General features: G+C 54.2%; 59 protein-coding genes, 1 tRNA gene and 1 pseudogene (1 of these 61 running past the window's edge). 37 read left to right on the forward strand and 24 right to left on the reverse strand.

Features of this window, described 5'->3' with window-relative positions; genetic code table 11:
* Positions 1-4: 4 nt before the first annotated feature.
* From CCE92_RS07405 to CCE92_RS07415, 3 genes are all read right to left on the reverse strand, one after another.
* Entirely contained in the window at positions 5-754 is a 750-nt protein-coding gene (locus tag CCE92_RS07405; RefSeq protein ID WP_088006888.1) for a hypothetical protein, read from the reverse strand.
* A gap of 84 nt (positions 755-838) precedes the next feature.
* Positions 839-1,237 (reverse strand): DUF1259 domain-containing protein, encoded by a 399-nt coding sequence (locus CCE92_RS07410; protein ID WP_088006889.1) that lies wholly within the window; start codon positions 1,235-1,237, stop codon positions 839-841.
* 177 nt (positions 1,238-1,414) lie between these two features.
* Entirely contained in the window at positions 1,415-2,236 is an 822-nt protein-coding gene (locus CCE92_RS07415; RefSeq protein WP_162287830.1) for a LysM peptidoglycan-binding domain-containing protein, read from the reverse strand.
* A 462-nt stretch (positions 2,237-2,698) separates the two neighbouring features.
* Here CCE92_RS07415 and CCE92_RS07420 point away from each other — a divergent pair, with 462 nt between their 5' ends.
* From CCE92_RS07420 to CCE92_RS07435, 4 genes are all read left to right on the forward strand, one after another.
* Positions 2,699-3,082, forward strand: coding sequence for a hypothetical protein (locus CCE92_RS07420; protein ID WP_088006891.1), 384 nt, complete (start codon positions 2,699-2,701; stop codon positions 3,080-3,082).
* 203 nt (positions 3,083-3,285) lie between these two features.
* The gene (locus CCE92_RS07425) at positions 3,286-3,873 is read left to right on the forward strand and encodes a GtrA family protein (RefSeq protein WP_241535914.1); all 588 of its coding nucleotides are present in this window, start codon (positions 3,286-3,288) and stop codon (positions 3,871-3,873) included.
* A gap of 367 nt (positions 3,874-4,240) precedes the next feature.
* On the forward strand, positions 4,241-7,009 hold the full coding sequence (locus CCE92_RS07430) for a sensor domain-containing phosphodiesterase (protein WP_088006892.1): 2,769 nt from the start codon (positions 4,241-4,243) through the stop codon (positions 7,007-7,009).
* Between the two features lie 36 nt (positions 7,010-7,045).
* A complete protein-coding gene (locus tag CCE92_RS07435) occupies positions 7,046-8,683 on the forward strand; it encodes a thiamine pyrophosphate-binding protein (protein ID WP_088006893.1) in 1,638 nt (545 codons plus the stop codon).
* 36 nt (positions 8,684-8,719) lie between these two features.
* Here the strand turns inward: CCE92_RS07435 and CCE92_RS07440 are convergent, their stop codons facing one another.
* Positions 8,720-9,313: a hypothetical protein gene (locus CCE92_RS07440; RefSeq protein ID WP_088006894.1), complete on the reverse strand. Its 594-nt coding sequence runs from the start codon at positions 9,311-9,313 to the stop codon at positions 8,720-8,722.
* Positions 9,314-9,430: 117 nt separating this feature from the next.
* A complete protein-coding gene (locus CCE92_RS07445; protein ID WP_088006895.1) occupies positions 9,431-9,751 on the reverse strand; it encodes a DUF5658 family protein in 321 nt (106 codons plus the stop codon).
* A gap of 233 nt (positions 9,752-9,984) precedes the next feature.
* Here CCE92_RS07445 and CCE92_RS07450 point away from each other — a divergent pair, with 233 nt between their 5' ends.
* From CCE92_RS07450 to CCE92_RS07475, 6 genes are all read left to right on the forward strand, one after another.
* The gene (locus tag CCE92_RS07450; protein WP_088006896.1) at positions 9,985-10,752 is read left to right on the forward strand and encodes a sporulation protein; all 768 of its coding nucleotides are present in this window, start codon (positions 9,985-9,987) and stop codon (positions 10,750-10,752) included.
* Between the two features lie 116 nt (positions 10,753-10,868).
* The gene (locus CCE92_RS07455) at positions 10,869-12,197 is read left to right on the forward strand and encodes a Glu/Leu/Phe/Val family dehydrogenase (RefSeq protein ID WP_338152466.1); all 1,329 of its coding nucleotides are present in this window, start codon (positions 10,869-10,871) and stop codon (positions 12,195-12,197) included.
* Between the two features lie 98 nt (positions 12,198-12,295).
* Positions 12,296-12,496: a hypothetical protein gene (locus CCE92_RS07460; protein ID WP_088006897.1), complete on the forward strand. Its 201-nt coding sequence runs from the start codon at positions 12,296-12,298 to the stop codon at positions 12,494-12,496.
* Between the two features lie 12 nt (positions 12,497-12,508).
* A complete protein-coding gene (locus CCE92_RS07465) occupies positions 12,509-12,772 on the forward strand; it encodes an OsmC family protein (protein ID WP_162287831.1) in 264 nt (87 codons plus the stop codon).
* Between the two features lie 116 nt (positions 12,773-12,888).
* Positions 12,889-13,566, forward strand: a complete 678-nt coding sequence (locus CCE92_RS07470; RefSeq protein WP_162287832.1) for a VanZ family protein — start codon at positions 12,889-12,891, stop codon at positions 13,564-13,566.
* A gap of 79 nt (positions 13,567-13,645) precedes the next feature.
* Positions 13,646-14,107, forward strand: coding sequence for a chemotaxis protein CheW (locus CCE92_RS07475; RefSeq protein WP_088006900.1), 462 nt, complete (start codon positions 13,646-13,648; stop codon positions 14,105-14,107).
* Positions 14,108-14,202: 95 nt separating this feature from the next.
* Here the strand turns inward: CCE92_RS07475 and CCE92_RS07480 are convergent, their stop codons facing one another.
* From CCE92_RS07480 to CCE92_RS15830, 7 genes are all read right to left on the reverse strand, one after another.
* Positions 14,203-14,826, reverse strand: coding sequence for a polysaccharide deacetylase family protein (locus CCE92_RS07480; RefSeq protein ID WP_241535916.1), 624 nt, complete (start codon positions 14,824-14,826; stop codon positions 14,203-14,205).
* A gap of 36 nt (positions 14,827-14,862) precedes the next feature.
* Entirely contained in the window at positions 14,863-15,627 is a 765-nt protein-coding gene (phnC, locus tag CCE92_RS07485; protein ID WP_088006901.1) for a phosphonate ABC transporter ATP-binding protein, read from the reverse strand.
* Between the two features lie 13 nt (positions 15,628-15,640).
* Complete coding sequence (gene phnE, locus CCE92_RS07490; protein ID WP_088007011.1) at positions 15,641-16,396, reverse strand: phosphonate ABC transporter, permease protein PhnE; 756 nt, start codon at positions 16,394-16,396, stop codon at positions 15,641-15,643.
* A gap of 28 nt (positions 16,397-16,424) precedes the next feature.
* The gene (phnD, locus tag CCE92_RS07495; RefSeq protein WP_088006902.1) at positions 16,425-17,378 is read right to left on the reverse strand and encodes a phosphate/phosphite/phosphonate ABC transporter substrate-binding protein; all 954 of its coding nucleotides are present in this window, start codon (positions 17,376-17,378) and stop codon (positions 16,425-16,427) included.
* Between the two features lie 94 nt (positions 17,379-17,472).
* Entirely contained in the window at positions 17,473-18,522 is a 1,050-nt protein-coding gene (gene selD / locus CCE92_RS07500; protein ID WP_175578078.1) for a selenide, water dikinase SelD, read from the reverse strand.
* 31 nt (positions 18,523-18,553) lie between these two features.
* On the reverse strand, positions 18,554-19,555 hold the full coding sequence (locus tag CCE92_RS07505; protein ID WP_175578079.1) for a glycosyltransferase: 1,002 nt from the start codon (positions 19,553-19,555) through the stop codon (positions 18,554-18,556).
* A gap of 138 nt (positions 19,556-19,693) precedes the next feature.
* Positions 19,694-19,790, reverse strand: a tRNA-Sec gene (locus CCE92_RS15830).
* A gap of 149 nt (positions 19,791-19,939) precedes the next feature.
* Here CCE92_RS15830 and selB point away from each other — a divergent pair.
* The 5 genes and pseudogenes from selB to CCE92_RS07530 all read left to right on the forward strand — a co-directional run bounded on the left by selB (position 19,940) and on the right by CCE92_RS07530 (position 25,126).
* Positions 19,940-21,847: a selenocysteine-specific translation elongation factor gene (gene selB, locus CCE92_RS07510; protein WP_088006904.1), complete on the forward strand. Its 1,908-nt coding sequence runs from the start codon at positions 19,940-19,942 to the stop codon at positions 21,845-21,847.
* A gap of 56 nt (positions 21,848-21,903) precedes the next feature.
* Positions 21,904-22,089, forward strand: a pseudogene (locus tag CCE92_RS07515) (Rdx family protein); the annotation flags it as partial.
* A gap of 41 nt (positions 22,090-22,130) precedes the next feature.
* Positions 22,131-23,534 carry an L-seryl-tRNA(Sec) selenium transferase gene (gene selA, locus CCE92_RS07520; RefSeq protein WP_088006906.1) on the forward strand — a complete coding sequence of 468 codons (1,404 nt, stop codon included), beginning with the start codon at positions 22,131-22,133 and terminating at the stop codon, positions 23,532-23,534.
* A 24-nt stretch (positions 23,535-23,558) separates the two neighbouring features.
* A complete protein-coding gene (locus tag CCE92_RS07525; protein WP_088006907.1) occupies positions 23,559-24,434 on the forward strand; it encodes a haloalkane dehalogenase in 876 nt (291 codons plus the stop codon).
* Positions 24,435-24,448: 14 nt separating this feature from the next.
* Positions 24,449-25,126 (forward strand): serine/threonine protein kinase, encoded by a 678-nt coding sequence (locus CCE92_RS07530; RefSeq protein WP_088007012.1) that lies wholly within the window; start codon positions 24,449-24,451, stop codon positions 25,124-25,126.
* 95 nt (positions 25,127-25,221) lie between these two features.
* On the opposite strand, the gene ptsP is transcribed toward CCE92_RS07530, so the two are convergent.
* Positions 25,222-26,937 carry a phosphoenolpyruvate--protein phosphotransferase gene (ptsP, locus tag CCE92_RS07535; RefSeq protein ID WP_088006908.1) on the reverse strand — a complete coding sequence of 572 codons (1,716 nt, stop codon included), beginning with the start codon at positions 26,935-26,937 and terminating at the stop codon, positions 25,222-25,224.
* A complete protein-coding gene (locus CCE92_RS07540) occupies positions 26,934-27,203 on the reverse strand; it encodes a phosphocarrier protein HPr (protein ID WP_088006909.1) in 270 nt (89 codons plus the stop codon). The genes ptsP and CCE92_RS07540 overlap by 4 nt, the downstream gene beginning before the upstream one ends.
* A 214-nt stretch (positions 27,204-27,417) precedes the next feature.
* Between CCE92_RS07540 and CCE92_RS07545 the strand changes: the two genes are divergently transcribed.
* The 12 genes from CCE92_RS07545 (at position 27,418) to CCE92_RS07600 (ending at position 39,406) form a co-directional block, all read left to right on the forward strand.
* The gene (locus CCE92_RS07545) at positions 27,418-28,170 is read left to right on the forward strand and encodes a DeoR/GlpR family DNA-binding transcription regulator (protein ID WP_088006910.1); all 753 of its coding nucleotides are present in this window, start codon (positions 27,418-27,420) and stop codon (positions 28,168-28,170) included.
* Positions 28,167-29,099, forward strand: a complete 933-nt coding sequence (gene pfkB, locus CCE92_RS07550; protein WP_088006911.1) for a 1-phosphofructokinase — start codon at positions 28,167-28,169, stop codon at positions 29,097-29,099. The genes CCE92_RS07545 and pfkB overlap by 4 nt, the downstream gene beginning before the upstream one ends.
* Positions 29,096-31,045 (forward strand): PTS fructose transporter subunit IIABC, encoded by a 1,950-nt coding sequence (locus tag CCE92_RS07555; RefSeq protein WP_088006912.1) that lies wholly within the window; start codon positions 29,096-29,098, stop codon positions 31,043-31,045. The genes pfkB and CCE92_RS07555 overlap by 4 nt, the downstream gene beginning before the upstream one ends.
* 115 nt (positions 31,046-31,160) lie before the next feature.
* Entirely contained in the window at positions 31,161-31,772 is a 612-nt protein-coding gene (locus CCE92_RS07560; RefSeq protein WP_088006913.1) for an anthranilate synthase component II, read from the forward strand.
* Complete coding sequence (pabB, locus tag CCE92_RS07565) at positions 31,747-33,489, forward strand: aminodeoxychorismate synthase component I (RefSeq protein WP_088006914.1); 1,743 nt, start codon at positions 31,747-31,749, stop codon at positions 33,487-33,489. Before CCE92_RS07560 ends, pabB begins: the two co-directional genes overlap by 26 nt.
* 128 nt (positions 33,490-33,617) lie before the next feature.
* On the forward strand, positions 33,618-35,231 hold the full coding sequence (locus CCE92_RS07570; protein WP_088006915.1) for an amidohydrolase: 1,614 nt from the start codon (positions 33,618-33,620) through the stop codon (positions 35,229-35,231).
* Between the two features lie 24 nt (positions 35,232-35,255).
* Positions 35,256-35,951, forward strand: a complete 696-nt coding sequence (locus CCE92_RS07575; RefSeq protein ID WP_088006916.1) for a phosphatase PAP2 family protein — start codon at positions 35,256-35,258, stop codon at positions 35,949-35,951.
* A 181-nt stretch (positions 35,952-36,132) separates the two neighbouring features.
* Positions 36,133-36,675 carry a general stress protein gene (locus tag CCE92_RS07580; protein WP_088006917.1) on the forward strand — a complete coding sequence of 181 codons (543 nt, stop codon included), beginning with the start codon at positions 36,133-36,135 and terminating at the stop codon, positions 36,673-36,675.
* A gap of 93 nt (positions 36,676-36,768) precedes the next feature.
* Positions 36,769-37,497, forward strand: coding sequence for an MOSC domain-containing protein (locus tag CCE92_RS07585; protein ID WP_088006918.1), 729 nt, complete (start codon positions 36,769-36,771; stop codon positions 37,495-37,497).
* A 93-nt stretch (positions 37,498-37,590) separates the two neighbouring features.
* Positions 37,591-37,782: a hypothetical protein gene (locus CCE92_RS07590; RefSeq protein WP_088006919.1), complete on the forward strand. Its 192-nt coding sequence runs from the start codon at positions 37,591-37,593 to the stop codon at positions 37,780-37,782.
* Between the two features lie 58 nt (positions 37,783-37,840).
* Positions 37,841-38,395, forward strand: coding sequence for a G/U mismatch-specific DNA glycosylase (gene mug / locus CCE92_RS07595; protein ID WP_088007013.1), 555 nt, complete (start codon positions 37,841-37,843; stop codon positions 38,393-38,395).
* Between the two features lie 78 nt (positions 38,396-38,473).
* A complete protein-coding gene (locus tag CCE92_RS07600; RefSeq protein ID WP_277621518.1) occupies positions 38,474-39,406 on the forward strand; it encodes an aminoglycoside 6-adenylyltransferase in 933 nt (310 codons plus the stop codon).
* Between the two features lie 49 nt (positions 39,407-39,455).
* On the opposite strand, the gene CCE92_RS15835 is transcribed toward CCE92_RS07600, so the two are convergent.
* Positions 39,456-39,626, reverse strand: coding sequence for a hypothetical protein (locus CCE92_RS15835; protein WP_155522830.1), 171 nt, complete (start codon positions 39,624-39,626; stop codon positions 39,456-39,458).
* Positions 39,627-39,760: 134 nt separating this feature from the next.
* Between CCE92_RS15835 and CCE92_RS07605 the strand changes: the two genes are divergently transcribed.
* Positions 39,761-40,303, forward strand: a complete 543-nt coding sequence (locus CCE92_RS07605) for a DUF4334 domain-containing protein (protein WP_088006921.1) — start codon at positions 39,761-39,763, stop codon at positions 40,301-40,303.
* 107 nt (positions 40,304-40,410) lie between these two features.
* Positions 40,411-41,721 (forward strand): purine/pyrimidine permease, encoded by a 1,311-nt coding sequence (locus CCE92_RS07610; protein ID WP_241535918.1) that lies wholly within the window; start codon positions 40,411-40,413, stop codon positions 41,719-41,721.
* Between the two features lie 117 nt (positions 41,722-41,838).
* Here the strand turns inward: CCE92_RS07610 and CCE92_RS07615 are convergent, their stop codons facing one another.
* The 5 genes from CCE92_RS07615 to CCE92_RS07635 all read right to left on the reverse strand — a co-directional run bounded on the left by CCE92_RS07615 (position 41,839) and on the right by CCE92_RS07635 (position 47,166).
* Positions 41,839-43,824 (reverse strand): FtsX-like permease family protein, encoded by a 1,986-nt coding sequence (locus CCE92_RS07615; RefSeq protein ID WP_088006923.1) that lies wholly within the window; start codon positions 43,822-43,824, stop codon positions 41,839-41,841.
* A complete protein-coding gene (locus tag CCE92_RS07620; protein WP_088006924.1) occupies positions 43,817-44,584 on the reverse strand; it encodes an ABC transporter ATP-binding protein in 768 nt (255 codons plus the stop codon). Before CCE92_RS07620 ends, CCE92_RS07615 begins: the two co-directional genes overlap by 8 nt.
* A 101-nt stretch (positions 44,585-44,685) precedes the next feature.
* Positions 44,686-45,702: a sensor histidine kinase gene (locus CCE92_RS07625; protein ID WP_175578080.1), complete on the reverse strand. Its 1,017-nt coding sequence runs from the start codon at positions 45,700-45,702 to the stop codon at positions 44,686-44,688.
* Positions 45,695-46,384, reverse strand: a complete 690-nt coding sequence (locus CCE92_RS07630) for a response regulator transcription factor (protein WP_088006925.1) — start codon at positions 46,382-46,384, stop codon at positions 45,695-45,697. Before CCE92_RS07630 ends, CCE92_RS07625 begins: the two co-directional genes overlap by 8 nt.
* 242 nt (positions 46,385-46,626) lie before the next feature.
* Positions 46,627-47,166 carry a helix-turn-helix domain-containing protein gene (locus tag CCE92_RS07635; RefSeq protein ID WP_088007015.1) on the reverse strand — a complete coding sequence of 180 codons (540 nt, stop codon included), beginning with the start codon at positions 47,164-47,166 and terminating at the stop codon, positions 46,627-46,629.
* Positions 47,167-47,398: 232 nt separating this feature from the next.
* Between CCE92_RS07635 and CCE92_RS07640 the strand changes: the two genes are divergently transcribed.
* From CCE92_RS07640 to CCE92_RS07660, 5 genes are all read left to right on the forward strand, one after another.
* Positions 47,399-48,067 carry an alpha/beta hydrolase gene (locus CCE92_RS07640; RefSeq protein ID WP_088007016.1) on the forward strand — a complete coding sequence of 223 codons (669 nt, stop codon included), beginning with the start codon at positions 47,399-47,401 and terminating at the stop codon, positions 48,065-48,067.
* Positions 48,068-48,070: 3 nt separating this feature from the next.
* The gene (locus tag CCE92_RS07645) at positions 48,071-48,853 is read left to right on the forward strand and encodes a dioxygenase family protein (RefSeq protein WP_088006926.1); all 783 of its coding nucleotides are present in this window, start codon (positions 48,071-48,073) and stop codon (positions 48,851-48,853) included.
* A 60-nt stretch (positions 48,854-48,913) separates the two neighbouring features.
* The gene (locus CCE92_RS07650; protein ID WP_088006927.1) at positions 48,914-49,342 is read left to right on the forward strand and encodes a DoxX family protein; all 429 of its coding nucleotides are present in this window, start codon (positions 48,914-48,916) and stop codon (positions 49,340-49,342) included.
* A gap of 89 nt (positions 49,343-49,431) precedes the next feature.
* Positions 49,432-49,623, forward strand: a complete 192-nt coding sequence (gene thmT, locus CCE92_RS07655) for a 2-hydroxymuconate tautomerase (protein ID WP_088006928.1) — start codon at positions 49,432-49,434, stop codon at positions 49,621-49,623.
* 30 nt (positions 49,624-49,653) lie between these two features.
* Positions 49,654-50,427 (forward strand): GTP cyclohydrolase II, encoded by a 774-nt coding sequence (locus CCE92_RS07660; protein ID WP_088006929.1) that lies wholly within the window; start codon positions 49,654-49,656, stop codon positions 50,425-50,427.
* A gap of 53 nt (positions 50,428-50,480) precedes the next feature.
* Here CCE92_RS07660 and CCE92_RS07665 read toward each other — a convergent pair whose 3' ends face one another.
* Entirely contained in the window at positions 50,481-50,762 is a 282-nt protein-coding gene (locus tag CCE92_RS07665; protein WP_088006930.1) for a YrhK family protein, read from the reverse strand.
* A 694-nt stretch (positions 50,763-51,456) separates the two neighbouring features.
* On the opposite strand from CCE92_RS07665, the gene CCE92_RS07675 reads away from it, so the two are divergent.
* The 3 genes from CCE92_RS07675 (at position 51,457) to CCE92_RS07685 (ending at position 53,919) form a co-directional block, all read left to right on the forward strand.
* The gene (locus CCE92_RS07675; protein ID WP_088006931.1) at positions 51,457-51,945 is read left to right on the forward strand and encodes a hypothetical protein; all 489 of its coding nucleotides are present in this window, start codon (positions 51,457-51,459) and stop codon (positions 51,943-51,945) included.
* Between the two features lie 464 nt (positions 51,946-52,409).
* A complete protein-coding gene (locus tag CCE92_RS07680) occupies positions 52,410-52,712 on the forward strand; it encodes a TIGR04104 family putative zinc finger protein (RefSeq protein ID WP_088006932.1) in 303 nt (100 codons plus the stop codon).
* 217 nt (positions 52,713-52,929) lie between these two features.
* Complete coding sequence (locus CCE92_RS07685) at positions 52,930-53,919, forward strand: tRNA dihydrouridine synthase (protein WP_088006933.1); 990 nt, start codon at positions 52,930-52,932, stop codon at positions 53,917-53,919.
* A 138-nt stretch (positions 53,920-54,057) separates the two neighbouring features.
* Here the strand turns inward: CCE92_RS07685 and CCE92_RS07690 are convergent, their stop codons facing one another.
* From CCE92_RS07690 to CCE92_RS07700, 3 genes are all read right to left on the reverse strand, one after another.
* Positions 54,058-54,873: a hypothetical protein gene (locus CCE92_RS07690; RefSeq protein ID WP_088006934.1), complete on the reverse strand. Its 816-nt coding sequence runs from the start codon at positions 54,871-54,873 to the stop codon at positions 54,058-54,060.
* A gap of 145 nt (positions 54,874-55,018) precedes the next feature.
* A complete protein-coding gene (locus CCE92_RS07695; RefSeq protein ID WP_088006935.1) occupies positions 55,019-55,324 on the reverse strand; it encodes a YjcN family protein in 306 nt (101 codons plus the stop codon).
* A gap of 200 nt (positions 55,325-55,524) precedes the next feature.
* Positions 55,525-55,646: the end of a C40 family peptidase gene (locus tag CCE92_RS07700; RefSeq protein WP_162287833.1), read on the reverse strand. 502 nt of this gene lie beyond the right edge of the window; 122 of the gene's 624 nt are visible here — the last part of the coding sequence; its start codon lies beyond the right edge, outside the window — the gene reads right to left on this strand; the stop codon is at positions 55,525-55,527.

Consider the following 55,646-nt stretch of genomic DNA (forward strand, 5'->3'; position numbering starts at 1 on the left):
TTTTTTAATGGATGAGGACATGCAGGAATGTTACGATCAGGGTTCCGGCTGCAAAGAACCAGTAGTTCGACGCCCTCGTCGCTTTCACTTCTTCTTTGAACGTATTGAGGATCAAACCGCCAGCCAATATGGAAATCGCGATCGCTGCGAATGATTCAGGCAGGTTGAACAGCACCCCCGTCAGCCAGCCGGCAAAAATCGCGGCGATGAGGAAATAGCGGCCATACTTATCGTAGTCTTCCTCGTGCAGTTCATCCAGCTTATGGTCCGTGCCGATGAAATGAGCCCCGAGTGCCAGGAAATAAACCCCCATGGCCCAATAACTTTTAAAGTCTTCCACGACAAAAATGTAGCCGATGACGAAGTTATAGAAGAAAAAAGCTGTAATGTGGACCATGAAGAACCCGAAAGAAGACCGCCCTTCCTCGTCGCTTTCGCTTTTCCCTTTCTGCTGTTTATTTGTCAAGGTATCCAAACCGAAATAAATCAGCAGACCCAAGAGCGCGAGGATGTAGGTATAATCTTCAAAAAAGGTGAGCCAGCTGCCGGAACTGATCGCCTCCTTCAAAACAGTCAGGTAGTGAGCAAGCTCCGGGATCAAATAAATGAAGGTATAAGCGATGGTTCCGCCGCCGGCAAGGGACAGCCAATTGCTCCGCGGGCCGGACGGGGACAGTTTCATGTATTTGGAACTGAAATGGAGAATGATAAAGCCAATGATGAATATAAGACCGATCCAATGTTTTGTTGTCATGCGGACACTCCTTTTCTACAGCTTTTCCCTTCCACGGCCGCTTGAAACAAACAAAAAAGGACAGCCAGGCTGCCCCTTGTAACATCATTTATTCAGCGCACTGAACGATTTCTTCAGCTTTTCCGCAAAGTCTTCCGGCTTTTCAACCGATTGGACGTGCAGATACATAATAGCAGGTTCTGCGTACAGCCAGTGATTATGGAGTGCACTGATCGTCAGGCTGTTTTCTCCGAGTGCCCGTGTGAATCCTGGCACTTCATCCGGCAAAAGGACAATTTCCGCGTGGTTCAGCGCAGTTCCATCGTCCTCCAGCGCTTCAAAGTGGATTTCCATATCCAGCTCACTTTTAAACGGCCGACCTTGAACCGTCACCGACAGGTCGCGGGATATCGGAGCTTCGACAACCCCTTTATCCGCTTGTGCTTCCGCTTTTGTTCCAAGAATATCCCCGAATCGTTTCGCTGTTTCTTCCAATTTGCTCATCAGCCGATCATCTCCTGTCTGTAAAATTGGCGTTATTTATTTTATTGCCTCATGGAGATTTTCTAAACCCGCTTCAAGTAAAAGCGGAAACAGGAACAGCCAGGGAGTGTGCCGGCATGATCCGGCAAAAACAAAAAGCAGACCGAAGTGTTCCGGTCTGCTCGCTGTATTTCTGATTTACATTCTGCCAAAGCCTGTGAAGCGGTCGCCCCAGTAAGGTCCGTAGACGCTGTCGATCTGGACGCTGCTTCCGGCTGCAGAAACCATCTTGCCTCCGCCGATGTAGATCCCGACATGGGAAATCCCGGCTTTATACGTGCCCGAGAAGAAGACGAGGTCTCCCGGCTGCGGGCTGCTGACTTTGTCAGCCATATTGTAGAAGCCTGCTGCGTTCGTGCGGGATACATTCACTCCGGCTTTTTTCAGGGAGTAATAAATGAAACCGCTGCAGTCAAAACCGCTCGGGGTAGATCCTCCCCAAACATAAGGAACGCCGATGTACTGTTTGGCGATATCTGCAACAGCGGAATAAGCGCTGCTGGAAGAGACTGATTTGACTGCCGGAGCCGGTGCGGCCGCAGTCCGGGCTTCAGGAGCGGAACCGCCGACTTTGAGCGTCTGGCCCGCATAAATCATATGGGAATTCAGTCCGTTCAGGCTCATCAGTTCGGAAACCGAGACACCGTACGAACGGCCGATTTTATAAAGAGTGTCGCCCCAGACCACTTTATGGACAGCTGAAGTGCTCTCTTGGGCGGGAGCAGGCGCTGCAGCGCGGCTGGTGCTTGTTTCGATGACTTGTCCAGGATAAATCAGGCTGCCGGAAATGCCATTGATCGAGCGCAGGCTTGAAACCGATGTTCCGTAAGCTTGCGAGATGGACCAAAGAGTATCCCCTGAGCGCACTTCGTGCTGTGCAGCGCTCGCAGGTGCAGCAATGGCAGATGACAGGGCAACAGTGGCAGCAACAGTGATCAATGCTTTTTTCGCTTTTCTCATTTTCCGCTCCTTAAAATTCTGGAATCTATCTATCTGTTTTGAAGAGATTCTCGTATTTACCGCGACCGGAACCGGCGCGTAAGTATAAATGGTATACATTGGCAAGCTGCGGATTTCAATGCTTCTTGTTTGAAGCCTTGCCCAGTGTAGCACGATAATCCGGCAAATAAACCGATGTCATGATTTTGTTAAGAAGCTAATATCATTTTGTCATCTTGTCTTATTTCTTTAACATAAACTTACTCTGATATAGAAAAAATACAAAAATTTGTTATGGGGATAAAGTAATTTATTCCCTTTTTTATGTAACGGACAATGAGAATCGCCTTTTTGTGCGCGTTTTTACTGTAAATTCTGAATACATCATTTTACTGATATCATCTCGTTGTTTTTGGATGTTTGATTGAAAGTCAGCCGGGTAAACTTTATAACAGATACTTTTTTCAGAAGGAGTGGTTTCGGATGATTAAAAATAAATGGATCAAAGCGGGCGCAACGGGGCTTCTGTCGATGAGTGTCCTTGCCGCTTGTGCAGAAGAAGAACCGGTCGAAGAAGAAGTTGTGGAGGAAGAGCCGGTCGAGGAGGAAGCCGTTGAAGAAGAGGTTGTGGAGGAAGAACCGATCGAAGAAGATGGAGCGGACGAAGTGGCTGAAGCGGTGGACTTCGGCAACATCTCTGAAGAAGAGCTTCAGACGACATATTTGGACCCGCTCGGATGGGACGCTCAGGAATTCGAGGACTTCCTAAATGAGGAATATGATATGGGACTTGCCGATTTCGGAGACTTCTCTGAACTCGAAGGGACAGTCGGACCTGCTGCGGATATCGAAGCAGTACTTGAATAACAAGTGGGTGTGGGAAGACTGATTAATGAATGTTCTGTCACAGAAAGGGAATGACGGCCATCCGGTCTTCATTCCTTTTTTTGCTGCGATCATTTTTGGGCTGTCAATGGCATTGCGGGGATTCAGAAAGGCCCATAATTTGCAATGTGGCCTCCGAAGAGCGCAGGAAGGGTTAATTTGTTATACTGACAGGGTAAATAGGAGTGACGGACAGACGCGCTGGCCAGGAAGCGGACTACGTCACAGTAATGAGTGGTGGAATCATGTCATTTTTCAGACGCAATAAGCAGGGAATTACACAATATGCGAATTACACAGTAGTCGGAATCTGCTGCGCGGCGATCGATCTGCTCGTCCTGAACCTTCTGTTGGTGCTGTTTCCTTCAGCGGATACAACGGTTCTGACGCTTTTCAATACGATCGCTTACACAGCGGCCGTCACGAACAGTTACTACTGGAACTCGAAATTTACGTTCAAGGTAAAGAAAACCCGGAAGCAGCTGATCCCGTTCATCCTTCAGGCGGCTGCGAGCCTCGCCATCGCCAATGCCGTCTTTATCGGCGGGCTGTGGGCGATCGAGCAGCTGTCGCTGTTTCCGCGCTGGATCAGCACGAACATCGCCAAGGGACTGTCGATGTACTTGTCGTTCCTGTCCAGTTTTTTCTTCAATAAATACTTCGTCTTCCGGCCTGCGCTCCAAGCCAAGGAAAAAGAAAAGTGCTGGAATGAAGAAAACGACAGGCGGACCGGCACGTGGAGAAAAAGCGAATACAGCCAAAACAGCAGATGAAATCAACCGGTGAACAGTCGCCGGTTGTTTTTTGTTTTCACCCCCCTTATAAACTGGATGGCACCGGAGCAACGGGAATTACTGAAATAAAGCGGAGGTCACGGATCCCTCATCCAAAATGGTCCGCAAGCAGCGGAGAACCGTGAAAAAATTTAAAGGGACAGAGCCATTTTTCGTATGGAAGTGTTAAAATCAAGAAATAAGCCGATATAGTTGGAAAATAGATGAATTGTGGAAGCTGGACTAAAGAATTCACCTGCTGCAATGGCTTGGCCAGTCGATGAACCGGCCGCCAGTTTTCGATCAAGGTGGATTGCCCGGCTCAGCTTGTGTGAAAAAAATAAAAACAGTACGGGAGAGCTTCTATATGCTGCGAGGACAAACAAGGTATTCAAGACTGGCACACATCACCAAGATGATTAATACGAAACTGGATCTGCGGGAAGTGCTGGAACAAGTGACCGTTGCCATTTCGGAAGAAGTGGTCAGCTGTGATTCAGTAGGGATCTACCTTCCGCAGGATGACGGAACGTTCCGAGGCTATGTCGGAAAGCCGGAACTGATCAATGGAATGACCCTGGACAGTCACGTGATCGATACCGATTACGATCTGCTGGCCAAAGAGGTGATCGAAACACAGAAGACCATTTATATCCCCGATACTTCGCTGGACAGCCGACCGGATCCAAGGGCAGTCCAAGGATTCGGGATCCGCTCCCTGCTCGTTCTTCCGATTTCCTATGAACAGGAATTGTACGGCCTCGTGTTTTTATTTGATTACGGCGTTCCGATGAATTTGACAGATGAAGAGATCCAGACCGTGGAAGCGTATGTCAATATGGCTGGTGTGGCGATCCGAAATGCCGAAATCCTGACGCGGAAAGAAAAAGTGATTGCAGAAAAACAGCTGCTTCTCGATGTGACCCGGGAATTGACGATGAGTTCTTCCCTGCAGGAAGTGCTTAATGTAAGTTTCCGATATGTGTCGGAAGTGCTGGGGAATCCGAACGTCGGCATCCATTTGCTCGATCCGATTGCTGAACGGAGGATCATGCCTTCCAGGCTTAGCACGGACAGCGCCTGGAAAGAAGAGGACTGGCTGGCTACCCACAGTGAGCTGCAGGTGGATTTCACCGACGATCCGCTTTTTTTGGAAGTGGTGAAAAATAAAGAACCGCTGCTGATTCCGGATGTGGATCTGGACGACCGGCCGAATAAGGAAATCTGCCGGTCGTTCGGTATCACCGGAATCGTCATGCTGCCGCTTGTGGCGACGGGAGAAGTCCTTGGTGCTTTCGCGGTCGTGCAGCTCAATGGCGGGAAGATGAATTTATCCGCTTCGACTGTCCAGCTAGCGCAGTCGATCGCCGATGCGGCGGCCGCTTCACTGTCCAACTTTCTCTATATGGAAAAGCAGGAAATGATCATTGCTGAACGGACGTCGGAGATCCGGATCAAAAATGATGAGCTGGAGCGGGCAATCGCGGATCTGGCCAATTTGAGCCGGGAAAGGGAATTAATCCTGAATTCAGCCGGTGAAGGCATTTTCGGTCTGGACCTGGATGGACGGATCACCTTCAGCAACCCGGCCTGCAATGCGATGCTGGGATATGGGGAAGGGGAAATGAACGGCCTGCCGTCCAGCCTGGTTTTCGGGTACCACCTTGTACCGGACCGTAATAAAGCCGGGAAATATGCGACGGACAGCCGCCAGTTTTTCCGCAAAGATGGGTCCGCTTTTGCCGCGGAGTACGTTATTTCACTCATTGAAGAAGATGGGGAAGTGCTCGGGGAAGTGGTGACGTTCAAAGATGTGACCGAACGGATGAAACTGGAAGAAGAAGTAAGGTACCTCGCTTATTATGACAGCCTGACCGAACTGCCCAACCGTATTCTTCTCCGTGACCGGCTCGAGCAGAAATTGGCTGAGGCAGCCAAGACGGAGCGGAGCGTGGCGGTATTGTATCTGGACCTCGACCGGTTCAAGCTTGTCAACGACAGTTTCGGCCATAGTTTCGGGGATATCCTGCTGAAGGAAACGGCTGTCCGGCTGCACAAAAGCCTGCCGGAAGGAGCGGTGCTCTCCAGGCAGGGCGGAGATGAATTCACGATCGTGCTCCCTGGCATCCGCAGGAGAAGTCAGGTTCTAAGCGTGCTTGAAAAGATTACGGATATGTTCGGGGACCCGTTTTATTTGAAAGGGAATGAGATCTACATTAAGACAAGCATCGGTGTGAGCTTGTTCCCGGATGATGGCGGGGATGCAGAAACACTTATCAAGAATGCCGACGCCGCCATGTACAAGTCGAAGGAAAAGTCCGGCACGTACTTCCACTTTTTCAAAAGCGAAATGAACGACAGGAACTTGGAGAGCATCCGGCTGGAAAATGCACTCTACAAGGCACTGGGCCAGCAGGAGCTCCGGATCGACTATCAGCCCCAGATCGACAGCCGGTGCGGTCGCCTCATCGGCGCGGAAGCGCTGATCCGCTGGATCCACCCTGAGCGGGGACTGATATCGCCCGCCGATTTCATCCCCATCGCAGAAGAGACGGGCCTGATTGTGCCGATCGGGCGATGGGTGCTGGAAAATGCCTGCAGGCAGCTGAAGGAATGGCAGGAAAAAGGGCTTCATGACATGAGTGTCTCGGTCAACCTGTCCGGCCGCCAGTTCGAAGAAGACGACTTGGTCGACATGGTAAAAGGCATGCTGGACGGGCACGGCCTCGAACCGCAGTTCCTCCATATCGAGCTGACGGAAAATCAGATCATCCGGAACTCGGCTGTGACAGTCTGGAAAATGAAACAGCTGAAAAAATTGGGCGTCAAAATCGCGATTGATGATTTCGGGACCGGGTATTCCTCGCTGGGCTACCTGAAAAACTTCCCGATCGATGCCCTTAAAATCGACAAATCGTTCGTCCAGGACATTGAGTGCAATGGAGATAATACAGCGATCACCAATACAATCATTTCGCTCGCCCATAACCTCGGCTTGGATGTGATAGCAGAAGGCGTGGAGACACCCGGTCAGCTGGAGTTCCTGAACGGACGCAACTGCTGGTACATGCAGGGATATTATTTCAGCCGGCCTGTACGACCGGAGGAACTGTCCGCGAAATACTTGGAAAGCTGACGACTGACACGAAATTACAGGAAAGCAGGGGGTTAAATGAGAGCGGTAAATGATGTGGTGGCGTATTTGAAACAGACCGGTGTGGAGGTGATTTTCGGGATACCCGCAGGCTCCGTAAATGCTTTTTTCGATGAGCTGTACGGTGTGCCGGAAATTACACCGGTCATTGCGAAGCATGAAGGCGCGGCCGCTTATATGGCTGCGTCATATGCGAAATATGCCGGTAAAATGGGTGTCTGCATCGGCAGCAGCGGACCGGGCGGAACCAACCTCGTATCGGGAGCTGCGAATGCGATGCGGGAACAGCTGCCTGTCCTGTTCCTGACAGGCGCCGTCCCTGTCAGCACCATGGGGTTGAATGCTTCACAGGAGCTGGATGCGGCACCGGTTTTCGCTCCTGTCACCAAATACAGCGTCACCGTGACGGATTCCGGTGAACTGCTGCACGAAGTCGCAAAAGCGGTGGAAATCGCTCATTCCGGCGTGCCGGGACCGGTCCATGTGGCAATGCCGATCGACGTGCAGATGGGGGACGCAGGACGGACCGAAATGCCGGAACTCAAGAAACGGGCCGGTCTGGTTCCGGACTCACAAGCGGTTTCAGCTGTGGCAGATCGGCTGGCGGCCGGGAAACCCGGGATTTTATTCGCAGGACAGGGGGTTCGGGGAAGCGTCAGCAAAGTGATGGAACTTGCCGGACTGCTGGGCTGGCCGGTCGTTGCGACTCCAGTAGCAAAAGGGCTGTTCAGGAATGATCATCCGCTGTTCGCGGGTATTTTCGGCTTTGCCGGGGATGAGAGTGCTTCAGAATTGATCAGCGGCGGAACTGCGGAAACGATTTTCGTCCTCGGCTCAAATTTGGGCGAAACTGCCACCAATAACTATAATCCGGGACTGACGGATGGCCGGTTCTTCATCCAGGCGGATCATGATCCGACCGTATTCGGGCGAAAATACAACCCGGATATCGAACTGCTCGGCGATATGGATTTGATCCTTTCGGAGCTGATCCGGGAACTGGAATGGCGCGGCTTGGAAAAACCCGGAAATCCTCTCGACTACAGGAGGCCGGCGGAGGAATCCGGGGAAGACTACAATACGAAGAATGTCCTGTTGAAGCTGCAGCAATTCCTGCCGCCTTCGACCCGCTACACGATCGATATCGGGGAATTCATGTCGTATGTCATTCACCATCTTCCTGTCCTGGAAGAAGATACATATGACATCAATGTCCATTTTGGCGCGATGGGCAGCGGACTGAGCGCAGCCATCGGCTCGAAATTCGCAGAACCAGACCGTCCGACGGTCGCAATCACAGGCGACGGCTGCTTTTTCATGCATGGCATGGAATTGCTGACTGCAAAAGAATACAATTTGCCGATTTTGTTCGTCGTCATGAACAATGCGCGGCTCGGTATGGTCTATCACGGTCATACGCTCCAATACAAGCGGTCCCATCCGACATTCGAGCAGCAGCCGGCCGATATCGCGGCTATGGCGGCAGCGCTCGGCATAACAAGTGTGCGGGTCGAAAGCATGGAAGACTTGGAACGCGGTGCCGTGGAGAATCTGATGGCCTCCAGCGGACCGGCCATTCTGGAAATCGCCCTGACTGACAATAACATCCCGCCGATGGGCGACCGGGTAAAATTCCTGTCCTCCTTCGGAAAATAAAACACTCCCCATTCCGCCAATGACGGGATGGGGAGTTTACATATCGGTGCACGCAGTCCGGATGAATTGGATGACTGTCCCGATTGTTTTCCCTTTGAAAACGTCTTGTACCGGCGACCCATCAGAGCTGAGAAAGTAACAGCCTTGAATCGTCTGATCCTCCGTGTAGCCCATTGAACACAGAGCTTCGGTGAGCGCAGGAGGAAGACCGGCTGCGTTCGAACGTTCAAGGTAGTAAGCGCTAGGTGTCACCGACACATCCGCATCGAGATAGCCGCTCCGGATGATGAAAAGATCCGTTTCCGACCGCGTCATCCACTGGCCTTTAGAGTAAAGCGAAATCCGTTCCCCTTCCAGGGCCGCAATCCCTTCGAGGTTGATTCCGAAAAGCCGGTTCAGCATGAGCCGGATCTCCCGTCCGCTGAACGGCGGATCATACATCCCCATATAGAGATTGATGGCTTTACCGGCGGTAGGTTCGTCCAGCAATTCAGCCATGCTTCTGTCCAATAGCTGCACTTGTTCTAAATCGATCCCGAAAACTTGCCGGATTAACCTGCAGATTCTGTCCCCGCCGGCAGGATGCGGGAACGAATCCAAAAAAGCGTCCATCTCACCGATTTTCCTCATAGGCCGATGCTCCTTGCGTATAGTTAAAAAGACTCTGTTATACGCATTATACTGCAGGCGTTCAGGCGGATGCCAGAAAAATCTGTCCGCGGAGCCGGTAATTTTCAGCGGCTGACTTCAGACGAACACATAGGAAATCCACAACAGATGCATGAGCAGGATCATGGAGTAAAGAGAATTAGCAGCAATGAGAAAATAGCGCCAAACACGTTTTTGGATAGCGGCAAAAGAGGTATGGAGCAATCCGAACAGGCAGAGTGACAGCAATAGCTTAATGGCTAAGATGGTCAGCGGGGAAAAGGAGTCCAGCAGCGGATTCCCTTCTGTAATAAAACCGGATGTAATACCCGCGTATGTTAGTATCCCATCCAATGCATTGAAAAGAATCAGCAGCCACAAGAGATTTTTCATTTGCAGAAGGCGGTCAGCCGCCAGCATGGTCGACACCTCATTTCATTCCATTATTGTTTTTTAGGACGGTCAGTGTTTTCTCCCCTTTTCCCCTGAATTCTGAAAAATATACATCGCCCGCATCTTTCACATCGAAAGACCTGCATGCGGATCGACAAAGCGGGAGCTCAGCCGGAATAATTTTAGCAAGACTGAAACTTCATGTTTTTCAGAACGTAATTATTAAAGTGGAACTAAATTTATTAGCGGGAGTGAAGAAGATGACGTTTTTCGACAAAGTCCGTGCCAGCGCGGGCATGGGGAATGCAAAAGTGGATGCACGTGTGAAGGAAACGCGGGTCAGGCAGGGCGGAAGTGTGTCAGGGGAAGTATTCATCGCCGGCGGAGCCGTCGAACAGACCATTAACGGCGTTTATATTTCAGTGATGACGCAAGTGCTCGTCGAACACGATGACCGGAAGTTCATGCAGGATCTGGAGATCCAGCGGCAGAAGGTGAGCGACAGCCTCGTAATCGGGGCGAAGGAAGAAAAAACGCTTCCGTTTGCATTCGATTTGTCGCCCGAAACACCAATGACGGTGGGCCAGTCGGATGTCTGGCTCAAAACAGCACTTGATGTCCCGTTCGCGGTCGACCCGAAAGACAAAGACCACTTGGAGGTTTCGGGCAATGAAGCGGCCAAGACGGTCCTGGCTGCAGTGGAACAGCTTGGATTCTCGATGAAGAAAGTGACGAACTTGAAAAGCCGCCGGACCAGGACCGGAGTGGTCCAGGAATTCGAGTTTTACCCAGGATCCGAATTCAGAGGGGACTTCAGCGAATTGGAACTGGTCTTCATTCCAGATAAATCCGGCACGACGGTCTTTCTCGAGCTGGACCATAAAGCCAAAGGACTGGGCGGGCTCCTTGCCGCGGCGATGGATATGGATGAATCCCGCACATCGGTCCGTTTTACGAACGGGAGCATCGGAAGCGTCCGGGAAGTCGCCGAGGGGCTTCGCCGCACGATCGAAAATATGAAAAGGTGACTGGAATCCGGGGAATTTCCCCGGATTTTTTTCTTGCCGCGAAATACGTTTAATCCGGCGGCTGTTTAGGAACATAGGGAGTAGGTGACTTTTTAGCGAACAGGAGGAATAACTGCATGGCAGAAGAATCGAACCGGAAAAAAGAAGTGGCGCATTCGTTGAAATCCGAAATGCCCGCAAAAGAAGTAAAGGACGGGGTGGAAATTTCGAATCCCCTGGAAATCGTCCAGCGGCTCATCGAAGTTGCGGTAAATGATTTGGATCTCCCGGAGGGGACTTTTGAAATCCTGAAAAAGCCGAAGCGGATTATGAAAGTTTCGATTCCGGTCCGGATGGATGATGGTACATACCGGGAATTTGAAGGATTCCGTTCACAGCACATTGACGTGCTCGGACCGACAAAAGGCGGAGTGCGCTTCCATCCGAAGGTGACGGAAGATGAAGTGGCAGCCCTTTCCATGTGGATGTCGCTTAAATCAGCCATCCTCGGAATTCCGTATGGCGGCGGGAAAGGCGGGATCGTGGTGAACCCGAAAGAACTTTCCGAACGCGAATTGGAAGAACTGAGCCGCGGATTCATCCGCGAACTGGAGCCGATCATGGGACCGGAAAAAGATATCCCCGCTCCGGATGTAAACACGACACCGGAGATCATGGGCTGGATGATCGATGAATTCTCACGGCTGAAAGGCAAGAACGTACCCGGAACCGTCACAGGAAAACCGATCATCCTCGGCGGTTCGGAAGGCCGGGTGGAAGCGACCGGCCGGGGTGTAGTATTCACGATTGCCGAAGCGGCTGAACGCCTCGGACTCCAGCTTGAAGGGATGACTGCGGTTGTCCAGGGGTTCGGCAATGTCGGTTCGGTCACTGCCCAGCTGCTCGCCGAACGCGGTGTTAAAGTGGTCGGAATCACTGACGCCGGCGGCGGTGTTTACCACGGAGATGGATTGGATGTGGAAGATCTCCTCCGCTACGTAAAAGAGAAAGGGACTGTCAGCGGTTACCGTGATTTCGACGGATTTTCGAATGACGAATTGTTCAGTGCAGATTGCGATATCCTCGTTCCTGCAGCGTTGGAAAATCAGATCACCGCAGAAACCGGACCGAAGATCAAAGCGAAAATCGTAGCGGAAGCTGCGAACGGCCCGACGACACCTGACGGAAATGCGGCCATGGAGCAGAACGGAGTGTTCGTCATTCCGGACATTCTCTGCAATGCCGGCGGCGTGACGGTCTCGTACTTCGAATGGGTCCAGAACACCACTCACCTGGCATGGACCGAACAGGAAGTGAATGAACGGCTCCATACTGAAATGACACAGGCTTTCGAAGATGTCTTCCGCATGAAGGAACAGAAAAATGTCAGCATGCGGGAAGCCGCTTACCTGGTCGGTGTCGAACGCATTGCTGATGCGATGAAGGCAAGGGGCTGGATCAAGTGAAGCGGGAGCACTGATACAGTTTTCCGAGAGTTTGCAGCCCCTATGTTTGCGGAATTCTCTGCATATTTGATAACCTGTTGAAAAAGGAGGACGATGTAATGGCTGAACCGATCGAATTGACGAAAATTAAAGTTTTCCAGCGGGATACGCCCAATAAAATCCGTGAAGCGAAAATAGCCGGTTTCGACGAATCGCTGTTTTTCGGTGTCCACGGCGGCGTCCGGGCGTTTTATGGCGTGGATACGGAAATCGAATATCCTTCCACGCTCGACCATATTGTAGCGGCTGCAGGCGGCTGACTGGTCGGGACATTGTCCGGCGCGCTGGAAGCGCGTCAAATTCCATCTTCTCCAGACAAAGTGAGCGCGGATGTCCAAGGGACGATCGAAGCGCCTGAAGGAGTGCTGAAGATCACCAAAATCAGCTGCCGCTACCATGTGAAAGTGCCGGAAGGAAAAGAGGAGACGACCGAAAGGGTCCTGAAAGTTTTCGACCGGGGCTGCCCTGTGGCCCAGACACTGGAAGGCGCAGTTGACATCGAACACAGCTGGGAAATCGAAACGTATAAAGCATAGGAAGCAGGAACACCCGCCCGGAGCCGGCGGGTGTTTTTTTGAAAATCTCTTTCCGGAAGTTTTCACGGAACAGAGAAGGGAACAAGGAATACGTGATGGGGAAAGGAGGAGGGGGAATGGACTGGTCAAAATCGAAGTGGCGGCTAACCGGACTCGTCTCTGTCCTGTATTTGCTCATCCCCTTTACACTCGGCGTGCAAAGCGATGTGGAAATCCGGGATGCAATGACATTCCTGTTCAATTGGCTCATTGCGGCATCGGCCGTCGCGCTCCTCATCCGGAAACTTACCGTCCGGAACATGTGGGACTTGACGGTCATCGGCATGTTTGTCCTTTATTTGTTCATTCTGTACCAGCTGGTCAGTTACATCCCCCTCAGTTTTTATTTGAGCGATGGGTATGTCGGAGACTGGTACATCATGTGGGAGCGGTTCAACTTAATCCCGTTCGGCACCATCAAAAATGCTGTACTGAACCCGCTGAATGTCGATTATGTCATACAGAGCGGCGGAAATCTCGTACTGCTGCTGCCATTCGGATTCGTCCTTCTGAAGTTCGGCCTCACATCAACAATCGGACGGACGGCCGTCGCCTGCTTCCTGATTTCATGCAGTATCGAAGGGTTCCAGTTTGTCCTGAACCTGCTGGCTTCGGGCCATACAGACATCAAAGCGTCAGGAAAAAGCCGTGCAGTCGACATCGATGACGTCATCTTGAATACGCTCGGCGGTTATTTGGGAGCCTGGCTGTGTGAAAAGATCAGCCGGATAGCTGCCGGCGTGAATAAAAACTGAAGCTTCGGGCTTCACGTGCCGCCTTCCAGGCCGATATAAAAGAAAGGATAATCGCTGAAACAGAAAAGGAGCGGAAGGAATGGCAGAGACAGCAAAAATGATCGTATTCCGGCTGAATTCGGAGCAATATGGGGCAGGCATCAGCCAAGTGCGGTCGATCGAACGTCTGGAAAACGTGACAGAAGTGCCCAGGACTCCGGAGTTCATTAAAGGGGTCATCAACTTGAGAGGGGTCATTACACCGGTCATCGACTTGAAAGAACGGCTGGCTTTGCATCACGGAGAGGCAGCTCCTTCTTGTCATGTGCTGATCATTACGATTGATGAGACGCAGGTTGGACTGATTGTGGATGAAGTGCTTGGCGTCCAGGACATGGATGAATCGGTGATCGATCCGGCACCGGCGATGATCGGCGGCGTTTCAGCTGAATATTTGGAAGGGATCGCCAAGCTGGAGGACCGGCTCCTGATTCTGCTTGATTTGAAGAAATTGCTGAACAAAGAAGAAGTGAATCAGGCGCAGGAAGTCATCGTGGGATGAACGGCCGATTGGCCGGATAGCTTTCAAAAGTAATGAATTACAGAAGGAAAATACATAACAAAAAAACCGCCCCAAAAGGACGGTCATAGAACTCATCAGGAGGGCGGAGAGGGAAGCAGGACAAACCTGTACCCTTTCCGCTTTATTTCGCGTATCAACCCGGGAAGCGCCTGAACGGTCTGCGCCAGTTCATGGAGCAGGATGATCGCGCCATCTTCCAGGTTTTCTGTGACATTCTTGATGATGTCATCCGGCCGGTTTTTTAATTCCCAATCGAGGGAAGCGATCCGCCACATCACCGTCCGGAGTTCAAGGGAAGCGGCAGCGTGCAGCGTGGAATCATTGAACTGGCCGAACGGCGGCCGGAAATAGACAGGCCGTATGCCGGTCACTTCCGTCAGGCGGTCGCTGCTCCTCTGCAGTTCAGCCAGCTGCTCTGAGTAGGATAGGCGGGTCATATCGGGGTGTCTGACAGAGTGTGAGCCGATCAGATGCCCTTCTTCCAGAACCCTTTTCCACGGCCGGTCAGGATAGAGGAGGCGGCTTTGCCAAAAGAACATCGCGGGCACGTCTTCCTGTTTCAGGATATCGAGAATTTCAGTCAAGTACTTGCCTGGACCGTCGTCGAATGTCAGTACGACCGCCTTGCCGCTGTCAGGGGCGGCGGTCACAACGGCCGGGTTATGGGAATCGTACACGATCCCGTCACAGCCGGCCACTCAAGGGCTTTTCAGCATATCCGCCACTCCTTTCAATCATTCCATTCCGGGTGCGCTCACTTGCCGGGAGCCATACGTTTCTTCGAACATGCCTCCATCGAAATCCAGCGGGTTCCCGTCAAAGATCAATTTTCCTTCTTTTAATGCAAGAATGCGGGTGGCATACCGCTTAGCCAAGTCCACGTCATGGACATTAATGATCGTCAGCAGATCCATCCGTTCATGCATTTCCTGCAAAAGCCGGAAAACGTAATCCGCAGTTCCGGGATCGAGGCTCGCGACCGGCTCATCTCCGAGGAGTACGGAAGGGTTCTGGACGAGTGCCCGAGCGATGCCGACCCGCTGCTTTTGACCGCCGCTTAAATTTTCGACCCGCCTTGAAGCCATTTCCTCCAATCCGACATTCCGGAGAACACGATCCGCCCGTTCTTTTTCCTCGTCGCTGAAAAGGCCGAGAAGGTTTTTGACGGAAGGGCGGTAACCGAACATGCCGGTCAGCACGTTCTGCCGGACACTCAGACGGGGAATGAGATTGAAATGCTGGAAAATCATCCCCACTTCCCGGCGGATTTTCCGCAGTTCTTCATCGCCGGCGCCGGTCACCTGCCGCTCGCCGAGGATCACTTCCCCTGATTCAGGGCGCTGAAGACCATTGATGCAGCGGATGAAGGTGGATTTGCCGGCCCCGCTTTTGCCGAGCACACAGACGAATTCACCGGTGTTCAGTGTCACGGTCAAGTCCGACAGTGCCGCTTGTTCCGTCCCCGGATAGCGGACTGTCACATTATTCATTTTCAGCATGTGGTCCGCCTCCTTAAATGACCCGGTTCCGCACGAAGCTGCCGATGAAATCGACCGCGATGACCATCACCATGATGATCAGGACATCGAGTGAAACAGATGCGTACTGGAACGTTTTAAAGTCGTTGAACAGCCGCTGGCCGATTCCGCCGCCGCCGATGAAGCCGAGGATCAGGGATGTCCGGATCGCCACTTCAAAACGGTAGAAGAAATTGGAAAGTACATTCGGCCAAATCTGCGGCAAAATGCTGAACAGGGAAGCCAGCCAGTTTTTTGCGCCGACCGCCTTCATCGCTTCCTGCGGCCCGGGATCCGCCGCTTCAATCAGCTCGGAAATCAGTTTCCCCATGACGCCGATATTGTGCAGCATGATGGCAATGACTGCCGGGAAAGGGCCGAGGCCGAGCGTCGTCAGCAAAATCAGGCCGAACACGATTTCCGGCACGGACCGGACAAAACTGAGGCCGATCCGCATCAGATTATAAAGTGTTTTTGATGGAGCCGTGTTCCTGGCGGCCGCAAAGCTCAGCGGCAGGGCGATCAGAAGCCCGAACACGCTGCCGAGAAAGGCCATCGCCAGCGTTTCGAGCATATCCTCGACCATGTCCGGCAGTTCAGAGAAATTCATCGGGAACCACTGGGACAGGAATTCGATCATATTCCGGAAATCCCGGAATTTGGAAAGGTCGAACTCGGTCAGCCGCATGCTGAAGTAGACGAGGACGGCCAGGACCGCCAACGTGATGAAATTGCTTTTCTTAAACCACACCAAACATCAACTCTATTCTTCGCTGACTCTATTCTTCGATGATGCCCTGCTGGATCGCTGCCTGTCGGATGCTTTCATAATCTTCCGGAGAAGCTTTCGTGAAGCCGTCGGCACCGAAGGCATTGAGGATCTCCTCGTTTTCAATCGCCAGGAAGGCTTCCTGGATCTTCTCGATCGTCTCATCATCGGTCTCTTCTGTTACGGCCCAAGGATACTGGAACAGTTCCTCGGATTCCCAAATCACTTTCACTTCTTCTTCGCTGATGGCACCTTCTTCGACCAGCTGGTTATAGATGGCGGAGTCGATGGCGCCCGCTGTCACTTGGTCATTCGCTACCGCTTGTGCTGTGGCATCGTGGGAACCGGTGAACCGGACAGAATTGAATTCGTGTTCATCCTCGTCCGTGTAGACGCCGCGCTCCTGCAGCTCGATCGACGGGATGAGCGAGCCGGATGTCGAGTTCGGATCGCCGAACGCGAAATCGACTTCAGACGGATCGGCAAGGAGGTCTTCCAGCGTTTCCGCTTCGTTATCCGCCTGCGTGATGATGTACGAGTGGTAGAACGGTTCACCGCCCACCAGCTGGGTGACGATCGCCTTGGCATTGCTCTGTTCCTGGGCGATGACGTACGTGAGCGGTCCGAGATACGCCATGTCGATCTGATCGAAATTCATTGCTTCCACTACACCGTTGTAGTCAGGATATACTTCGATTTCAACTTCCCGCGCAAGGGCTTCGTCCAAAGTGGCCTGCAATTCGGTCATTGCCCCTTCCAGTTCACCGACGGTTTGGGCTGGGATGACACCGATTGTGAACGGTTCATCCGAGACTTCTGCCGCCGCTTCGTCTGCCGGTTCTTCCGCTGCTTCTTCACCGGCCGGTTCTGCGACTTCTTCCGCCGGTTCTTCTTCCGCGCTCCCGCATGCCGCGAGGACCATTGCTGCGAGGAGCAGAAGAAGGAAAATCATCCATTTTTTCATTTCTGATCAGCCTCTTCCTTTGATGTAGTCTTAAAAAGTCCTGAAACGGAACAAGGACCCGCTAGAAGAGCCCTTGTCCCGCCATGCCGTTCAATTACACAACCTGTATTTTTCCGGCAGGGCCGTCTGTCACTTCGCCGATGACTGATGAAGTGACGCCTTTCTCCTTGAGCCGGTCCTGCAGCTTATCCGCTTCTTCCGCCGGAATGGTGATGAGCAGTCCGCCGGACGTAACGGCATCACACAGGATGAGCTGTTCCGTCTCGCTGATTGCGGCATCGAATTCGACGTCGTCCGCGAGCCATTTCCGATTCTTTTTTGTGCCACCGGGGAAGACGCCCTGTGCAGCGAGTTCTTTCGCTTTTTCGATCACCGGCACATCCGACTGGCGGATAGTGATGCCGGTGCCGCTGCCTTTCGCGATCTCCAGTGCGTGGCCGAGAAGTCCGAAACCGGTCACGTCCGTGCAGGCATTGACATTGAACGATTCCATCGCTTCTGCGGCGTATTTGTTCAGTTGCGCCATCACTTCCATGACTTCTTTTGTGCTGTCCTCGTCCAGCTTGCCGTTTTTGATGGCCGTCGTCAGGATCCCGACGCCGATCGGTTTGGTGAGGATCAGCTTATCGCCCGGTTTGGCCGCTGCATTCGAGCGGATCCGGTCGGGGTGGATCGTGCCGGTGACGGACAGGCCGAACTTCGGTTCCTGATCATCGATGGAATGGCCGCCGACGAGTGTTGCGCCGGACTCCTTCACTTTATCCGAAGCGCCTGCGAGAATTTCCGCGAGGATGCTGGAATCGAGTGTGTTGATCGGGAATGCGACGATATTCATGACCGTGACCGGTTTTCCGCCCATGGCATACACGTCGCTCAGCGCATTCGCTGCACCGATCTGGCCGAACATATACGGGTCGTCGACGATCGGTGTGAAAAAATCGAGCGTCTGGACGAGGGCGGTATCGTCACTGATCCGGTAAACGCCGGCATCATCCGCTGTTTCCAGCCCGACCAACAAATTCGGGTCTTCAGTGTTTTTAGGTAAATGACGCAGAACCTGCGCCAGGTCCTCAGGACCGATTTTGCATCCTCAGCCGCCTTTTGACGACAGGGAAGTAAGCCTGATGTTCTGTGCATTCGTCATGATGATCCCCCTTGCTTGTTTGAATAGTGGCTCAGCGGCCCGGTCCCAGTGCGCGGCGATACATCGACATGATCGCTTCCGCTTCATCGCGGGGATCGTGGTGTCGGGCAATAAAGGACTTGGCAGCACCGCCCAATTGCTGTCTCAATTTGTAATTATTCAGCAACCGTCCGGCATAATCAAGGAATTGACTCGGGTTTTTATAAATGAACCCGGTTTTCCCATGTCCGACGATACTTCGGTTGCCCTGATTATCCGACACGATGACCGGAACACCGAGCGCCATCGCCTCCAGGATGGCCGCCGGCTGCCCTTCAGAAATCGATGTGTTCAGCAGGACATCCGCTTCCCGGTAAAGAGAACCCATTTCCTCATGGGGCAGCTGGCCGAAATACCGGATCCAGCTTTCGTTGTCGGCGATCAGCTGCCGGACGGCTTCCCCTTCGTCCGCTTCCAGCACCGGCCCGGCAAGCCACAGGCGGACTTCCGGGTGCCGGTCGTGGAGTTCACGCAGCATGCGGATGGCGGTGGGCACATTTTTCACTTTCCGGATGCCGGCGGGGAGGAAGAAAAGAAATGTGCCGGTTTCTTTTTCCGGCTGATCAGCGCCGGTTTCCGGAAACGCTGTTGCTCCCTGGCCGATCACCGTCACTTTGGGCTCAAGAGCAGGCAATTCACCTAAAAGGATGTCGCGCGCCTCTTCATTGAAGACGTGCACGCCTGCCGCTTCTTCCAGGCAGCCGATGACTGTGTCGCGTTTCGCCGGGTCAAACAGATCGTGGTTCAGGTCCGTTCCGGTCATTGTCACCACGAAAGGATCCGGCCGGTCTGCCTGGCGCTTTAGAAACTGTGCGAACTTGAAGGCGTGGAAGCCATGCACGATGTCCGCGCCGGGCGGCAGGGCCGCTTCTTCTGTCGATGAGATGATCGCCGTCTCCGCGCCGAGCTCTCGGATGCCCGCCGCAATCCGCCGGACGGTCACTGTATTGCCCCGCATCTGGTCTGCGTTGGGAGAGGCAAGAACGACTTTCAATTAGGCACCTCCTTGCAGTATGAAGCATCAGCTGCTTCCTGATTTTATTATCCGTAATTCAAGAGAATTTGTCACACCATCCGGCTGACGAAAAACGACCGGCCAGTGAAGCGGCCAGTCGCTCGGAAATTTATGTATTGGCGGGACTGTGTGGGAATCGAACCCACCGGAGACGGCACGCGCCTCCCTCAGGGTTTTGAAGACCCAGGGGGACACCAGTCACCCATCCAACCCCATGCACTTATCAATTAAACCTGTTTCATTCTATCCTGAAATAACCGGAACTGCAAGGCACGAGTTTCGGGACAGGACGCCGCGCTTGAATCGGCTGTGACGGAGGGCTAAAGTAAATATATCTTAATCTAATGAAAGCGTGTGGGGAAAATGGCGGACACTTATTATACGATCGGCATGGCCGGTCACATCGATCACGGCAAGACGGCACTGACAAAAGCGCTGACGCAAGTGGATACGGACCGGCTGAAAGAAGAAAGGGAGCGGGGCATCTCCATCGAAGCGGGATACGCGCCTCTTGAGACAGCGGACGGGACCCATGTATCGATCATCGACGTCCCGGGTCATGAACGCTTCATCCGTCAGATGATTGCAGGGGTGGCGGGGATCGATCTCGTCGTCCTCGTCGTGGCGGCTGACGAGGGTGTCATGCCCCAGACGGAAGAACATTTGGACATTCTGCAGTTCCTCGGCGTGAGCCGGTGCATTATGGCGGTCACAAAAATCGATCGGGTCGATGATGAAATGCTCGAATTGGTCACGGAAGATATACAGGACCGGCTGGCAGGGACGATTTTCGACGGAGCTCCGTACGTCTTCACCGATAGCATTTCCGGCGAAGGAGTGGAAGATCTCCGGCAAGAGATTTTCCGCCAGCTGAAAGATGTGAAGTTCCGGGACAGTTTCGGATCGTTCCGGCTGCCGATCGATCAAGTCTTTTCTGTGCAGGGCCAGGGGACCGTCGTGAGGGGGACGGTGTATGAAGGAGCGGTCGCAAAAGGCAGCCAGCTGACAGTCCTGCCGTCGGGCGTGCCTGTCAAGGCGCGGCAGATCCAAGTTCACCACCAGGAACAGCCGGATGCACGGGCAGGCCAGCGCGCCGCGATCAACTTGGGGGGGGCGGACAGAGAAACGGTCCGCCGCGGCGATGTCCTCGTGGCTTCGGATCATTTCCTCGTGACCGACACCATCGATGTTTCCCTCAAGACGATCCGTGAACCGTTTACGCCCCTGAAGCAGCGGGCGCCGGTGAAGGTCCATGTCGGCACTTCTGAAGTGATGGGTAAAATCGTGCTGTTCGACCGCAATGAGCTGGAGCAGGGCGAGGAGGAAGTGCTCTGTCAGATCCGGCTCGATGAACCGGTCGTCGTGAGGCGGGGCGACCGGTTCGTCCTCAGGCGGCCGACTCCTGTCGAGACGCTGGCCGGCGGCTGGGTGATCGAACCGAACGGTGGGAAATACCGGTTCGGTGAAGAAACCATCCGGCTGCTCGCCGGGAAACGGGAAGGGACACCGGAAGATCTCATCCGCGCAGCCCTTGATAAACAGCCGGTCCTGTCGCTGAAAGAACTGATCCAGCAGACGTCACTTTCCGAACCGGCAGCTGCAAAAGCCGCAGAAGAAGGACTTGGCGCCGGCTGGCTGACCGCGCCATCTTCGGGGAAGTTCGTGCTCACCCGCACATTGAAAGAAGCAGCCGGAGCCATCGAGGAAATGGCGGCAGAAACCCACACCCGATCGCCGATGCGTCCGGGTGTTCCGAAAGCGGAACTTCTCCAGACCGTATCATCACGCTTTCCGAAGCCGGTGACAGAAGCTGCGCTGAATGAACTGATGGGACAGGGGAAGGTCCGGCAGAACGGGCAGTACGTGGCACTTGCCGATTTCGAGCCGCATATGCCCGAGAAATGGAAAACCCGGATGGGGCATGTCCTCTCCCGGCTGGAGCGGGACGGAATCGAAGTCGGGAAGTGGTCCGATTATGCGGACGAAGAAGGGCTGCCGGAACAGCTGGCCGCGGAGTTCGCCGGTTTCCTGACAGAAACCGGCCAGGCGTTCCGGCTGACGCCGGAACTCATCGTTCACCGTTCAGCCTACGAACAGGCGCTGTCCGACTTGCAGGCCGGAACGGAAGAGACATTTGCACTGAAGGAAGCGAAGGATGCGCTCGGCCTGTCGAGAAAATACTTGATCCCGTTCCTTGAGCTTCTGGACCAGCAGAAAGTGACGATCCGCCAAGGCGAAGAGCGAAAATGGGCAAGCGGCCGGAAAGGATGACGAGGATGGGGTACCGGATACAGATCAAGTTTTGCATGATGTGAAACTATGCACCAAAAGCCGCAAGTTTTGCGGAACAGCTGTTTGAAAAATACCGGACGGACATCGTTTCATTGGAACTCGTGCCGGGAGGCGGCGGTGTGTTCGAAGTGACCGTCGACGGAACGAAAGTATATTCAAAAAAAGAGACGGGACAGTTCCCGACAGTGGACGAAGTGGCCGGGCGGATCGACCGGCGCTGAAAACGCTGCCGCCTGTCCCGGCAAAGGGGGCAGGCAGACAGATGAAGGAACACATGCGGCAGCTGCCGCCAGTGCACGAACTGCAGAAAGACGCGCGGTTTTCGGAGCTGCAAAAGAAGAGCGGCATGACGGCGGAGCGGCTGACGGATTTTATTCGTCGGGAACTCGACGGGCTGCGCCGGGAGCTGCTGAACGGGGAAGAAGTGGAAAAGACGGGAGCGGACGGGCTGGCGGGGCTTGTGTTCGACCGGGCGGAAAAGCGTGCTTCCGTCTGGGCGAAAGACCGGCTCGCCCGTGTCATCAACGGGACCGGCACCGTGCTTCATACGAACCTGGGCCGTTCTCGGCTGAGTGAACGGGCGGTCCGGCGGATGGCGGAAGCGGCCGGCTCCTATACGAACCTGGAATACCGAATTGCGGAAGGCGAACGCGGTTCGAGACATGACATCATTGAAGAACTGCTGAAGGAAGCGACAGGGGCGGAAGCCGCGATGGCGGTCAACAACAATGCGGCGGCCGTCTTTCTCGTGCTGAGCGCTCTGGGAAGAGACCGCGAAGTCATCGTTTCCCGCGGTGAACTTGTGGAAATCGGCGGCTCGTTCCGCGTATCATCGATTATGGAAGAGAGCGGTGCGCGTCTCGTCGAAGTCGGCACCACGAACAAGACGCATTTAGGCGACTACCGCCAGGCGATCCGGGATGAGACCGCCATGCTGATGAAAGTCCATACGAGCAATTTCAAAATCGTCGGTTTCACCGAATCGGTCGGTACAGAACAGCTGGCCGGGCTGAGCCGGGAACACGGGCAGCTGATTTTTTACGAGGACTTGGGCAGCGGCGCGCTGTTCGATTTCAAAAAACTGGGCATCGGAGAGGAACCGGTCGTGCGGGATGTCCTCCGTGCCGGCGCGGATCTCGTATCGTTCAGCGGCGATAAGCTGCTCGGCGGACCGCAGGCCGGGATCATCGCGGGCAAAAAGGAACTGATCGGCCGGCTGAAGCGCCATCAGCTCGCCCGTGTCCTCCGGCTGGATAAAATGACGCTGGCAGGACTGGAAGAGACGCTGAAGACCTACATAGACGGCGGGGAAGAAGTGAAGTCGCTGCCGACCGTGCGGGACATTACAAGACCGGTCGAAGGCATCCGCCAGCAGGCAGAGGAATTCGTCCGTCTGCTGGCTGCCGCGAATCCTTCGCTCACGGCTTCTATTTTAGAAACAGTTTCCCAAGTCGGCGGCGGGACGATGCCGGATGTGGAAATTCCGACGGTTGCCACGGCGGTCAGTCATCCCGGACTGACTGCAGGTGAATTGGCGGCGCGCCTTCGAAACGGGACACCCGCTATCGTGACGCGCATCGCCGACGGGAAAGTGATCGTGGATTTCAGGACAATCGGTCAGCAGGAAATGGATGAGCTGATCCACGGGTTTTCCTTGATCGGCTAAGTATAAGAAAGGGCGTGGAAGTTCATGGAAAAAACGATTTCAGCGGAGGACCGCTACGTACGGAAACTGATCCGGGTGCTCGATACGGAAATGGCTTACGTTGATACAGGGGAAGGGGATCCGATCGTCTTTCTGCACGGCAATCCGACTTCTTCCTATCTTTGGCGGAATGTCATTCCTGAAGTGGAGAACCACGGGCGATGCCTGGCGCCGGATCTTGTGGGGATGGGGGAGTCCGGCAAGGCGCCGGACGGGTCATATCGGTTTTTTGACCATGCCCGCTATTTGGATGCCTGGTTTGATGCACTGGAGCTGGACAATGTCCTGCTGGTCATCCACGATTGGGGATCCGGACTCGGCTTTCACTGGGCGAACCGCCACCGCGAGCGCGTGCGGGGTATCTGCTATATGGAAGCCTTCGTGCGCCCGGTAACCTGGGAAGAATGGCCGGCCGCCGCCACAAAGATTTTTAGGCTGATGCGGTCACCGGCGGGTGAAGAATTCGTTCTCAAAAAAAACGGATTCGTCGAGCGGATCCTGCCTTCGAGTGTGATCCGCAAGCTATCGGAACAAGAGATGGCGGTTTACCGGAAACCGTTTCCGGAGCCTGAAGACCGGAAGCCGACCCTCGTATGGCCGCGGGAAATCCCATTCGATGGAAAACCGGAAGACGTCCAGAAAGCGGCAGAAGCATATGCCGCCTGGCTGTCGGAAAGTGACGTGCCGAAACTGTTCATCAATGCAGAACCCGGGACCATCCTGACGGGGCCGCAGCGCGAGTTCTGCAGAAATTGGCCGAACCAGCGGGAAGTGACGGTGAAAGGTCTTCATTTCCTGCAGGAAGATTCTCCGGAAGAAATCGGTCGGGCTGTGGCCGATTTCGCAGCGGATCTCAAGTGAGCGGGGCGGAAAAAATGACTCAGAGATGGGAAAAGGCGGCTGCCGCACTGCAGAACACCGTAGTCACACCGATGCCGAACAATGAGCCTGTAGTGATTTCGGAAATTCCGGAAGGCATCCGCTGCATCGGCATCGGGACCGATGCAGCAGTGTTCCAGTCTGTACATGCACCCGAAATCGCCTTGAAGGTCTATGCGGAAGAAAAGAAAGATAAAGCGCAGACGGAAAAAGAGGTCTATGACCGTCTTGGTTCTTCCGGCTATTTCCCGAAGTGCTACGGGACGGAAGGACGGATTCTCGCGCTGAGTATGGAAAGCGGCATTACTTTGTTCGACTGCCTGCTTCAAGGTGTGCACGTTCCACGCCAAGCCATCCAGGACGTGGAAGATGCCCGGAACTACGTCCGATCCAAAGGGCTGAATCCCCGGGACATCCATTTAAAGAACATTCTGCTGCAGGAAGGGCGGGCGAAAATCCTGGATGTCTCGGAATACGTCCTTCCCGGAAATGATTACCGCTGGGAACATTTGAAGCGGGCATACGATGAATACTATCCGCTGCTAGACGGGCGGCCGATGCCGTTCTGGCTCTTGGAGACGATCCGCAAGTGGTACAACCAATGGAACCGATATCATAATTCCTTTGAAGAGTTCATGAAACACGTATACCGGCACACGGCCTTCAGAAAATGAAGGCTAGGGAAGTTTAATAAGTAATTAATTACATAAGGGAAATAAAAAATAAAAAACCGACACACAAGAAAGAAAACCTGCATGCCGGCCAAAAATCATTTCAGTAAACGCTGGACAGTCTCTTTCACTTCTTCTGCAGTTCCAAGATTCAAGATCGCATCCATTTGCTTGGCCATTTCCTCCTGTGAAAGGTTTCTCAGGAGCGACCGGATTTTCAGGATGGAAGAAGCGTTCATTGAAAATTCATCCAGTCCGAGACCGAGAAGGATAGGAACCGCCACTTCATCACCGGCCATTTCACCGCACATGCCGGCCCATTTGCCTTCTTTGTGTGCGGCATCGATGACAGTTTTAACAAGCCGGAGGACAGCCGGATTATAAGGCTGGTACAAGTAGGAGACGCGTTCGTTCATCCGGTCGGCTGCAAGTGTATACTGGATCAGGTCGTTTGTGCCGATCGAAAAGAAGTCCACTTCTTTGGCGAATGTATCCGCCATGACAGCGGTGGAAGGGATCTCGACCATGATGCCCACTTCGATATCGTCCTTCACCTCAATGCCTGAGGCGGTGAGCCGTTCCCGTTCTTCTTCAAGAATCGCTTTCGCTTTGCGGAACTCCCCGAGTGTGGCGATCATCGGGAACATGATTTTCAGATTCCCGTGCACACTTGCGCGGAGCAGCGCCCGCAGCTGGGTGCGGAACAGTTCCTCCCGTTCAAAAGAGAGACGGATCGCCCGGACGCCGAGAAACGGATTCAGCTCTGCCGGCATATCGAGGTAGGACAGTTCTTTATCACCGCCGATGTCCAGTGTCCGCACAACAGTCGGCTTATCTTTCATCCCTTTCAGGACAGCGCTGTACGCTTCCAGCTGTTCTTCTTCCGTCGGGAACGAATCCCGGCCCATGTACAGGAATTCCGTCCGGTACAGTCCGATGCCTTCGCCGCCATTGGCGATGACGCCTTGGACATCAGTCGGATTCCCGATATTGGCAGCAAGTTCCACATGCCTGCCGTCCGCTGTCACGGTCGCCTCATCGACCAGCTTTGACCATTCTGTTTTTTGCTGAAGGTGTTCCTGCTGCTTCGCTTCATAACGGGCAATTTCACTTTCTTCCGGGTTGACGAGCACTTCCCCGGCCAGCCCGTCCACAATGACCGTATCCCCGTTCCGAACCGTGGCCATAGCCGACTTGGCTCCAGTAACGGCTGGAATCTCAAGCGTCCGGGCAAGAATGGCGGAATGCGACGTCCGCCCGCCGACATCGGTGATGAACCCTTTGACGAATTCGGGATTCAGCTGGACTGTATCGGAAGGAGTCAGATCTTTCGCCACTACGATCATTTCCTGCGAAATAAGGCTTAGGTTCGGATTTTCAGCGCCGAGCAGGCGGGACAGCACCCGTTTGGCCACATCGCGGATGTCCGCCGCACGTTCTTTCATGTACGCATCATCCATCGATTCAAACATCGACACAAACATCGACGACGTTTCCTCCAGCGCGAATTCCGCATTCACTTCAGCTGTCCGGATTGTTTCCTTGATCGGTCCGATCAGTTCCGGATCATTCAGCACAAGGAGGTGAGCTTCGAAAATCGCCGCCTGCTCATGCCCGATCGTCTCGGCCGTTCTTGAGCGGATGGCCTCAAGTTCGGATTTTGCCTGTTCAAGCGCCTGTTCAAAGCGCGTTGTCTCCGCTTCCGGATCGGCGACCGTGCGTTTCTCCACTGTCAGATCGGGGGTTTCGAGACGGTACGCCTTGGCAATGGCGATTCCGTCGGAAGCCGCAATTCCGGTCAGGAAGGAAGTCATTCGTGCCCGATCCCTTCGGATTTCACGATTTCATCAAGTTTGTCCATCGCCTGCTGTTCGTCAGCGCCGTCCGCAGAAATGGTAACGGTTTCACCCGATTTGATGCCAAGGGACATCACTCCGAGGATCGACTTCAAATTCACCTTTTTCTCTTTGTACTGCAAAAAGATGTCTGAACTGAACCCGCTGGCTGTCTTGACGAGCGTTGAAGCCGGTCGGGCATGGAGCCCTTCTTCTCCTGCGACTGTATACTGTTTTTCAACCATGTCGATCCCTCCGTAAAGTATTATTTCGTGCCATTCGCCATCCGGATGTGCCGCCGGACTGGGCTTCCGTTGATTATAGGAGCATTGCCGAATAGGATGCAATCAAACTGGTTATTTGACAGTTTTTGATTGCTTATGAATGATTATGATTGATTTAGAACGGAATATCAAGTAGAGTGTTCAGTAAGAACTACCGACTTAGGCAGGTGACTGTATGTTAACGCAAAAACGTCACGACTTGATCATGCAATTGCTGGAAGAGAAACAAGCGGTAAAGATCCAGGAAATCGCCGAGCTGACAAACGCTTCTGAATCGACGATCCGCCGGGATCTGACAGAACTGGAAGCTCAGCAGCTGCTCGAGCGCGTCCACGGAGGTGCGACGCTCGCCAATCAGCGGCGTGAAGAACCGAGCATTATGGATAAATCCGCCAAAAACCTTCACGAAAAACGGATGCTTGCGGCATTAGCCGTTTCCCTGATCGAAGAAGGAGACAGCATTTACCTTGATGCCGGGACAACCACGCTGGAGATGATTCCGCTGCTCAAAGGCAGGGATGTCGCTGTCGTAACAAACGGAGTCAGCCACATGCAGCAATTGATGGAAGCGGGGATTACGGTCTATGTGACAGGAGGCCTCATCAAATCCAGGACGGGCGCCATAGTCGGCGCCCGCGCGCTGGAGGCATTAGGGAGGTACCAGTTCGACAAATGCTTTCTCGGTGTCAACGGCATCCATGAAAAAGCGGGTTATACGACCCCTGACCCGGAAGAAGCGGCGATGAAACAGCTGGCTTCCCGGCAGTCAAGTGAGACCTTCATCGTTTCGGATTCTTCCAAGTACGGAAAGACAGCTTTCGCCAAAATCGCGGATCTGCAGGATGCCGTTCTCGTCACAGATCAATTGCCGCTTCATGTGGCGGCTTCCCTCAAACAATTTACGTCAGTGAAGGAGGCAGACCATTGATTTACACATGCACGTTCTCGCCATCCATCGACTACACAACGTATCTGCCTTCTTTTAAGACCGGCAGGCTGAACCGGGCGCAGGAAGTCCAGTTAGAGCCCGGCGGAAAAGGAATCAACGTTTCACGCGTGCTGGCACGGCTCGGATCGGACAGCACCGCGCTCGGTTTGGTCGGAGGATTCACAGGCGCTTTCATTAAGGATTTCCTGGAGGCTGAGGGAATCCGGACCGGCTTCGTCCAAACAGACGGCACGACCCGGATCAACGTAAAAATCAAAGCATCTGTCGAAACTGAACTGAATGGCCCGTCACCCGACGTCACTGAACAGCAAATGAAAGCGCTTCAAGAAAAAGTTGCAAATCTTGCGGCTGAAGACTGGTTCGTCCTTGCCGGAAGCCTGCCCGGTTCCGTGCCCGACAGCTTCTATGAGGAACTGGCGGCATATTGCCAGGAGCGGAGAGCGCATTTTGTGCTCGATACTTCAGGTCCGCTGCTGTTGCGGCTGGTCCGGCAGCAGCCGTTCCTCATCAAACCGAATGCGGAAGAATTGGGCGACCTGTTCAGTACGGAGATCCGGACCGCCGGACAGGCAGCCGCCCATGCACAGGAACTGGTGGAACAAGGCGCCCGCCATGTCATCGTCTCCATGGGAGGAGAAGGCGCGGTGCTCGCTTCGGAAGATGGCGCTTTTTTTGCAGAAGCGCCCCAAGGTACTGTGATCAACACAGTAGGAGCCGGTGATTCGCTCGTCGCCGGATTCATTTCCGCTTATGCGGACGGTGCGGACCCGGTGGAAGCCTTCCGGACCGGCGTGGCAAGCGGAAGTGCCACTGCATTCCGGCCGGACCTGTGCGAAAGAACCGATGTGGAAGCGCTTTTGACACAAATCCGCGTCACCCCATTTGAAGAACAGGATGTGAAAAAATGAGAATCACGAATTTATTGACCGAAGAGACCATCGTCCTCGACCTCAAGTCCCGTGAGAAAACGGAAGTGCTCGCCGAATTGGCGGATCAGCTGGACCGGGCCGGAAAACTGGCGGATAAGTCCGCCTTCACAGAAGCGATTTTAGCGCGGGAAGAACAAAGCACGACCGGCATCGGCGACGGCATCGCGATTCCGCATGCAAAGACAGCCGCCGTCAAAGAACCGGCGATCGCTTTCGGCCGCTCGATCGAAGGCGTGGATTATGATTCCCTGGACGGCCAGCCCGCGCAGCTGTTTTTTATGATTGCTGCCAGTGAAGGCGCGGCGGACGATCATTTGGAAGCGCTGTCCCGCCTTGCCACGTTCCTGATGGACGAAAAATTCCGCGTCCGCATCCTGGAGGCGGAAACAAAAGAAGAAGTGCTCCGCGCGGTGTCGGATAAAGAAGATGCCGAATTCGGGGATGAAGAAGAAATCATTCCGGAAATCGATCACAGCACGGCTGATATGCCGGATGATGCGGCGAAGGATGTCCGGCTGCTTGCGGTGACAGCCTGTCCGACAGGCATCGCCCATACGTACATGGCGGCAGAGAAACTGAATGAACGCGCCCGGGCACGCGGTCTGAACATTAAAGTGGAGACGAACGGCTCGAGCGGCGTGAAGAACAGGCTGACCGATGCGGAAATCGAAGCGGCGGATGCCATCATCGTCGCAGCCGACACGAAAGTGGAGATGGCCCGATTCCATGGCAAGCCGGTCATCCAGACAAAAGTCGGTAAAGCGATCCACGACACCGATGCCCTGCTCGATCAGGCGATCGGCGAAGCGGTTCCGACATACCGGCATGACTCAGGCGGTCGCGGGGATACGGAAGAAGTGACCGAAGCATTCGGCGGATTTTATAAACACCTCATGAACGGGGTATCCAACATGCTGCCGTTCGTCGTCGGCGGCGGGATCCTCATCGCCCTGTCGTTTTTCTGGGGGATCGAAGCGACGGACCCGACGAGTGAAGAGTACAACCGCTTTGCGGCCATGCTCAGTGAAATCGGCGGCGCACAGGCCTTCTTCCTGATGGTCCCGGTGCTGGCCGGCTTCATCGCATCCAGCATCGCAGAACGTCCCGGCTTTGCACCTGGGGCTGTCGGCGGACTCATCGCCATCACGGTCACCGGTGTCGACGAAGTCAGCGGCGGTTCCGGATTCCTCGGCGGACTCATCGCCGGCTTCCTGGCGGGCTATGTGACGCTCGGTGTCAAAAAAGTCTTTTCTTATGTGCCGGACTGGCTCGAAGGGCTGAAACCCGTCCTGTTTTATCCGGTGTTCAGCATTGCCATCACCGGCATCATCATGATGCTCATCAACCCGCCGCTCACTCAACTTTACACCGGGGTCTCTGCATTTCTTGAAGGACTTGGCGGTACGAATCAAGTCATCGTCGGGCTGCTGCTCGGTGCGATGATGGCCATCGACATGGGCGGGCCGATCAATAAAGCGGCCTATACGTTCGGCATTGCGATGCTGAGCGCAGAGAACTTCACGTTCATCGCCGCCATCATGGCGGCCGGCATGGTGCCGCCGCTCGGTCTGGCGATCGCCACTACCTTGTTCAAGAACAAATTCACCCGGCAGGAGCGGGAAGCGGGCAAGACGGCGTATGTGCTCGGTGCCTGTTTCATCACCGAAAGCGCCATCCCATTCGCCGCAGCCGACCCGGCCCGTGTCATTCCGTCCATCGTGACAGGTGCGGCCCTTGCCGGCGGCCTGTCGATGCTCTTTGACATCGGACTCCGTGCACCGCACGGCGGAGTTTTCGTCATCGGGCTGGTGGAAGAAGGAAGCCTGCTCGGAATCCTTCTGTATATCCTGGCCATTCTCGCCGGTGCGATCGTCGCCGCACTCATGGTCGGACTCTTGAAAAAGAAAAATCCGGCCGCTGCCTGACAGTGCGGCGCACGCCCTCTTCTGAACAGAAGGGGGCGTTTTTTTCTGCCTAATCCGCCGGCAGCGGTTATAATGTAGGAGTCTTGATTCAATTTCAGCAAAAAGGTGGAGTTCCATGATCGCCGTCATTGATCACCATGATTCATTCACATACAATCTTGTCCATATTTTCGAGCAGCTCACACCTGACGTCCGTGTGCTTCAGCATGACCGCACTTCACCCGAAGAAGTTGCCGCTATGTCCCCGACGCTCATCGTCCTGTCACCCGGTCCGGGAACTCCGGAAGACGCACAGACGGCCCTCCAGCTCTTGTCAGTCTTCAGCGGCGGTATCCCTGTGCTCGGCGTGTGTCTCGGCCACCAAGTAATCGTCCGCCATTTCGGCGGAACCGTCCGTCAGGGCGTCAAGCCCGTGCACGGGAAAGTTTCGCACCTGCAGCATGACGGATCGGGGCTGTTCTGCGGAATCCCGAATCCTTCGCCGGTGGTCCGCTACCATTCGCTCGTGGCGGATGAAGGGGAATTCCCCGCTTGCCTCGCTGTCACGGCCCGTTCGGAAGACGGAGCCATCATGGCGGTCCGGCACCGTTTTCAGCCGGTCGAAGGCATCCAGTTCCATCCGGAATCGATCCTGACAGCAGACGGTGCCCGCATGCTCGGCAACAGCTGGCGCGCCGCTGTCCGGTGGAAGGAGGGACAGCATGGAAACCCCGTTCCTGCATTTTGAATTCGCTGATTCTTCCGGTACGATCCGCCCGAAAACATTCACCGACCCCGTCCGGATCCTGTCCGCTTCTTCCTTAGCTGAAGTCGGACCGCTGTTCGAAGCGCTCGAAGCCGGGATAAACGAGGGGTATTCTGCAGCCGGGTTCGTTTCCTATGAAGCCGCCCCGGCGTTTCACCCTGCCATGCGGACGAAACCGCCGGGCGATGTACCGCTCGTCTGGTTCGGCCTGTTCAGGGGAACGGCGTCGCCGCCGACTTTTCCTGACAGCGGACCGTACACCGTCTCGAGCTGGGAGCCGGATTCTCCGGAAGCGGCTTACACGAAGGCCATCAACGCCATCCGGGAAGCGATCCGGAGCGGCACGACGTATCAAGTGAACTACACCGCCCGGCTCCGGGCGCGGTTCAGCGGAGACGATTTCGCGTTTTACCGGCAGCTGGCCCGCAACCAAGAAGCGGATTACAGCGCTTACTTGAATATCGGACGCTGGCGGGTGCTGTCTGCTTCACCGGAACTGTTTTTCCGCACCGATGGCGGGCTCATCACAGCGAAACCGATGAAAGGGACAAGCGTCAGGGGAAGAACCGCAAGCGAAGACCAGCGGCTCCGCGAACAGCTTCTCGCTTCTGAAAAAGAACGGGCGGAGAACCTCATGATCACCGATTTGCTGCGGAACGATTTGAGCCGCGTCGCCAAACGGGGGTCGGTCCATGTGCCGGAACTGTTCAGCGCGGAAACGTATCCGACCGTCCATCAGCTGACATCCACGGTCCGGGCGGAACTCCGTCCGGAACTGAGCGTCTTCGACTGGTTCAAAGCCCTGTTTCCGTGCGGGTCGATCACCGGCGCCCCGAAAATCAGCACGATGGACACAATCGCCGGACTTGAACAGTCACCGCGCGGCATCTACTGCGGCGCGATCGGTTATATCACGCCGGAAAAAAACGCCGTGTTCAATGTGCCGATCCGGACGGTGGTCCTCGATACAAAAAGCGGGGAGGCCGTGTACGGAGCCGGCGGCGGCATTACATGGGACTCGACGGCCGCCGGTGAACATGCGGAACTCCTGGCTAAAGCCCGGCTGCTGACTGAACGGCGGCCGGAATTCCATCTGCTGGAATCGCTCCGGCTCGATGAAGGAAAATACCCTTTCCTCGACCGCCACGTTTCCCGGCTCAGCCGCACAGCGGGTTATTTCCGGGTTCCGCTGGACGAGGAAACGGTCAGGCGGCAGCTGGCGAGCATATCCCGGCAGCATCCATCAGGTGTCCACAAAGTCCGGCTGCTGGCAGACAGAAACGGAAGCATCCAGGCAGAAGCCGCGCCGCTTGGTGTGACAGCCGGTCCTGTCCGCTGCCGGCTCGCGTCCGGACCGGTCGATGCCGGCAGTCCGTTCCTTTACCATAAGACGACGAACCGCTCCATGTATGAACAGCACGGTGAAAAAGACGGAAACGGGGTCTTTTCTGTGCTGTTATGGAATGAAAGAGGCGAACTGACCGAGTTCACCACCGGCAATCTGATCGTTGAAACAAAAGACGGCTGCTATACCCCGCCGGTTTGCTGCGGCTTATTACCGGGGGTGTACCGTCAAGTGCTTCTCGATGCCGGAGAAATCGAAGAACGGATCCTGAGACCGGCGGACCTTGAAAACGCAGAGCGGATCTGGTTCATAAACAGCGTCCGGAAGTGGCTGCCGGTGCAGCTGATTCCCTGAAACCATAGAGAGAATAACTGGAGGGAAGGCCCGGGAAAACCCGGAGCCTTCCTTTTTTATGCCGTTTAACAGCCGGATTCGCAGGGGAAAGGGGTAACAAGAATGAAAAACAGACAGGAGGACTGCCCATGACCACGATCAGAAACGTCCGGCTGTACCGGCCGGACCGCCAGGATAATCCCGCCGAACGGTACGCCGTCAGCTTGAACGGGGACACAATCGAGCGGATCATGCCGGATTCGGAAGCGCCGGCTGGAGAAAGCTATGACGGCCGGGGGCTGACGCTCGCCCCTTCGTTTGCCGACAGCCACATGCACCTGCTCCGCTTCGGCCTCATGAAGCATGAACTGGACCTTCGGCTCGTGCGGACATGGTCGGAAGTGAAACAGCTCGTGCGGGACGAGTACAATTTGAAGAAAATGGAGCACGGGGACTGGATAGTCGGCCGGGGAATCATGGATGACGAATTCACCGATATCGACGCACCTCTCACTGCAGCCGATCTGGATGAACTGAGCCATGAACGCCCCATCTTTTTTCTCCATGATGACGGCCACGAATGCCTCGTAAACAGCACGGCGCTGGAACTGATCAAGCGGAAAGATCACTTGACTGAACTGCCGGCGGAATTCATCGAAACGGACGGGGAAGGGAACTGGACCGGACGTTTCAAGGATTCGGCTGTCCACTTTATCCACCGCCATTTCCGGCAAAAGACGAAGACGGAAGTGAAAGAAGCGCTGGCGGATGCCATGCCGCACCTGATGAAGAACGGAATCACATCCGTGCATACGGACGACCTCAACTTCTGCGGTTCCTACAGGACACTGTGGGAAGCGTATACGGAACTGGAAGGGGAAGGCCGCTTGCCGATCGACGTCCATCTCCATCACTATATTTTCACCATCGGCGACTTGCGGTCATTTTTAGAGGACTGGACTCTCAGGACCGGGGAAGGGACCCGGAGGGTAAAAGTCGGTGCCGTCAAAATCTTTTTGGACGGCACCCAGCGCCTCCACACCGGCGCACTCCGGGAACCATACGCGGATCGCCCCGACACACGCGGTGTCTTGAATTACCCGCCTGATACCGTGAAGGAAGTGGTGGCATTGGCCGATCGAAACAGGATGCAAGTCGCGATGCATGCCATCGGTGACCGGGCAGTGGATGAAGCGCTGGACGCCATCGAATTCGCAGGTGATAATCGTCTGCGTCACCGGATCATCCACGCCCAGACGTTGGCTGAAGACCAGTTCGGCCGGCTCGCGCGTGTCAGACCGTACGTCGAAATCCAGCCGGGGTTCATGTTCCGGGAATGGAAAGGGACGGCCAAATGGGCCGGCAAGGAACGGGAACCGCTGTGCAATGCATGGGGTTCCCTGGAACGGGCCGGCATCCCGTTCACCACAAGTTCCGACACGCCGATCGGCCCGCTGTCGCCGATCCTGGAGATATTCGCCGGCGTCAACCGCACGGATCCGCAAGGCAATCCGAAAGGCGGCTGGATACCGGAAGAGAAAGTCGGTTTCGATCCCCTCTACAGAGGCTATACAACGGCGCCGGCCGAACTCGAATTCCGGGAACATGATAAGGGCCGGCTGGAGGAAGGGTACCAAGCAGATCTGGTCCTGCTCTCCCGCCATCCGGCCGATGTGTCGGACTTCGGAATAAAAGAACTGGATGTCCTGGAGACATGGTCCCACGGAAAACAAGTGTATGCACAAGATTTTCTGAAGACATAACGCAACGGAACCGGAGGTGATTCAGTGGATAAAGACACGAAGAAAAAAATCACGCCGGCGGTTCTGCTCCTGACCGGAATCGCCATCGCCGCCGGACTCATCGTCCTGTTCGCGGAACTGGCGGAGGAAGTCCTTGAAAAAAGTTTCCGGTCGTTCGACCAGGCCATCATCGACCAATTTGCGGCATGGGACAGCCCGGCACTGGACTATGTCATGATCTTCATCACGGAGCTTGGATCCGTTTGGTTCCTGACTGTCCTGTCGCTTGCGGTGGTCGGCTACCTTTGGTTCAAAAAGCACGACAGGTGGACGATCCTCTATTTCATCATCGCCATCGCCGGCAGCGGCATTCTCACGTGGATCCTGAAGCAGTTCTATCAGCGGGAACGCCCGTCGATCAACCCGGATATCGACGCCATCGGCTTCAGCTTTCCGAGCGGCCATTCCATGGGTTCGCTCGTGTTCTACGGTTTTTTGGCGTATTTGGTGATCCGCGGGCCGCAGAAAGCCGGCATGAAATGGCTCCTTGTGGGAGCGGCAGCAATTCTGGCACTGCTGATCGGTTCGAGCCGCGTCTACTTGTCGGCTCATTTTCCGAGCGATGTGCTGGCCGGCCAGCTGTCAGGGGCCATCTGGCTGCTCCTGTGCATCATGGCGCTCGAATGGACAAAATACCGGCGCGGCAGCAAGGATACCGTGACGGATTCTGAAAAATCGTAACCGGGACTCTTGTTTCACCGGCAAGATCTTTCATTTTTTTGCGGTTTAACGTAACATTCCGGCCATTTTCGGGATCCCGGACAGCCGCGATGTTTAGGGCGGAAGCCGTTAGGGAACGAAAACAACTAGAGGGATTCACAGGAATCCTAGAAGATCAGATCATTCAAAGGAGGAATCAGTAATGCCAAAGACACTCATCGGTGGTGTATACGAAACAGAAGAGAAAGCGCTGAGAGCGATAGAGTCGCTGAAGGAAATGGGCTTTGATACAAAGCAGCTTTCCGTCTTCGCGAAAGACAAAGATACTGTAGAGGATATTGAAGACCGCACGGATGTCAACGCGGAAGCCGATAAAGACGACCGCGGATCACATGCCGGCAAAGGCTTCGGAATCGGTGCGGGTACTGGCGGTGTGCTCGGCGGGATCGCCGGACTGATCGCTGAAATCGGCCTTCTGACCATTCCTGGAATCGGGGTGCTGGCTGCTGCGGGACCGCTCGCGACAACACTCAGCGGTGCTGCGATCGGTGCGACAGGCGGCGGGATCGTCGGTGCACTGACGGGTGCCGGAATTCCGGACGAAAATGCGAAAGAGTATGAAGAGTACTTGAAGAACGGCCACATTCTGCTGATCGCAGAAGTCGACGAAGAACAGCGCGAAAAGCTCCACGGTGCATTCCGTGATGCGGAGCCTGTCACAACGGATGTATTCGTCGTAAAATAAATCAGGATACAGGACCGCAGACAGGGAAAAGGCGACCGGCCTTTTCCCTGTTTTTGTCATGACGAGGAAAAACGGTCAAGGAGAGGTGATGGAATGAAAATCGGTTCTGTCGCGGAAATTGTCCGCCATCCCGTAAAGTCGTTCCGGGGTGAAACCGTGCAGGCGGTCAGACTGATGGATTACGGACTATTGGGCGACCGGAGCCACGCCTTACTCGAGGAAGAGCGGCCGGGCAGGTATTTGACGATTACGCAATATCCCGGCATGGCCAGATGGCGTGCGGAATTCGCAGGAGAGGATTCGCTTGACCGGTACCCGGATGTCCGGGTGGTTTCCCCGGACGGCCGTGTCTTCCGGTGGGGAGATGGACAATTGCTGGCGGAGCTGTCCCGGCTTTCCGGCCGGCGGGTGTCTTTTGTTTCCTACACTCCGCAAGAAGTTCCGCTCGGCGCAATTGAGGAAGAACCGGTCCAGCTCGTCTCCCGTGCTTCAGTGGCTGAAATGGAACGGCTTTGGGGAGAGGGCGCCATCGACTGGCGGCGCTTCCGTCCGAACTTGCTGCTGGATTTGGATGGCAACGAGCCGTTCCGCGAAGAGCAGTGGTATGGCCGTACAATGCGGATCGGACCGGAAGCGGCCATCCGCCTGGAACGTCCTTGTGAACGGTGCATGATCATCACGGTCGATCCGGACACCGCCGACAAATCACCTTCTTTATTGAAAACCGTCGCGAAAAAACGTCAGAACCGCTTCGGGGTCTACGGCACCGTCGTGAAAACTGGGATGATCCGGACAGGCGACGAACTGATGCTGGAAGACTGAAACCGGCTGACGGAACCCGTTTTCAGCAGGCGCCGTCCGGGAAAACAGGAAGAAGACGGATCGGTTGAAAAATCAACGCGAGGAGGGATAGCGATGAAAGACCGGGATGAACGCCGCATGTGGGAAATCGGGGAAGCGGAACGGGAAGGCCATGACAGACAGGAAGAAAGAAACCGGAAAGCGGAACGGAAAGGAAAAGAAGACAAGGGCGAAGTGGAAAACATCGGCCAGCCGGATATCGATAACGGAACGAGCGATTGGACGGCGACGGAGAAGGACAGCTGACCGGCAGAACCGGCAGGAAAAGGCTGAATCGCATGAAGGGGGGACTGCGGGTATGGAACTGACACCTGTACCGGACCACATAAAACCTGATCTGGATGTTTTGTTCGTCGGATTCAATCCGAGCATCCGGTCCAGCGAGACGGGGCATCATTACGCCGGCCCCAACAACCGGTTCTGGACGATTATGCATGAAGCCGGCCTGACACCGAAGAAATTATCCCCGAAAGAGGATGCGGATCTGCTGTCGTACGGTTATGGCTCCACCAACATCGTCCCTCGGCCGACAAAAGAAGCGGCTGAGATCACGAGAACGGAGTATGCCGAGGGAGCGGCGGAACTCCGCCGCAAGATTATCCGCTATTCACCGAAAGTCGTCTGTTTTGTCGGCAAAGGGGTCTACCAGCAATACAGCAGGCGGCAGAAAGTGGAGTGGGGACGGCAGGAAGACCCTGTCCTGCCGGATGTCACCGAATTCGTCGCGCCTTCTTCGAGCGGGCTGGTCCGCATGAAAAAGGACGAAATCGTCGGGATATACAAAGAGCTTTCGCGATTTGTCCATCCCGGAAACAGGGAGCCGGCAGAACTGGCGGAACAGACGAAATCCAACGGGTAGCAGCTTGAAATCGCTGCAGAGCAGGAAGTGGTATAATGAAACCGCCAGCTTGTTTTTAGCTGCCGATCGACCGAAAGGGTGAGGACCATCCAAGAAACGAATTTGGCTCAAAGGAGAACGGAAGAAGAAATGCTGGAGTTGATTTTAAGGACAGCGAAAACGGACGAACGCATCCGCGCCGTCTTCCTGAATGGATCCCGCGCGAACCCCGCTGCACCGAAAGATCGGTTCCAGGATTTCGATATCGTCTATGCGGTGACGGAAACAGCGTCTTTTTTAGCTGATCCTGAATGGATTTCTGTATTCGGAGAGTTGATCATGATGCAGGAACCGGATCGGATGGACCATCTTCGCGGTCAAAAAGTGGATTTCGGCACTTCCTACAGCTACCTGATGCTCTTTTCGGACGGAAACCGGCTCGATCTCCGGCTGCTCCAGAAAGATAACGCCAGGCGGGCCGCGCTGACGGAATCGCAGACTGTGGTGCTTTTAGATAAGGATGGGATCATTCCGCCCCTTCAGCCGGCGACCGACAGGGACTATTGGGTTTCACCGCCTACGCCCGCCGCGTTCAATGCCGCTGCCAACGAATTCTTCTGGTGCTCGCAAAACGTGGCCAAAGGGCTGTGGCGGGATGAGCTTCCTTATGCAAAAGCCATGATGGACAGCGTCGTTCGAGTGCCGCTGGATGCGATGATGCACTGGCACATCGGCCATCAGTACGGATATGAAATATCGCCGGGGAAAATGGGGAAATACTATAAACAACTCACCTCCCCCGACGTTTGGCGGATGTATGAACAGACATATGCAGGCAGCAGTCACTCAGAAATGTGGGATTCGTTATTCGCGGCAATCACTCTGTTCCGGAAACTCGCGGCAGAGATTGCCCCTCTGGCCGGATCGGTTTATCCGGACCAGGACGACTGCCGGATGACCCGCTACCTTGAAGCAGTCCGGAGTGATTCAGTATCCCGCAGGCAGTGCCGGGACAGTTCAACCCGTCCATAGGAGACCAACTGAAATAAAGCGCCGGTCCTTCAGAGAAGGCCGGCGCTTTTTAAATGGTGAAGAGGAACGCCGCGAGCAGGGCGAACAGGACGGCTGCGAACGCGATCCCCATCTTGTGTTTCCGGCTCGTGACTTTCAGGATGACACTTGCAGCGAGGCCGATGAGCAGGAAAATGACGATGGACAAAACGAATGTGATGAGCACGTCATACCAATACATCTGAACACCTCTTTCTGTTTCCGTTCCTTCCTGCTTCCAGTTTACCCCGAATAAGCGGTCCTCAGACGTGCCGCTTGGTTTTGAAAGGCATTCACCGGGGAAGGGGAAGGTAACAAAGGAAAGGGGATGAAACGATGAATGCCCGTCAAGAACTCGATCGACTCCGGAACCTGGAACCGGCTCCGCGTGCGCAAGTCTTCCGCCTGTTCGACCGGCTGGAAGGGACGGATCCGGCGTTCATGACCGGCTTATGGAAAGGCGCGGAACTGAAAACAGGTCATCCGATGGACGGCCTGCTGGAGGCGTCCGGCTGGTTCGGAAAGCGGATCACCGGTCCGGAAGCCGTGGACCCCCTCGTGTTCCGCAATAAAACCGGAAAGCTTTTCCGCATCAATCCGGGTCTGTTGCCGCTGTCTGTCCCGTTTGGCATCCTCCCGCGGAGCTTAGTGAGACGGACAGCTCCGGACATCCTCCCGCTGTTAAAAACGCAGAAAAGCAGGGCGCGGATCCGCATGATGGAACACCGGGGCGCAACGGCGGCCGCGATGCTCTACGACCAGCTGCCGATCGTGGACGTGTTCCGGAAAGTGGATGACTGCACAGTGCTCGGCATGATGGACATGAAAGGGCAGCAGCCTTACTTTTTTATTTTGGAGCGGGTCCGCTCCCGGCAGTGAATTCCGGCTCGGGGGAGCTCCAGGAAAAAGAACTTCTGCAGCCGAAATAATCAATGCTATACTGGACTGAAGAGGGAAGGTCAAAGATTTCAGTAAGGGGATTTTACGTGAACAGACAGGCATTGACAGCGACAACGATGGAAACCGTACAATGGTTCATTTTTTTACTGGCGAGTGCAGTGGCGCTGCCGATCGTCATCGGCGCCATTTATCATATGGATTTCGCCGAACTGGCGGGTCTGATGCAGCGGACGTTTTTCATTGTCGGCACCGCCTCTTTGCTGCAGGCGCTTTTCGGGCACAGGCTGCCGATCATGGAAGGGCCGGCCGGCATCTGGATCAGCATCTTCTCGGTCATGGCCGCGACCGGCCTGCAGGGCGGGACTTCGCTCGATGAAACCCTCCGGTCCCTGCAGACCCTCATGATGCTGACGGGGCTGTTTTTGTTCCTGTTCGGCGTCTTCAAAATTTCACAGCGGATTTTGCCGATCTTCACGCCGCTCGTCACCGGCACGTTCTTTTTCTTGCTGACGGTCCAATTGAGCGGCACGTTCCTGGCCGGCATGCTGGGGCTCCAAGGCGAAGCGGAGACCATACAGCCTACAGCTGCACTTCTCGCGTTCCTGACGTTTTTCATCGTGCTCGGACTGTCCCTCTTCGCCCGGGGCTGGCTGAGCAGTTATGCGGTGTTCATCGGCATCATGGCCGGGTGGGCCGGCGATCTGCTGTTCAGGAAAGGCGGGGCCCCTGAGGAAGAAACGGCGCTGTTTTCCGCGCCTGATCTGTTCGCGTTCGGCGTACCGGCGTTCAGTTTCGGCATGATCCCCACCGCCCTCATCACGGCTGTCATCATCATATCGAACGTCGTGGCTTCCATCGTCGCGGTCGGCCAGACGGTGGATTCCGGACCGGCGGACAGGCGGATGGAAGTGGACCGGGGAACAGCGGTCTCAGGAATCGGCACCGGCCTGGCAGGGATGTTCTCCTCCATTGCCAACGTTCCGCTGTCGACGTCCGCGGGATTTATTGCTCTGACGGGGCAAAAGGCAAGAGCGCCATTCGTGTACGCATCGGCGCTCCTGATTCTCATCACGTTCTTCCCGCCGGTCGTTTCGCTGATTTCCAGCATTCCAGCCCCAGTGGCCAATGCCGCGCTGATGGCGACATTCGTGCAGCTCGTGGGCCTGGCCATCAATAACGTATCCATGTCGCCGCTGGATTCAAGGAAAATGACGATTGTCGGCGTGGCCTACCTGCTCGGCATGGGCACGATGTTCTTGCCGCCGGAAGTGTTTGCCGATCTGCCGGGCATCATGCAGAACTTGATGAGCAATGGTCTTTTGCTCGGCACGGGACTGGTCATCCTGCTCGAACAGCTTTGGAAAGAAAAAAGAGATCCACAGCGGACAGACCCCTGACACTTTCCCGCATTTGTTCATCACACACTGCCCGGACTTGGCGCCGCGGCAGTTTTTTCATGCAAAAAAAGTGCCGGAATGGATTCCGGCACAGAGATTGCAGAGCACAGGCAGCCGTTACCGGACAATGCCATAGTAAACCTTGGACGTCATCCGGTAAATCATGAAGTAAATGACACTGAACGCGACGACGACCGTTGCGAATGACAGCAGCCACGTCCGGTCACTGGTGATGCCGAACAGCAGAAGCATTTTCCGGACGATCGGGTAGGCGAACAGGACATGGATGACGGCAACCGCGATCGGCAGCAGGAACATCCACACGAGCTGCGACCGGGTGGAATCGCGGATCATGTCCCGGTCCAGGCCGACTTTCTGCATGATCTGGAATTTCCCGCGGTCATCATACCCTTCCGACACTTGCTTGAAGTACGTGATCAGCACGGTACCGATCGTGAACAAAAGGCCGAGGAATACGCCGAGGAACAGGAAGCCGCCATTCATGCTGTACCATTCTTCGGTGACGGCGATCCGCGAGCGGTAGTTCGAGGTCGGGTATCCGGCTTTTAGTGACTCCACCGCCTCGGCATACGCTTTTTTCTCTTCCTGTGTCCCGTCCGTATTCCAGGCGACGTGCGCGTCGATGCCCGCCATGACTTCGTGTTCGACATCCGCATAGTAAGCCTCCGAGATGCGCCTGATATGCAACAGATCCGGCACGACGAGCATCGCCGTTTCGGTAATGCCCTGGCTGTCTTCCGTGACGGAAGCCGGGTCTGCGGGTGACAGGCGGTACGTGGTGCCGCCGAAGGTTAATTCCTCCGCAGAGAACGATTCATCCGAATGATAAAAGAGTGCTTCATCCGGCGCCAGGCTGACCGATGCGCCGATCAGCCGGTTGTAGTCCGCCACAGGGATCACTTGAAGAAACAGCGGCAAGTCGCCGGATCCCCTGATGTCCCGGCGCGGTTCGAACTGCCCGCCACTGATTTCCCCTGCGAAGGACTGGAACCGGTATGCTTCCGATCCGGTCACCTCAAGCCCCATTTCCGCCGCGGTTTCACGGACACGATCCTGGAAGCTCATGAACGATTCCGTCAGCTCTTCAGGCGTGAGTTCGGCGCCGTAGACCGTCCAATTGTTTTCATAGGGAAGCTGGTTCTCAAGGATTTCTTCTGTGCCGACGAAAACAGTCATGGTCGTCGATACGGTGATCATGACCATCGTGGACAGGATACAGATGTTTGCAAGACCGACCGCGTTCTGTTTCATCCGGTACAGCATGCCGGATACCGAGATGAACGCCGCCGGGCGGTAATAAAACCGGCTGTTCCTTTTCAAAGCCTTCAGGATGAAGATCGAGCCGGAGACGAACAGCAGGTACGTGCCGATGATGACCGCAAGCACCGCTGTGAAGAAGTACGTCAGCGCGCTGAGCGGGTCGTCCATCGACAGGGAAATGCCGTAACCGGCAGCGAGGAACGCCAGCGACAGAACGAACAGCACCACCGACCCTTTCGGTTCCCGCTCGCCTTCATTCGACCCTTTCAGCAGCTTGACGGGTTTCGCGAACGTGAATTGGCTGATGTTGTACAGGAACGCGAGCAGGAACACGGACACGGACAGGCCGGCTGTCATAAGTGCGGTCACGCCGGTTGTGGAATAATCCAGCTGCACCGGCAGGTTCATCATGTAATTCAGGAGCAGAAAGAACAGCCGCCCGAACACGAATCCCGTCAGCATCCCGGCCCCGAGACTTACGAGCCCGGTATACAGCATTTCAAACAGCAGCACCTTGGCCACGTGCCGTTTCTCCAGCCCGAGGATGCCGTACAGGCCGATCTCTTTCTTCCGCCGCTTGATCAGGAAGCTGTTCGTGTACAGGATGAAGATGAACGCGAATATCGCAATGACGACCGTGCCGAACTCGAACATCATCGTCAGGGATGCGGCCCGCGTCCGGACGAACTCGTTCGTCAGCAAGGACGCCATAAGATGGAACATCGCGATGACCGCGACAGACGCCAGCACATACGGGATATACAGCTGCCGGTTCGCCTGGATGTTGCGGAGGGCGAGGCTGGAGAAGAACCGGCTATTCACGCCGCCCACCTCCGCCGGACAGCACCGTCAGCGACTGTGAAATGCGGTCCGTGAAGTCATCCGGCGATTCAGCGCCCCGGTAAATCTCGTGATACACGGCGCCGTCCCGGATGAACAGCACCCGGTCCGCAAAACTCGCCGCCCGCACGCTGTGCGTCACCATGAGGATCGTCTGGCCTTGGCTATTGATGTCTTTCAGCGTCTCCATCAAATTTCGGGACGATTTCGAGTCGAGCGCGCCGGTCGGCTCGTCCGCCAGAATCAGTTTTGGCTCCGTGATGAGCGCCCGGGCCACCGCCGTCCGCTGTTTCTGTCCGCCGGAGACTTCGTAAGGGTACTTGTCCAGCAGATCCGCAATCCCGAGGTTTTCCGCGATCGGCAGCAGCCGTTTCTCCAATTCGTCCACCGGCGTCCGCGACAGCACGAGCGGCAGCAGGATGTTGTCCCTGATCGAAAAATTATCGAGCAGGTTGAAGTCCTGGAACACGAATCCGAGCGTTGAGCGCCGGAACGCCGACATTTCCTTATCCCGGATGGAAGACAGCGGTTTCCCGCCGAGGTACACTTCACCTGATGTCGCGTCATCGAGTGTCGAGATGATGTTCAGAAGCGTCGTCTTGCCCGACCCCGACTCCCCCATGATGGCGACGAACTGACCGCCTTCCACGGAAAAATCGATGTTGGCAAGCGCCGTCGTTTTCTGACTGGAAAACCGGGCGGTATATACTTTCTCCAACTTCCTGATTTCCAATAAAGCCATTGAGAATCCCTCCTTACGCCCATCTTAAGGCAGCCTGTCCGCCGGTGCCTGTACGCATCCTTACAATGAGGCGCGGTATCTTACGGAATCGTAAGGAACCCTCAATCGAAACGGGAAACTTCTTCCCGGCCGAGCCGGATCCGCACTTTCGTCCCTTTCCCGACCGCCGATTCGATGGACAGGTCATGCCCGAGCCGCCGGCAGATCCGCCTGCTAAGATACAGGCCGAGCCCGGAAGACTTCTCGTTCAGCCGACCGTTCAGGCCGGAATAGCCTTTATTGAACACTTTCGGCAAGTCTTCCGGCCGGATGCCGATGCCGGAGTCTTCGATGACGAGCGTTTCCTCGGGCTCCATGTAAATTTTCACTGTGCCCGCATCCGTATACTTCAGGCTGTTCGACAGCAACTGCTCGATCAGGACGCCGAGCCAGCGCCCGTCCGACAGGACCTTCACCCCGAGCGGTTCATAGTCGAGCCGGATGCCGTTATAGATGAATAAAATCGAATACTTCCTGACGGCTTTCTTAATGACCTCATCGAGTGCCACTTCCGCAAGATCCAGGTCGCCGCCGTCCGCTTCAAGCTTCAAGTAATTGAGTGCCATCCCGGTGTAGTCCTCCAGACGGAGCAGTTCTTTCGCAATCTGTTTCGATTCGTGCTCATGGTCCGTCAGGCGCTGGCGCAGCAGGCTGATCGCCGCAATCGGCGTCTTGATCTGATGGAGCCAGAGCGTGAAGTAATCGAGCTGATCCGCTTCCTTTTCCATGTAGCGTTTCTCAAGCTCACGCCGTTCCGTCAAGAGGTCCGCGATTTTGTCCACATACAAGCGGTCGGCGGGATTCGCTGTCACCGGAAGATCGTCCAGCCGCGGCAGATCCGCCTGCTGCAGCTGGGTGATTGTGCGGTAGCGCCGGACGTAACGGACATACTGGAAAGCGAGATACATCAGGAAAAGGAACGCGGAAAGCTCCAGGCTGTACAGCAGCAGGCTGATGGGGAGGCGCCCCAGCACATATACGAGGACGAACAGGAAACTGGTCCCTGCATAGACGATGAGCTGCGGCCGCATGGCAGGGAGAAAATGCTTCATCACGTCCGCGTGCCGGATGTTATTCATCCGGACATTCCCGGCCGACCGCATAGCCGACGCCTTTCTTCGTCACGATGAATAGGGCCAGCCCGATCCCCGCGAGCTTTTTGCGGAGACGGGCGACGTTGACCGCCAGCGTATTGTCGTCGATGAACGACTCGTCCTCCCACAGCTTGACCATCAGGGCGTCCCGCGACACGAAGTTCCCTTTATGCTGGAACAGCTGCTCCAGGATGCGGAGTTCCGTCCGGGTGAGATCCGCCGCCTGCTCTTTGTGATATATTTTGGACTCCCCGGGCTTCAGAATCGCTTCCCCGGAATGAAGGAAGTGATCCGCTCCCTGGAAATCATACGTCCGCCTGAGCAGCGCCTGCGTCTTTGCGACCGCGACAGAAAGATCGAACGGCTTCGTGATGAAATCATCGCCGCCCATCTGGATCGCCATGACGATGTCCATATTCTCATGGCGTGAAGAAATGAAAATGATCGGCACTTTAGAAACCTTGCGGATCTCCTGGCACCAGTAATAGCCGTTGAACGCCGGCAGCTGGATATCCAGCAGCACAAGCTGCGGATCGAGCTCGCGGAACTGTCCGATGACATCCGTGAAATCGGTTACGACTGCCGCTTCGTAATTCCATTTCTCCAGCTCTTCCTTAAGAATGCCGGCGATCGTAAAATCGTCTTCCACAATCATGATTTTGAACATGGTCTCATCCTAACTGTCAATGAAATGGGGGGTTGCCAAACAGGAACCGGACGGCTCCATGTTTCCAACCCTCTCTTTACTGCCAGTTTACCATGACGCTTACTGCGGGAATATGTTCCGGCGGAAAAGGAAGGAGGCGGCAAAAGTGGAAGGAAGTTCGAGGGGTCCGGAGAAAAAAGGGCAGCAATAAAAAACAGCCTCCCTCTGGAGGCTGCCGGAGCTGCCATGCCGGTATCACCGGTTTACAGCACATCCTTCAGCTCGATATCCGAATAAATCGAAATGAACACCGTGGCATCGCCATCCCCGATATTTTTCACGAAATGGGGGACACTGGCGTTCCAGCTGAAGGAATCTCCTTCTTCGACGATGAAGGAATCCTCGCCTTGTTCCGCCAGGATTTTCCCTTTCAATACCAAGTGGCATTCTTCCCCTTCATGCGCATGCGGTTCGCCGATGGAAGCGCCGGGAGGGAACTCGACAATCATGGTCCGGAGCCCCCCTTTTGAAGCGAGATGTTCGATTTTCAACTGATTGAGCGATGTACTGGTCCGTCCGTCTTTCCGCACGACCCGCATATGCTGCTTTTTTTCCAGCAGCAAATAAGGGAGCGGGACGCCCAGCGATTCGGCGATGGTGCCGAGCGTATTGATCGAAGGGGATGTATTGTTGTTCTCGATGTTGCTGATGAAGCCCTTGGACAAACCGGTCGCTTCACACATCTGTGCGATGGTCATTTTTTTTCTGTTCCGGATGGCCCGGATTTTCGTTCCGATCTCCATTTTCTTCACCTCTGAAGTTCTCTTTTAAGAAACTTATTTTTATATTAACAAATAAATGATTGACATTCCATGAACAGTTGGTTATCTTTTAGATAACTATTATTCTTATTATGAAACAAAAGAATAACGAGTTCTTTTTTTCTTTATTTGTTTCCAGATAAGAATATTAGTTCTATAAATTGAATAACCAGTGGTTTATTCAGGAAATATAATGACGAAAGGGTGTGAGGAAATGGAAGCCCCTATGACGTATGCGCTGCGGAAGCCGGCACAGCCAGAAGCCGGTGAACGGCACCCCGCCATCTTCGTTCTCCACGGAATCGGCAGTGATGAACAGAACATGCTGCCGCTGATCGACGGACTGGAAGACCGGTTTGCCGTATTCAGTCTCCGCGGCTCGCTGCATCACCCGCCCGGGTACGCTTATTTTACGATCGAAGGGTTCGGGAAACCGCACCGGCAAGTGTTTGATGACGCAATCAGCAGGCTGACCGGCTTTATTGACTATGCTGTGCAGCATTACCCCATAGATCCGGACCGGCTCTATATCGCCGGATTCAGCCAAGGTGCCATCCTGGCCATGACACTCGGCCTGACCCTTGGAAGCCGGATCCGGGGAATCGCTGCACTCAGCGGTTACATTCCTGACTTTGTGAAAGAACAGTACCCGGTCAAACCGGTCGACCAGCTTTCCGTATTCATTTCCCATGGACAATTTGACGGCGTCCTGCCGTATGACTGGGGACTCGAAAGCCGGAATTTATTCAGAGGCAGCGATTCCGACGTCACCTTCCGCACGTATCCGGAAGGGCATACGGTTTCAGCGGAAAATAAACAGGCGTTCACGGACTGGGTCATGGAAGATCTGAAAAGAACGGAACGTCCGGCAAAGGAGGAATAAACGATGCTGCCCGCTTTATTTGTAGCCCATGGTGCGCCGCTGCTCGCTATTGAGGATAACGATTACACACAGTTCCTTCATTCGTTGGGGAACGAATGGCAGAAGCCGCGGGCGATCGTGCTGTTATCGGCACATTGGGAATCGCCCATCCAGCAGGTGAGCGATGCGGAGACATTCGAAACGATTTACGATTTCGGCGGATTCCCCGAGGAACTGTACCGGATCCGTTATCCCGCAAAAGGAGATTCTGCGATGACTGAAGAGATCATGGCTCTTTTGAAAGCCGAAGGGGTCCCGGCTGAAGCGGACTCCGAGCGCGGACTGGATCACGGCGCTTGGGTGGTGCTGAAGCTGCTGTATCCGGCGGCGGACATCCCGGTCATAGCCATGTCGGTGAATCCGCGGCTGACACCAGCCGAGCAATATAAGATCGGCGCTTCCTTAGCTCCTTTGCGGGAGCAGGACGTGCTGATCGTTGCGAGCGGCGGGACGGTCCATAACCTTCGGGAGCTCCGGATGATCGGCAGGAATGAAACGGTCGATCAGTGGGCGGTGGAATTCGATAAATGGCTTGAGGATCGGCTCCTGGGATGGGACACATCTTCTCTGTTCGCGTACGCTGATGTGGCGCCTGCCGCTGAACTGGCGGTGCCGCCATACGGCAATGAACATTTCATCCCTCTTTTCTATGCGATGGGGACTGCAGACCGGGAAAAACAGGCGCAGCTTCTGCATCGCGGTTACCGATATGGGAATTTGAGCCACAGTGTATGGCAGTTCGGATGATGAAGATAGAGGATACTGGAATCGCTTGATGACAAAACAAAAAAATTGGAGGTTGAACACATGGAAAACAAATATGAATGGAGCGCTTTGGTTCTGAGATTGGTATTGGGGATGACGTTTTTTGTACACGGACTGGTGAAGTTCCAGGGCGGGATTGAAAACACCGTGGGCTGGTTCACGAGCATCGGGCTGCCCGGGGTTCTCGCATACGGCGTCGCTTCGCTGGAAGTAGCAGGCGGCATCGCCCTGGTCCTGGGGCTGTTCACCCGTTGGGTCTCGGGTTTGCTGGCTGTGCTGATGATCGGAGCGATCCTGAAAGTGAAACTGGCAGTAGGCTTTTTGGGGAATGGCCAGATGGCCGGTTATGAACTGGACCTGGCATTTTTGGCGATGGCCGTCTCACTGGCGATCACCGGTTCCAAGGCATTCGCGCTGGACGGGTACTTCGCCAACGAGCGGAATACCGAAAAAACGGTCTCCGCGCACTGATTTTACTGCAAGACTGATGGACCAAACAGGCATTACTTCACTTTAAGGAGTAATGCTTTCTTTCATTTTCTGACGAGAGGAGGAGGGCCATGCCGATTATTCACGTCACCCTTCTGGAGGGGAGAGAGCAGCAGGCGATCGAAACGTGTATCCAGCAGGTTACACGCACTGTCCACGAGTCGCTCGGAGCACCTCTTTCGAGCATTCGGGTCATAGTGAATGAAGTGCCTCGGAACCGCTACGCGGTTGGCGGCACGCTGAAAAGTGAAATACCGGATTAAACGAAAGAAAACGGAGGGAGAGGAAAATAGATGGAGAAAACAGCACTTCGCTCAAATGTCCTTTCGGTCTTGGAAGAGAAAATGCGACTGATCGATACGGAAGACGGGGCCATCCATTTAGTCGGGCCGGTCCGGCTTCCGGTGAACTTATACGGCCAGACCCTCAGTTTCGAGTGGTACTGCTGGCTGAACGACGAGGGAGGGACTTCCGGTTACCATGAAATGATTGAAAAATTATCGACTGCGGATCTCGCTGAACTGCAGCAGTCCAGTGTGCTGGTCTATGGGGATTTCGCTGATGCGGATGATGCCCTCATCCGGATGCATTCCATCTGCCATACCGGGGATATCTTCGGGAGCAAGCGGTGCGACTGCGGCTACCAATTGAAGCAATCGATGAACAGGATCGCTGAACATGGCGCAGGCGCCCTGTTTTACTTGGCTGGCCATGAAGGGCGGGGCATTGGGCTGTTCACCAAGGCATTGGCTTATCTTCTGCAGGAAAACGGGTTTGATACGGTGGAAGCCAACGAGCAGCTCGGATTTGTGGATGACTCGAGAAACTATTCTGATGCGGTCCATGTGCTGAAAGCCCTAAGAGCCAAGCCGGTGACCTTGATGACGAATAATCCCAAAAAAATTGAAGCACTGGAGGCGGCCGGACTTGAGGTTACGAAGAGACAGCCGCTCTGGGGAGATGTATCTGAATACAATGAGCACTATCTCCAAACAAAGATTCAGCGTTCCGGTCACTTGGAGGAAAAAGACGGGATTCAGGCGGTCGAGGAAACAAAAACATCCTGAATGGCAGATCGCACGGATCACTTGGCACCACAATACCGGACAGCGGCTAAGAGTCACCCGCTGTCCGGTTTTTTCTGTCCCCGCAATCTTTTCAAGTGCGTATTCTTGGCAATGTCCATCACAGCACGGACGACCATCAGGAAACTGCCGGCGATGAAAAAGGAGATGGCAAACGTCTGGTGGTCTTTCGAGAGGAAGAGCACACTGCCGATCAGAAACAATATGCCGAGGAGGAGATTATTCAGATTGGACAGCACCTGATACCGCTGTTCAATGATGATTTCATGATTTCCTGCATCGATCTGGAGGCTTTTCTGTTTTTTCCGGATGTCCATGTCTTCTTCTCCTCCTTTTCAATGTGCAGCGAGACTAGCGGAAAAGAATCGAGATTCCCATAGTCTTACATTACCATAAGCTGTGAACTGATTTACCTCGTAAGCATGTATGGGGTCATGATTTGAGCTATAATTTAATTGTCAGTTGGCAATGTTTGGTTTTCATAACAGTGATATATATTGAGTCATAAACCAGTAAAAGACGGGAGTGAGAGGGTTGATAAAAGGGCTTTATGAGGCACATTTGCCAGTGAAAAAAACCTTGCTGAATCCATTGAGTTCTATAAATAATTGGATTTGGAAATAGCGTATCAAAAAGAAAAATCGGCTTTTTTCTGGATTGAAAAAGGGGAAAGCTGGATAGCTTATGGGAAACAGATAAAGCAGAAACGCCATATCACCCTTCCTTAAGGCATATTGCATTCCGAGCGGACATAGAAACCATTGAAAAATTGCTGTTTTCTTCCGAGCACTATGGAATAGAATTCGTGGGAATCGGTTTAACTAATAAGCAAAAAGAGCATTTCTGCAAAGCACTTCCTAAAGATAGTAGTAATTATGAATGGTAAGTGTTACATGCTTAAGTTACTTGCTGGTCCCCCTGTCTATGAAGGTGAATATCCACACTTTAAAATCTTTAAGAACTCATTTTATTTATCAGGAATGAATTTTTCGAAAGAGGGGTTTGAATAACATGAAAAAGAAGGCGTCGGTTGTTATAGGGGCTATGGTACTTATTTCGGTAATAGTTTTCTTATCCATTCGGCTGTACGATATGCACACTGATAAGCAACTTTATCAGCGAGCAGTCATATATGGATATGAGGATACATTGCGGGATTACGAGGTATTGCTGCAAGTACAGCGTGACATCATTAGTGAAGAAGATGAAGAAATTCAGGAACGACTTATAGATTTATACCGCAAACTTTCGTTTGAAATGAACCCTCAGCATAATACTGGGGAATTGCTCAAACTCTTCTACGCGCAGAATAACCCTGATTCGGCTGTCGCGGATTATGATATCCGGGATATACTTGTTCCGTTTTCTCATACCTTGGAAGGAGAGGGAGAAGAAGACTGGGTAAGAGCCGCGAATGACTTTGAAGAAGCGATAGAACAAATGCGAGAAGAACTTGAAGTGATAAAAGCTGAATTGGATTTACCGCCAGATGAAGCTTAAGTGGAACCTAATAGAATAAAATTCAACAACAGCACAACTCCTCTTATAATTACCATTGCTATGGCCATTAGGCAGTTGTTGAATTTCTGGTCCGGCAAGGCACAGGTAGGGATATATAGAGCTCAGCAAGGAGATATCATTTTTGCTCGCCATTGTGGTCCCGATAATAAACCGGTCATTCCCGCTGAATGTCTAGCTGACAGGGGAGAATACAGTAACCGGAACGGTTCTGTGCCAGCATATCAGGGCGATCGATACACAGGCCAGAGATGCTGAATTCAGGGAAAAGGCAGCGGCAGATACACTCAGCAAAGTGCTGGAGATTTTGCCAAAGCTCTTTTAAGCGCTCAGTGCCTGCGAAGAGCAACGTCCCATGTATCAGGAACACTTGGAAGGGTTCCTCTGACTGGTTTGATGGTTTTTGATTCGGACTAACACAGGTTGTTTGGATTGGGGGTTAAGAAATGCCGAAATGCACCAACTGTCATCACCGATGGACCTGGAAAGAAACGCTGAAATCGTCTTTCACGCTGGATACCGGTATGGAATGTCCGTATTGCGGCAGCAAACAGTACTTGACGAGGAAATCGAGAAAACGGATCACCGGTTTCGGGCTCATCGGACTGCTTCCGCTCGTGCTGACCGCTTTTTTCGATTTTTCTTTAGGCACCCTCGTCGGCCTGTTTTTCCTTATCCTGATAACGCTTTTAATTTTTGTCCCGCGCCTGACAGTACTGACGGGCGGAGAAGAAGGGGCGCTGTATTGATTTCTTTCTATCCATATGAGCCGCTGTACCGGTACTTCTCGGTTTTTCTGAAACGGAGCGGGCGGAGAAGCAGTTGTAAAACGCGCCGCTTTCCACAGTGGCCCGACTCGTGTAAACTGTAAAAAGCTACAGCGAATGCACAGTCCGGAACGAACATCCTACCGCCGAAATCAAGGCGGGGGGAGCGTTCCGCAAAGGAAAGGAATCGGTTTTAATCATGAAAGAGAATTTCTGGCAGGATCTGCCGCGACCGTTTTTTGTATTGGCGCCGATGGAAGATGTGACGAACGTGGTGTTCCGCCATGTGGTGGCGGCTGCTGCGCGGCCGGACGTATTTTTCACGGAGTTTACGAATACGGAAAGTTATTGCCATCCTGAAGGCATTTACAGCGTCCGCGGACGCCTGACGTTTACCGAGGACGAGCAGCCGATGGTGGCGCATATTTGGGGCGATAAACCTGACCACTTCCGGGACATGAGTATCGGAATGGCCAAAGAGGCCTTTAAAGGCGTCGATATTAACATGGGCTGTCCGGTGCCGAACGTTGCATCGAAAGGGAAAGGCAGCGGGCTGATCAATTACCCGGAAACAGCAGCGGAAATTGTTCAGGCTGCAAAGGCAGGCGGACTGCCGGTCAGTGTGAAAACCCGACTCGGCTATACGAGTGTGGAAGAATGGAGAGGCTGGCTGACACACCTGCTGAAGCAGGACATCGCCAACTTGTCGATCCATCTGCGCACGCGGAAAGAAATGAGCGCGGTTCCGGCGCATTGGGAACTGATTCCGGACATTATGGCGCTCCGCGATGAAGTCGCGCCGGACACGCTGATAACGATCAATGGGGATATTCCCGACCGCCAGAAAGGCCTTGAACTCGCTCATGAATACGGCGTCGACGGTGTCATGATCGGGCGGGGGATTTTCCATACCCCGTTCGCATTTGAAAAAGAGCCGAAAGAACACAGCAGCAAAGAACTGTTCGATCTTCTTCGGCTGCATCTCGACTTGCACGATAACTATTCGACGGACATTGAACCGATCGCCTTTAAGCCGCTCCGCCGTTTCTTCAAAATTTATGTCCGCGGCATCCGGGGAGCCGGAGAACTCCGTAACCAGCTGATGCACACCGAATCGACGGATGAAGTGCGCGTGCTGCTGGATGAATTTGAGAGCAAATCGAATTTAGCGGAATTGGCAGCAAAGTAGAAACTGGTTGAAAACGTCAATGAAAATTCATTAGGAAGAACAAAAAGAGAGAAACCTTGCGGTGATGAGGTTTCTCTCTTTTTGTTTAATGAAATCGCGCATGCGCAGCTGATGCCCTCGGATTCAGAAAAGCTTTTTTCATCGAACGCTCTTTTCTAAAAAGAGGTAGGCTACCGCAGCCAGCAGCAATAGGCGGTTCTGTCCAACGCCTGATCCTTCATTCAAATAAACGATATCGTTATCCATGTCCCGGAACAGCCCGGTCAGTTCGTGCGGAAAAAATCCGTTATCGAACCGGACTGCATGCCTGCCGTCGGTATCCAGAAACGAAAAATCCCCGGAAAAGTTTTTCAATTCCCCCGAGAGAATCACTTCACCCGCTGAATTCTTCACCACACCTTTTGTTTTTGCCAGACTTTTGAAATCCTCTTGAATATACATGCCCAACTGAATGCCGTGTGGGTCGTTGATGGCAACAGCTGACCGTTTCAGTCCTTTCCGCTTCAGCGTCAGGAGGAGTCTGCCGCCGGAGCGGTACAGGCCGTAGGTGACCGGCAGCAGCATCACCAGGGAATCTTTGAAAATGAAACTGAGCGGATAGAACAGAACCGGCACATTCATCGGTTTCACTTCGCCCATGGATTCTCCTGTTCTACTGAACAGCAGGAGTTTCGGGAAGAAACCGGGATCGCGTTTGATGATCAGGTGGTCCAGTTCTTCAATCGGTGTCCCTGATTCCGGGATGGGAATTTTCTTAGAGTCATTTAACTTATTCCTGCTTGATGCAGAAACGGCAAGCAGCACCACTCCGGTCACTGCGATCATAGATACGTTCAGCCAGTCTTCAGGAGATTCTGGCGGTTCTGTCAAAAGAAGAACCGCCGCAATGCCGAACACGGCCACGGCAGCCCAAAATGCCGCTTTCATGCGGCGGGCGTACATCTCGGAAAACATGCGATCACTCCAGCTTTTAGTGTTTCTTCTTTTTCTACGGGTGAGTTCTCTTTGGCGTTTCAAAAAAGTGGACAGCATCCATAAAAAAAGCTGAACTTCGGGGAGGCAGCTTTTTCCTGTTCAACAGACTGGATCTGCGCAGTATTCATTGCGGCGCATAAGGTTTGGCAAGATAGATGAATCCTTTCCTTGAAACGGTGAACTGGCTGACCGTTTGGCCGGTATTCCGGTCGACCGGCGGCTTGTCCAGCGTGTAGGCAGACTCTCCTGTCAGCTCGAAACGTGCTTTCTCCAGTTCGTTCAGCTGGGCGTCGACAGTGATTTCCGCGGTGAGCGCTTCGTTCGGATGGCCGTTGAACAGCAGATGCGTCCTGAGCGCCGTATGGGGTGAAATGTGGAAAAGGATAAATAACAGCCCGATCAGAACGAGCAATGAAAAAAGTGAGCGCATGACTTGCCTCCTGGACGTTTGGTTCCATTGTATATCTTTTGAACCAGTAAAGGGAAGGGGTTTTGGAAAAAACAGGGGATAATGGCTTGTGGAAAGTACTGTCGGCAGTTGCGCGCTAAAAAGCTGTCAGTTCCAACGGAGTGACAAACTAAAAAAACAGACCAGGCGCAGTGCCCGGTCTGTTTCCGTATCTTCCTTTATTACATTCTGCCGTAGCCGGCGAAGTGGTCGCCCCAGTACGGGCCGTAGACGCTGTCGATGCCGACACCGCCGCCATTGGCAGAGACCATTTTCCCGCCGCCGATGTAGATGCCGATGTGCG

The organism is Indiicoccus explosivorum, from assembly GCF_002167005.1.
Taxonomy (GTDB): domain Bacteria; phylum Bacillota; class Bacilli; order Bacillales_A; family Planococcaceae; genus Indiicoccus; species Indiicoccus explosivorum.

Coding starts and splice junctions, on each gene's coding strand:
- selB (WP_088006904.1), top strand. CDS start 19,940: ATGGCGGACACTTATTATACGATCGGCATGGCCGGTCACATCGATCAC.
- CCE92_RS07630 (WP_088006925.1), bottom strand. CDS start 46,384: ATGTTCAAAATCATGATTGTGGAAGACGATTTTACGATCGCCGGCATT.
- CCE92_RS07430 (WP_088006892.1), top strand. CDS start 4,241: ATGCTGCGAGGACAAACAAGGTATTCAAGACTGGCACACATCACCAAG.
- CCE92_RS07645 (WP_088006926.1), top strand. CDS start 48,071: ATGCTGCCCGCTTTATTTGTAGCCCATGGTGCGCCGCTGCTCGCTATT.
- CCE92_RS07525 (WP_088006907.1), top strand. CDS start 23,559: ATGGAAAAAACGATTTCAGCGGAGGACCGCTACGTACGGAAACTGATC.
- CCE92_RS07545 (WP_088006910.1), top strand. CDS start 27,418: ATGTTAACGCAAAAACGTCACGACTTGATCATGCAATTGCTGGAAGAG.
- CCE92_RS07690 (WP_088006934.1), bottom strand. CDS start 54,873: ATGTTTTCCGAGATGTACGCCCGCCGCATGAAAGCGGCATTTTGGGCT.
- CCE92_RS07455 (WP_338152466.1), top strand. CDS start 10,869: ATGGCAGAAGAATCGAACCGGAAAAAAGAAGTGGCGCATTCGTTGAAA.
- CCE92_RS07660 (WP_088006929.1), top strand. CDS start 49,654: ATGGAGAAAACAGCACTTCGCTCAAATGTCCTTTCGGTCTTGGAAGAG.
- CCE92_RS07585 (WP_088006918.1), top strand. CDS start 36,769: ATGAAAATCGGTTCTGTCGCGGAAATTGTCCGCCATCCCGTAAAGTCG.
- CCE92_RS07555 (WP_088006912.1), top strand. CDS start 29,096: ATGAGAATCACGAATTTATTGACCGAAGAGACCATCGTCCTCGACCTC.
- CCE92_RS07665 (WP_088006930.1), bottom strand. CDS start 50,762: ATGGACATCCGGAAAAAACAGAAAAGCCTCCAGATCGATGCAGGAAAT.
- CCE92_RS15835 (WP_155522830.1), bottom strand. CDS start 39,626: ATGTATTGGTATGACGTGCTCATCACATTCGTTTTGTCCATCGTCATT.
- CCE92_RS07685 (WP_088006933.1), top strand. CDS start 52,930: ATGAAAGAGAATTTCTGGCAGGATCTGCCGCGACCGTTTTTTGTATTG.
- CCE92_RS07420 (WP_088006891.1), top strand. CDS start 2,699: ATGATTAAAAATAAATGGATCAAAGCGGGCGCAACGGGGCTTCTGTCG.
- CCE92_RS07695 (WP_088006935.1), bottom strand. CDS start 55,324: ATGCGCTCACTTTTTTCATTGCTCGTTCTGATCGGGCTGTTATTTATC.
- CCE92_RS07635 (WP_088007015.1), bottom strand. CDS start 47,166: ATGGAGATCGGAACGAAAATCCGGGCCATCCGGAACAGAAAAAAAATG.
- CCE92_RS07580 (WP_088006917.1), top strand. CDS start 36,133: ATGCCAAAGACACTCATCGGTGGTGTATACGAAACAGAAGAGAAAGCG.
- CCE92_RS07625 (WP_175578080.1), bottom strand. CDS start 45,702: ATGAATAACATCCGGCACGCGGACGTGATGAAGCATTTTCTCCCTGCC.
- CCE92_RS07560 (WP_088006913.1), top strand. CDS start 31,161: ATGATCGCCGTCATTGATCACCATGATTCATTCACATACAATCTTGTC.
- CCE92_RS07640 (WP_088007016.1), top strand. CDS start 47,399: ATGGAAGCCCCTATGACGTATGCGCTGCGGAAGCCGGCACAGCCAGAA.
- CCE92_RS07590 (WP_088006919.1), top strand. CDS start 37,591: ATGAAAGACCGGGATGAACGCCGCATGTGGGAAATCGGGGAAGCGGAA.
- CCE92_RS07440 (WP_088006894.1), bottom strand. CDS start 9,313: ATGAGGAAAATCGGTGAGATGGACGCTTTTTTGGATTCGTTCCCGCAT.
- CCE92_RS07445 (WP_088006895.1), bottom strand. CDS start 9,751: ATGCTGGCGGCTGACCGCCTTCTGCAAATGAAAAATCTCTTGTGGCTG.
- CCE92_RS07540 (WP_088006909.1), bottom strand. CDS start 27,203: ATGGTTGAAAAACAGTATACAGTCGCAGGAGAAGAAGGGCTCCATGCC.
- CCE92_RS07435 (WP_088006893.1), top strand. CDS start 7,046: ATGAGAGCGGTAAATGATGTGGTGGCGTATTTGAAACAGACCGGTGTG.
- CCE92_RS07405 (WP_088006888.1), bottom strand. CDS start 754: ATGACAACAAAACATTGGATCGGTCTTATATTCATCATTGGCTTTATC.
- selA (WP_088006906.1), top strand. CDS start 22,131: ATGAAGGAACACATGCGGCAGCTGCCGCCAGTGCACGAACTGCAGAAA.
- phnD (WP_088006902.1), bottom strand. CDS start 17,378: ATGAAAAAATGGATGATTTTCCTTCTTCTGCTCCTCGCAGCAATGGTC.
- CCE92_RS07675 (WP_088006931.1), top strand. CDS start 51,457: ATGAAAAAGAAGGCGTCGGTTGTTATAGGGGCTATGGTACTTATTTCG.
- CCE92_RS07680 (WP_088006932.1), top strand. CDS start 52,410: ATGCCGAAATGCACCAACTGTCATCACCGATGGACCTGGAAAGAAACG.
- CCE92_RS07410 (WP_088006889.1), bottom strand. CDS start 1,237: ATGAGCAAATTGGAAGAAACAGCGAAACGATTCGGGGATATTCTTGGA.
- CCE92_RS07650 (WP_088006927.1), top strand. CDS start 48,914: ATGGAAAACAAATATGAATGGAGCGCTTTGGTTCTGAGATTGGTATTG.
- CCE92_RS07570 (WP_088006915.1), top strand. CDS start 33,618: ATGACCACGATCAGAAACGTCCGGCTGTACCGGCCGGACCGCCAGGAT.
- CCE92_RS07530 (WP_088007012.1), top strand. CDS start 24,449: ATGACTCAGAGATGGGAAAAGGCGGCTGCCGCACTGCAGAACACCGTA.
- CCE92_RS07460 (WP_088006897.1), top strand. CDS start 12,296: ATGGCTGAACCGATCGAATTGACGAAAATTAAAGTTTTCCAGCGGGAT.
- phnC (WP_088006901.1), bottom strand. CDS start 15,627: ATGCTGAAAATGAATAATGTGACAGTCCGCTATCCGGGGACGGAACAA.
- CCE92_RS07475 (WP_088006900.1), top strand. CDS start 13,646: ATGGCAGAGACAGCAAAAATGATCGTATTCCGGCTGAATTCGGAGCAA.
- CCE92_RS07620 (WP_088006924.1), bottom strand. CDS start 44,584: ATGGCTTTATTGGAAATCAGGAAGTTGGAGAAAGTATATACCGCCCGG.
- CCE92_RS07605 (WP_088006921.1), top strand. CDS start 39,761: ATGAATGCCCGTCAAGAACTCGATCGACTCCGGAACCTGGAACCGGCT.
- CCE92_RS07415 (WP_162287830.1), bottom strand. CDS start 2,236: ATGAGAAAAGCGAAAAAAGCATTGATCACTGTTGCTGCCACTGTTGCC.
- CCE92_RS07470 (WP_162287832.1), top strand. CDS start 12,889: ATGGACTGGTCAAAATCGAAGTGGCGGCTAACCGGACTCGTCTCTGTC.
- CCE92_RS07450 (WP_088006896.1), top strand. CDS start 9,985: ATGACGTTTTTCGACAAAGTCCGTGCCAGCGCGGGCATGGGGAATGCA.
- thmT (WP_088006928.1), top strand. CDS start 49,432: ATGCCGATTATTCACGTCACCCTTCTGGAGGGGAGAGAGCAGCAGGCG.
- ptsP (WP_088006908.1), bottom strand. CDS start 26,937: ATGACTTCCTTCCTGACCGGAATTGCGGCTTCCGACGGAATCGCCATT.
- pabB (WP_088006914.1), top strand. CDS start 31,747: ATGGAAACCCCGTTCCTGCATTTTGAATTCGCTGATTCTTCCGGTACG.